The organism is Micromonospora sicca, from assembly GCF_003172935.1.
Lineage (GTDB): Bacteria > Actinomycetota > Actinomycetes > Mycobacteriales > Micromonosporaceae > Micromonospora > Micromonospora sicca.
In genome coordinates, this window is sequence record NZ_QGKS01000192.1 from 1 (window position 1) to 57671 (window position 57671).

The 57671-nt window shown below is 71.6% G+C and carries 40 protein-coding genes, 1 pseudogene and 1 riboswitch (1 of these 42 running past the window's edge); of the genes and pseudogenes, 23 read left to right on the top strand and 18 right to left on the bottom strand.

Features of this window, described 5'->3' with window-relative positions; all coding sequences use genetic code 11:
• The 3 genes from DKT69_RS12080 to DKT69_RS12090 form a co-directional block, all read left to right on the top strand.
• On the top strand, positions 1-578 hold a 578-nt coding region (locus DKT69_RS12080), incomplete at its 5' end, for a nucleotide disphospho-sugar-binding domain-containing protein (protein ID WP_304598680.1).
• A 3-nt stretch (positions 579-581) separates the two neighbouring features.
• Positions 582-1073 carry a hypothetical protein gene (locus DKT69_RS12085; RefSeq protein WP_109801664.1) on the top strand — a complete coding sequence of 164 codons (492 nt, stop codon included), beginning with the start codon at positions 582-584 and terminating at the stop codon, positions 1071-1073.
• Positions 1070-2014: a hypothetical protein gene (locus DKT69_RS12090; RefSeq protein WP_109801665.1), complete on the top strand. Its 945-nt coding sequence runs from the start codon at positions 1070-1072 to the stop codon at positions 2012-2014. Before DKT69_RS12085 ends, DKT69_RS12090 begins: the two co-directional genes overlap by 4 nt.
• A gap of 254 nt (positions 2015-2268) precedes the next feature.
• Here the strand turns inward: DKT69_RS12090 and DKT69_RS12095 are convergent, their stop codons facing one another.
• Positions 2269-3009 (bottom strand): SDR family oxidoreductase, encoded by a 741-nt coding sequence (locus tag DKT69_RS12095; protein ID WP_109801666.1) that lies wholly within the window; start codon positions 3007-3009, stop codon positions 2269-2271.
• A gap of 126 nt (positions 3010-3135) precedes the next feature.
• Here DKT69_RS12095 and DKT69_RS12100 point away from each other — a divergent pair, with 126 nt between their 5' ends.
• Positions 3136-3642 (top strand): RrF2 family transcriptional regulator, encoded by a 507-nt coding sequence (locus tag DKT69_RS12100; RefSeq protein WP_109801667.1) that lies wholly within the window; start codon positions 3136-3138, stop codon positions 3640-3642.
• Between the two features lie 355 nt (positions 3643-3997).
• Here DKT69_RS12100 and DKT69_RS12105 read toward each other — a convergent pair whose 3' ends face one another.
• Positions 3998-4573, bottom strand: a complete 576-nt coding sequence (locus DKT69_RS12105; RefSeq protein WP_236647757.1) for an NADPH-dependent FMN reductase — start codon at positions 4571-4573, stop codon at positions 3998-4000.
• A 131-nt stretch (positions 4574-4704) separates the two neighbouring features.
• On the opposite strand from DKT69_RS12105, the gene DKT69_RS12110 reads away from it, so the two are divergent.
• The gene (locus DKT69_RS12110) at positions 4705-5544 is read left to right on the top strand and encodes a helix-turn-helix domain-containing protein (protein WP_109801668.1); all 840 of its coding nucleotides are present in this window, start codon (positions 4705-4707) and stop codon (positions 5542-5544) included.
• Positions 5545-5557: 13 nt separating this feature from the next.
• Here the strand turns inward: DKT69_RS12110 and DKT69_RS12115 are convergent, their stop codons facing one another.
• A complete protein-coding gene (locus DKT69_RS12115; protein ID WP_375373525.1) occupies positions 5558-7240 on the bottom strand; it encodes an ISAzo13 family transposase in 1683 nt (560 codons plus the stop codon).
• A 372-nt stretch (positions 7241-7612) separates the two neighbouring features.
• On the opposite strand from DKT69_RS12115, the gene DKT69_RS12120 reads away from it, so the two are divergent.
• Positions 7613-7957 carry a VOC family protein gene (locus DKT69_RS12120; protein WP_109801669.1) on the top strand — a complete coding sequence of 115 codons (345 nt, stop codon included), beginning with the start codon at positions 7613-7615 and terminating at the stop codon, positions 7955-7957.
• Between the two features lie 555 nt (positions 7958-8512).
• Here the strand turns inward: DKT69_RS12120 and DKT69_RS37720 are convergent.
• The 4 genes from DKT69_RS37720 to DKT69_RS12140 all read right to left on the bottom strand — a co-directional run bounded on the left by DKT69_RS37720 (position 8513) and on the right by DKT69_RS12140 (position 13353).
• On the bottom strand, positions 8513-9721 hold the full coding sequence (locus tag DKT69_RS37720; RefSeq protein ID WP_146231055.1) for a TolB family protein: 1209 nt from the start codon (positions 9719-9721) through the stop codon (positions 8513-8515).
• A 679-nt stretch (positions 9722-10400) separates the two neighbouring features.
• Complete coding sequence (locus DKT69_RS37725) at positions 10401-11396, bottom strand: hypothetical protein (RefSeq protein ID WP_146231056.1); 996 nt, start codon at positions 11394-11396, stop codon at positions 10401-10403.
• Positions 11397-11822: 426 nt separating this feature from the next.
• A complete protein-coding gene (locus tag DKT69_RS12135) occupies positions 11823-12440 on the bottom strand; it encodes a dihydrofolate reductase family protein (RefSeq protein WP_109801672.1) in 618 nt (205 codons plus the stop codon).
• Between the two features lie 202 nt (positions 12441-12642).
• The gene (locus DKT69_RS12140; RefSeq protein ID WP_109801673.1) at positions 12643-13353 is read right to left on the bottom strand and encodes an MBL fold metallo-hydrolase; all 711 of its coding nucleotides are present in this window, start codon (positions 13351-13353) and stop codon (positions 12643-12645) included.
• 150 nt (positions 13354-13503) lie between these two features.
• Between DKT69_RS12140 and DKT69_RS12145 the strand changes: the two genes are divergently transcribed.
• The gene (locus tag DKT69_RS12145) at positions 13504-13911 is read left to right on the top strand and encodes a hypothetical protein (protein ID WP_146231057.1); all 408 of its coding nucleotides are present in this window, start codon (positions 13504-13506) and stop codon (positions 13909-13911) included.
• Between the two features lie 87 nt (positions 13912-13998).
• Here DKT69_RS12145 and DKT69_RS12150 read toward each other — a convergent pair whose 3' ends face one another.
• The gene (locus tag DKT69_RS12150) at positions 13999-15225 is read right to left on the bottom strand and encodes an ArsB/NhaD family transporter (protein WP_109801675.1); all 1227 of its coding nucleotides are present in this window, start codon (positions 15223-15225) and stop codon (positions 13999-14001) included.
• A gap of 96 nt (positions 15226-15321) precedes the next feature.
• Between DKT69_RS12150 and DKT69_RS12155 the strand changes: the two genes are divergently transcribed.
• The 7 genes from DKT69_RS12155 to DKT69_RS12185 all read left to right on the top strand — a co-directional run bounded on the left by DKT69_RS12155 (position 15322) and on the right by DKT69_RS12185 (position 39043).
• A complete protein-coding gene (locus DKT69_RS12155) occupies positions 15322-21126 on the top strand; it encodes a WD40 domain-containing protein (RefSeq protein WP_109801676.1) in 5805 nt (1934 codons plus the stop codon).
• A 167-nt stretch (positions 21127-21293) separates the two neighbouring features.
• The gene (locus DKT69_RS12160) at positions 21294-22160 is read left to right on the top strand and encodes an alpha/beta fold hydrolase (protein WP_109801677.1); all 867 of its coding nucleotides are present in this window, start codon (positions 21294-21296) and stop codon (positions 22158-22160) included.
• Between the two features lie 275 nt (positions 22161-22435).
• Positions 22436-25081, top strand: coding sequence for a glycoside hydrolase family 3 N-terminal domain-containing protein (locus tag DKT69_RS12165; protein ID WP_109801678.1), 2646 nt, complete (start codon positions 22436-22438; stop codon positions 25079-25081).
• 149 nt (positions 25082-25230) lie between these two features.
• Positions 25231-25833, top strand: coding sequence for a helix-turn-helix transcriptional regulator (locus tag DKT69_RS12170; RefSeq protein WP_109801679.1), 603 nt, complete (start codon positions 25231-25233; stop codon positions 25831-25833).
• Positions 25830-26555 (top strand): ABC transporter ATP-binding protein, encoded by a 726-nt coding sequence (locus tag DKT69_RS12175; RefSeq protein ID WP_109801680.1) that lies wholly within the window; start codon positions 25830-25832, stop codon positions 26553-26555. The genes DKT69_RS12170 and DKT69_RS12175 overlap by 4 nt, the downstream gene beginning before the upstream one ends.
• Entirely contained in the window at positions 26552-29023 is a 2472-nt protein-coding gene (locus DKT69_RS12180; RefSeq protein WP_109801681.1) for an FtsX-like permease family protein, read from the top strand. Before DKT69_RS12175 ends, DKT69_RS12180 begins: the two co-directional genes overlap by 4 nt.
• A gap of 345 nt (positions 29024-29368) precedes the next feature.
• The gene (locus DKT69_RS12185) at positions 29369-39043 is read left to right on the top strand and encodes a calcium-binding protein (protein WP_146231058.1); all 9675 of its coding nucleotides are present in this window, start codon (positions 29369-29371) and stop codon (positions 39041-39043) included.
• Positions 39044-39108: 65 nt separating this feature from the next.
• Here DKT69_RS12185 and smpB read toward each other — a convergent pair whose 3' ends face one another.
• From smpB to DKT69_RS12200, 3 genes are read right to left on the bottom strand one after another with little or no spacing between them, the layout of a single operon-like run.
• Positions 39109-39603: an SsrA-binding protein SmpB gene (smpB, locus tag DKT69_RS12190; protein WP_109801702.1), complete on the bottom strand. Its 495-nt coding sequence runs from the start codon at positions 39601-39603 to the stop codon at positions 39109-39111.
• A gap of 58 nt (positions 39604-39661) precedes the next feature.
• Entirely contained in the window at positions 39662-40321 is a 660-nt protein-coding gene (locus DKT69_RS12195; RefSeq protein ID WP_109801683.1) for a lysoplasmalogenase, read from the bottom strand.
• Entirely contained in the window at positions 40318-41145 is an 828-nt protein-coding gene (locus tag DKT69_RS12200) for a sterol desaturase family protein (RefSeq protein WP_109801684.1), read from the bottom strand. Before DKT69_RS12200 ends, DKT69_RS12195 begins: the two co-directional genes overlap by 4 nt.
• Before the next feature lie 167 nt (positions 41146-41312).
• On the opposite strand from DKT69_RS12200, the gene DKT69_RS12205 reads away from it, so the two are divergent.
• Positions 41313-42512 carry an RNA-guided endonuclease InsQ/TnpB family protein gene (locus DKT69_RS12205; protein WP_201749613.1) on the top strand — a complete coding sequence of 400 codons (1200 nt, stop codon included), beginning with the start codon at positions 41313-41315 and terminating at the stop codon, positions 42510-42512.
• Here DKT69_RS12205 and DKT69_RS12210 read toward each other — a convergent pair.
• On the bottom strand, positions 42509-43261 hold the full coding sequence (locus DKT69_RS12210) for a FadR/GntR family transcriptional regulator (RefSeq protein WP_109801686.1): 753 nt from the start codon (positions 43259-43261) through the stop codon (positions 42509-42511). The two genes, DKT69_RS12205 and DKT69_RS12210, sit on opposite strands and share 4 nt — an antisense overlap.
• Before the next feature lie 137 nt (positions 43262-43398).
• On the opposite strand from DKT69_RS12210, the gene htpG reads away from it, so the two are divergent.
• The gene (htpG, locus tag DKT69_RS12215; RefSeq protein ID WP_109801687.1) at positions 43399-45291 is read left to right on the top strand and encodes a molecular chaperone HtpG; all 1893 of its coding nucleotides are present in this window, start codon (positions 43399-43401) and stop codon (positions 45289-45291) included.
• A gap of 125 nt (positions 45292-45416) precedes the next feature.
• Here the strand turns inward: htpG and DKT69_RS39690 are convergent.
• Positions 45417-45569 (bottom strand): annotated as a pseudogene (locus DKT69_RS39690) (transposase); the annotation flags it as partial.
• 131 nt (positions 45570-45700) lie between these two features.
• On the opposite strand from DKT69_RS39690, the gene DKT69_RS12225 reads away from it, so the two are divergent.
• Positions 45701-46936, top strand: coding sequence for an RNA-guided endonuclease InsQ/TnpB family protein (locus tag DKT69_RS12225; protein ID WP_109801688.1), 1236 nt, complete (start codon positions 45701-45703; stop codon positions 46934-46936).
• Positions 46937-46949: 13 nt separating this feature from the next.
• On the opposite strand, the gene DKT69_RS38935 is transcribed toward DKT69_RS12225, so the two are convergent.
• From DKT69_RS38935 to DKT69_RS12245, 4 genes are all read right to left on the bottom strand, one after another.
• Positions 46950-47144, bottom strand: a complete 195-nt coding sequence (locus DKT69_RS38935) for a hypothetical protein (protein WP_201749615.1) — start codon at positions 47142-47144, stop codon at positions 46950-46952.
• A gap of 235 nt (positions 47145-47379) precedes the next feature.
• Positions 47380-48078 (bottom strand): SDR family oxidoreductase, encoded by a 699-nt coding sequence (locus DKT69_RS12235; RefSeq protein WP_109801689.1) that lies wholly within the window; start codon positions 48076-48078, stop codon positions 47380-47382.
• Between the two features lie 46 nt (positions 48079-48124).
• Positions 48125-48601 carry a winged helix-turn-helix transcriptional regulator gene (locus DKT69_RS12240; RefSeq protein ID WP_109801703.1) on the bottom strand — a complete coding sequence of 159 codons (477 nt, stop codon included), beginning with the start codon at positions 48599-48601 and terminating at the stop codon, positions 48125-48127.
• 104 nt (positions 48602-48705) lie between these two features.
• Entirely contained in the window at positions 48706-50274 is a 1569-nt protein-coding gene (locus DKT69_RS12245) for an LLM class flavin-dependent oxidoreductase (protein WP_109801690.1), read from the bottom strand.
• Positions 50275-50524: 250 nt separating this feature from the next.
• Between DKT69_RS12245 and DKT69_RS12250 the strand changes: the two genes are divergently transcribed.
• The 4 genes from DKT69_RS12250 (at position 50525) to DKT69_RS12265 (ending at position 54335) form a co-directional block, all read left to right on the top strand.
• A complete protein-coding gene (locus DKT69_RS12250; protein WP_109801691.1) occupies positions 50525-52360 on the top strand; it encodes a glycoside hydrolase family 3 protein in 1836 nt (611 codons plus the stop codon).
• A gap of 176 nt (positions 52361-52536) precedes the next feature.
• A riboswitch (cyclic di-AMP (ydaO/yuaA leader) is annotated at positions 52537-52710 on the top strand.
• A complete protein-coding gene (locus DKT69_RS12255; RefSeq protein ID WP_109801692.1) occupies positions 52709-53377 on the top strand; it encodes a LysM peptidoglycan-binding domain-containing protein in 669 nt (222 codons plus the stop codon). (Overlaps the previous riboswitch by 2 nt.)
• A 177-nt stretch (positions 53378-53554) precedes the next feature.
• On the top strand, positions 53555-53992 hold the full coding sequence (locus tag DKT69_RS12260; protein ID WP_109801693.1) for a YbaB/EbfC family nucleoid-associated protein: 438 nt from the start codon (positions 53555-53557) through the stop codon (positions 53990-53992).
• A gap of 67 nt (positions 53993-54059) precedes the next feature.
• Positions 54060-54335 (top strand): DUF899 family protein, encoded by a 276-nt coding sequence (locus tag DKT69_RS12265; RefSeq protein ID WP_109801694.1) that lies wholly within the window; start codon positions 54060-54062, stop codon positions 54333-54335.
• Here the strand turns inward: DKT69_RS12265 and DKT69_RS12270 are convergent.
• Positions 54322-56355 carry a M4 family metallopeptidase gene (locus tag DKT69_RS12270; RefSeq protein WP_109801695.1) on the bottom strand — a complete coding sequence of 678 codons (2034 nt, stop codon included), beginning with the start codon at positions 56353-56355 and terminating at the stop codon, positions 54322-54324. The genes DKT69_RS12265 and DKT69_RS12270 overlap by 14 nt on opposite strands.
• Positions 56356-56877: 522 nt before the next feature.
• Here DKT69_RS12270 and DKT69_RS12275 point away from each other — a divergent pair.
• Both DKT69_RS12275 and DKT69_RS12280 read left to right on the top strand, forming a co-directional pair.
• Complete coding sequence (locus tag DKT69_RS12275) at positions 56878-57396, top strand: DinB family protein (RefSeq protein ID WP_109801696.1); 519 nt, start codon at positions 56878-56880, stop codon at positions 57394-57396.
• Positions 57397-57523: 127 nt separating this feature from the next.
• A protein-coding gene (locus DKT69_RS12280; protein WP_109801697.1) for a YciI family protein crosses the window boundary here: on the top strand, positions 57524-57671 show its 5' portion. 89 nt of this gene lie beyond the right edge of the window; only the first 148 of its 237 coding nucleotides appear in the window; its start codon is at positions 57524-57526; its stop codon lies off the right edge, out of view.

The following is a 57671-nucleotide window of genomic DNA, read 5'->3' on the forward strand; positions in this document are numbered from 1 at the left end:
CGTCGTTCCCGGTCGATCGGCTGCGGGACCCGGTGCTGTACGCCTCGCTGGGCACGCTGTTCAAGGCCGACCCGCGGCTGCTGCGCGGCTTCGCCGGTGCGCTCGCCCCGCTGGGTGGCACCGTGATCGTCTCCACCGGACACACCGATCCCGCCGCGCTCGGTCCGCTGCCGGCCAACGTGATCGCCCACCGCTCCGTACCGCAACCGGAGGTGCTGGCCCGCGCAGCGCTGTTCATCACCCACGGCGGGGTGAACAGCGTCAACGAGGCTCTGTACGCCGGCGTCCCCATGCTGGTGGTCCCGCAGGGCGCTGACCAGATGTTGGTGGCCTCCCGCGTCGTCGAGCTCGATGCCAGCCTCTCGATCCGCACCGAGGACGTCGACGTGGAGGGCGTGCGCGCCCTCGCCCAGCGCCTGCTCGACGAGCCCCGATTCCGCGCCGCCGTGAGCACTCTTCAGGTCGCCCAACGTCAGGCAGGCGGTTATTCGCGCGCCGCCGACGAACTCGAGCGCTATCTGCAGCAGGCCGGCCGGGTCACTCAGCCGGGCGCTGCCGATCTGCCACCGCAGGGCTGACCGATGTCCCCCGTCGTCGCCATCCTGCTGCTGTTCGCCGGGCTGTCCGAGGCCGCCGGGCGTCTCCTGCCCGTGGTGGCACGTCTGTCTGGCGCGTCGCGCATCAGGGTGGCCGGGTTGATGCTTGCCGGTGCCGTGGTCGACAGCGCGGTATTCGCGCTCTGGCCGCTGTCCGCGTGGACCTTTGCCGAGCTGGTGCTGCGCACCGCACCGTCCGACGAGGCCGCGCTGGTCTGGACACCAGGCCTGGCCGCACCGCTGCTGCTTGCCGCAGTCCTCGCGTTTCCGCTCCTCGGGCCGCTGCTGCACTTTCTGCTCATGGTGGGAGTCGGGGCCGGCCTCGCCACTGCGCTCGCCACGCTGGCCGGGCTCGGCTGGTGGGATGCCGCCGGCTGCGTAGCCCTCGCGGGAATCGGGCTCGGCGTCGCCGTCGAGGGCGTCCGCCGACTGGTCGTGAGGCTCAACACGAGAAGAGCACCGGAGCCACTCACATGATCGAGTTTGCGCTCCTGCTGCTGCTCGGCGGGCTAGGACCGGTCCTGCTCGCCGAAGCTCTGCTCGCCCGCTACGAGGTGCTGGCCTATGCCGCAGGCTGGCGCACTCCCACCACCGCGCTCCCGGCGGGCATGCCCTACGCCCGGGGCGCGGACCCGGACCGCCCTCCGGACGCCTACCTGGTCTATCTGGATGGCATCGGGAAACGACGCCTCCACGACACCCGCGACGGCGGCCGACTGGTCGAATCCCTGATCCAAGGAGCGCCGGAGCTCAGGGTGCTGGGCCAGGTGCAGCCCTACTCTCCGCTGGCCGATCCGCTCGCCGACCGGCCGGTGTGGAAATGGCTGCGCCGCCACATCGGGCTGGTGCTGTTCCTGCACAACGTGGTGCAGATCTTCGTCGCCGCCGACCGTCGGTACCGTCCCCTGTACAACCGCGCCGTCGGCTCGCAGATCGCCACTCAGCTCCGGCTCGCCGGTTACCGGCGTGACAGTGGCGTCCCCGTGGTGATGCTCTGTTACAGCGGCGGCGCCCAGGTCGCCACCGGCGCGGTGGACGAACTGTGGTCCCAGCTGCGCTCCCCGCTCTGGCTGATCACTCTCGGCGGGTTCCACAACGGCGCAAACGACATCACCCACGCCCAGCACCTCGACCGGCTCACCAGTGCCGGCGACCGGATTGAGCGAGTAGGCACCTGGATGTTCCCGCAGCGGTGGCGGCTGTTCCGCTGGAGCGGATGGAACCGGGCCGACCGCGACGGGAAGATCACGATGCACCGGCTCGACCCGGCCACCCACGTCGGTCCGCGTAGCTACATCAGCCCGGAGGCCCGGCTACCCGATGGCCGCAGTCACCTCGACCGGACCGCCGACACCGTGATCGCGCTGATCCGGGATCGCCTCAGCGCGACCGCGGAAACCGACGGCCCGCTGCCATGAGCGGCTTGTCCATGGCACACAGCACGGACCGGTCATCGCCGTGCTGTGCGGCGGGAGGATGGATGCTGGGGGATCAGGCGGACCGAGCAAGTAACCGTCTCGATCATGCCTGGTAGGCGACCGACTCGTTCGCTGCACGCACGCCGCATGGGCGTCCGACGCACGACAAGGCCTCGGCCAGGGCCGGTCGCAGCAACTCGACGTTCCGGCCGCCGTCCGATCGACTTCATCCGCTGAAGGGCCGAGTGCCCGGGTTAGCGGGCCGCTTGGATCCAGTCCTGGTAGTGCGTGGGTGCCAGGTGTGCGTCCGGGCCCGCGATGAGCACGTCGCCGGCGACGACCGCGAACATGCCGGCCCCGTCGTCGGTGACGACGGTCCGGTTGTCCTGCTGTGCGGCCAGGGTGACCCTGCCGAGGTCGTCGAGGGCGAAGACGTCCGGGCCGGCGACGTTCCGAATGCCTTGCAGCGGCGTGCCGGTGGAGACGTCGACGACCGCGTCGACGACGTCCGCGGCGGCCATCGGCTGAATACGGGTAGCGGGCAGGCGAACGGTGGTGTCGTCGGAGGTCCAGGACAAGACCGCGTTCATGAATTCGAAGAACTGGGTGGCACGAACGATGGAGTACGGCGTGGGCCCCTGCCGGAGCAGTTCTTCCTGCAGGGTCTTGGCGCGGTAGTAGTCGAGCTGGGGCACCTGGTCCACACCGACGATCGAGAGGATCACCTGGTGACGGACGCCGGCACGCTCCCCGGCGGCCAGCAGGTTGGTCATGGAGGTACGGAAGAAGCCCAGGGAGGCCTCGTCGAAGGTCGGCGAGTTCGCGACGTTGACCACGACCTCCGCGCCCTCCAGCGCCTGGTCCAGGCCCTCTCCCTTGATCAGGTCGACGCCGGTCGACAGCGCCGCGGGAACGGCCTGGTGTCCGGCTGCGGTCAGCTTTTGGACCACCTGCGAGCCGATAAGTCCGGTACCGCCGATGACTGTGAGCTTCATGGCTCTCACCCTTCCACGGCGTGCCACAAGGCACGCCGGTTTCGTCGGGGCGTAACCCCCAACTCGGATACTTTCTGTCCGAGACAATAGTCGGATAGTCTCTGTCCGAGTCAATCGGGGGGTCGGATGAAGCTGTCAGGTGGGGTCGAGTGGGCACTGCACTGCTGCGTGGTGCTGACCACGGCGACGGAGCCCGTGCCGGCCGCCCGGCTCGCGGAACTGCATGACGTCTCCGGCAGCTACCTGGCCAAACAGCTGCAGGCACTCTCCCGCGCCGGCCTCGTGACCTCCGTCCAGGGCAAGGCGGGCGGATATGTCCTGACCAGGGCACCCGAACTGATCACCATCCTCGACGTCGTCGCAGCCGTCGACGGCGCTCAGCCCGCGTTCGTGTGCACCGAGATCCGCCAGCGCGGCCCCCTGGCGGCACCACAGGAGGCCTGCACCCGGCCGTGCCCGATTGCCCGCGCTATGGCCGGCGCCGACGCCGCCTGGCGTGCCGCCCTGCAAGCGATATCCATCGCGGACCTCGCCCGCAGTGTCGATGAGGACTACGGCCCTACCGCCCTCGCTGGCATCCGCACCTGGCTCAGCCCGAACGATGGCGATACCGCGATTGTCGAACGGGGGTAGCCGCGGAGGGCGATGCCGCAGATCTCATCGGCGACGGGACTCACCAACCTCGGCTCGCCCGGCCGCGGGCAACTCCCCCCGATACACCCCCGGGCTCTCAGCGACGGTGGGCAACAGTCGGATTCAGCGGGACTGAAAAGAACGGCCCCTGACCGCAATTCCTGCTGGTCAGGGGCCGTCTTTGCATCTGGTGGCGGGTAGACCGCCACCATGATGGCGAAGCACCCGACCAGCAGAATGGCGCGACCCGTCCGGTTTGCGCGACGATGTGATGTTCACCGAAGCCCGCCGAGCGCGATGCCGCTCACTCTCAGCCCTGAGGTTCCCAGTCTGGCTTACTCCTTGAATGATCCCTTCAGGCCGGGTACGGGACCGAGTTGCGTGCCGCAGACAGGGCGGCGGCCCACCAAGCGAGCTGGTCCAGCAGGGTTTTGGCATATCCGGGCGCCTCGGGGTCCAGCGGCCGACCGTCTTCCCACGCTGTGAAGTAGTTCGGGAAGGCCAGACCATCGCGGATTGTCACGGCGTGCAGTTCGGTGAGCACGTTCTCCAGGTGGAGGACAGCGTGGCGGCCGCCAGCTGGGCCGCCGTAGCTGACGAAAGCGACGGGCTTGGCCGTCCACTGGGTGAAATGCCAGTCGATTGCGGCCTTCAGGGACGCGGGGTAGCTGTGGTTGTACTCCGGCGTGACCAGGATGAACGCGTCCGCGTCCTCCAGGCGGGACGTCAAGGACGCCATTCCGTCGGGGCGCGGGTATGAGTCGCCGGCGAACTTCGGTGAGACTGCCGGCAACGACAGCGGGATCTCGGCGTCGGCGAGATCGACGACGTCGATGTCGAAACCGCCGTGCTCGCGCGCTTGGTCGGCGACCCAGGAGGCGACGACAGGCCCGAACCGGCCCTCTCGGACGCTCCCGACGATGATGACCAACTTGTGCTTCTCACTCATGCACTCCACGGTCCATCGTTCGGACGATGGCAACCAGACCGAACGTAGGCTGGCCCTCGTGGGGCCACCCTGCGGGGTTCGAGGCGCTGGGGAGATCGCCGTAGACTCGGAACATGAGCACGCCGCTGGGCGACTTCATCCGTGCCAAGCGCGACAGCATCCAGCCAGACTCGTTCGGGCTGCCTGATCGTGGCCGCCGCCGGTCCCCTGGACTACGGCGCTCAGACCTCGCCACGCGTGCTGGGATCAGCGTCGAATACCTCACCCGCATCGAGCAAGGACGAGACCGCAACCCGTCCCCTGCGGTGGTCAATGCACTTGCGGACGCCTTGAGCCTCGATGCCGCCGAGCGCAATCACCTGCGCCACCTCGCCAAAATCACCGGCGGAGCGTGCGCAGGGCGCGGGCGGCCGGTGCCACCCAACCGCCATGTCCGGCCCACCGTGTTGGCGACCCTCCAACTTCTTGAGCCCGGCATCGCATTCGTCACCAACCGCCTGGGAGACGTGCTCGCATACACGAGTGAGTTCGAGCTGCTGATGCGTGGGATCGGGCTGCTCGAGAGCGGGACGCCGAACCTGACGCGCTACGTGTTCACCGATCCGCGCGCCCGGACGTTCTTCCCAGACTGGGAGCAGGTGGCCGACGAACGAGCCTTCGATCTGTGGCTCGGGCCGTCTGCGGAGACCTCCGAATGGTTCAGGGCCGAGCTCGCCCCCCTGGCCGGAAAGGAGTTCACCCGACGACTCAACCGCCACCTGCCCCCACCGCACGTCCCGCTGCGGCTCAACCACCCCATCGCGCACGAGCTTCGGTGGCAGCGGGAGAAGCTCGAGTTGCCGAGAACCGACGCGCAGGAGCTGGTCGTTCTCCTGCCCGCCGACGACACGACGGCGCGGGCCATGGAGCGGCTGCGCCGCCAACCCGACCGCATCCTTCGCGCGGTCACTTAGGGCTCGCAGATCATCAACGCGCTGTTTTGATCTTTTGCGGAATGGCGATGCCTTCTGCGGCGGCGAGGGCGTAGAGGTCGTTTAGGGTGGCGAGTCGTTGTGGGCTGGGTTGGATGGTGCGTCCTGCCTGCGTTAGGAGTTGGCGGATCTCGCGTAGGTGTCTGTTGATCGTCTCGGGCCGGACGCTGAACAGGGCGGCGACGGCGACCTGGGGCACAGCGAGTCGCTGGTGCAGGATGGCGGCGATGAGCCGGTCGGCGAGGGTGAGGACGGGGCGGCGGCCGGTACCGGGGCCGGTCAGCCGGGGGCGGTGTCCGCGTCGCTTGTCCAGGCGCGTTTCCCGCTGATGGTCGTGTAGTGCCAGCAGTGTGGTGAGCAGGGTGTCCCACTCGTGGGGCGGTAGTCCGGTCAGAGCCGGGTGGTGCAGCCAGGCCAGGTCAGGACTGGGCTGATCGAATGGGTCGGGGGTGGTGTTGACGTGCTCGTATGCCTCGGGGCGCAGGGTGTAGTTCCACTCGCCGTGCCAGTCGTGGCGGGTCAGGGGCAGCGCGTCGTGTTGCCGGTCGCTGACGCGGATTCCGGTGTCGTAGGTGCTGGTGTCGAGGGCGGCGTGGACGCGTAGTCCGGTGCGGGTCGTGGTGGCGGCGATGGTCTGCACGATCACGTCGTGGCTGGTCAGTGGCCGGCCTCGCCAGTTGAGGGTGATGTGGGAGAACAGCCGGTGTTCAACCTTGTTCCACTTCGAGGTGCCCGGCGGGAAGTGGCACACGGTGATCTCCAGCCCGGTCTGCACCGCGAGAGCGGCCAATTCCGCTTTCCAGGCACGGGTGCGGTAGCCGTTGGAACCGCCGGCATCCGCGGTGATCAGCAAACGCGTGGCCTGCGGGTACTCGTCGGCGCCGATCGTGTTCCACCAGCGGCGAATCGACTCGACCGCGAAAGCGGCGGTGTCGTGGTCGGTGCCGACGTTGACCCAGCCGGCGTTGGCGGCCACGTCGTAGACGCCGTACGGCACCGCCTTGCCCAACTCACTGTCGGGGAAGTCGTGCGTGCGGGTGGCCACCGGCTCACCTTTGGGTCGCCACTGCCGGCCAGCGTTGGCGAACGGGCCGACCAGTTCCTTCTTCTTCGTGTCCACACTGACCACCGGATCACCGGTGCCCTGGTGCTCTTTGACCTGCCCGTTGATGTAGTGGAACTGCGCGTCGCGGTCGGGATGCTGTTTGCCTTCGATGGTCTTGGCGTTGGCTTGCAGGCTGAACCCCTCGGCGCGTAGCAGGTCAGCGACAGTATCAGCGCCGACCCGATGCCCCTGGCGGGTCAACTCGCCAGCCAAGGTGCGGGTTGACTTCGTCGTCCACCGCAGCGGCGACATCGGATCCCCTCGCTCATCCGGCTCGACCAAGGCCAGCAGCGCCGGGCGCAACCCGGGATCCAGGTCGGCCAAACGTTTACGGCCCCCACCCGGCCGGCGAGTCCTACCCAACGGCTCCTCACCGGCATCCAGATCGGACACCCCCCGCGAGACCGTGTTCTCCGCGACCCCGGCAGCCCGGGCAACCGCCCGGATCCCTCCGTGCCCCAGCGCCCGGGCTTCGGCCCCCATCAGCAGCCGGCGCTGCCGTTCATCAAGATGAGGAAAGATCCCCTCAAACTTCGCCGCCAGCATCTGCTCGGTCTCCACCTTCACGGCCATACCACATGAAACACGCTTCGGACATGAAACGGCTACTTATTTGTCGGCAGGCCCTTAGCTCATGGCAAGATGGCACAAGGCGGGCACAAGTGACGCCGACAAGGGCTGTCAACCGCTGTAAGGCAGCGGAAGAACTCGCCGAGGTCAGGCGGCCGATCCGCCCGATTACCGCTGATCAACGCACCCGCAAGGGGGTTCAGGGTTCGAGTCCCTGGCGGCCCACTCTTCACCGCCGCTGAGCTGCGACAACGCCGCGAAGAGATCATCGGGCACCTGGCCCCCGGTACCGACAGATGGGGCGGCGCGAACGGCGGCGGCATTTTCTGGCGAGATTGGCGTTGCCACGTCGGACCTCAGCATTATGGTCGGTGAATGATCAATGGTGCTCATGTGATCATCTACAGCCGCGACCCAGAGGCGGACCGCGCCTTCTTCCGGGACACGCTCGGCTACCACCACGTCGACGCCGGCCATGGCTGGCTCATCTTCAAGCTCCCGCCGGCCGAGCTCGCCATGCACCCGACCGAGGGCGAGCCGGCCCACGAACTCTTCCTCATGTGCGACGACGTCGCGGCGACCATGGCCGACCTGGCCGCGAAGGGCGTCGAGTTCACGATCCCGGTCACCGAGGAGCGGTGGGGGCTGCGCACCGCGCTGCGGCTGCCCGGCGGCGGCGAACTCGGTCTCTACGAACCCCGCCACCCGGTCGCAATCTGACGCGCCGGCCTGGCGCCTCGCCCAGGCCGACGGAAGGGCAGCCCAGGGAGCAAGAAGGCAGCGAAACCCATAGCAACAACCGTGGCCAGGTATCACCAGATGGCCGCAACCCTGCGCGTGTCGACAGTCCCTGCCACCCAGCCGGAGCCGTTGGTGCGACCTACCCGGCTCCCCCCGACGAGGGTCGTCCCTTTCCGGGCTGAGCGCTCCGCCGCAGGTCGTGGAACCGCATCCCGCCGACGGCCTCGCAGGCGACCTACCCGGTCACGGAAGACCAGCGTTCGCGGGTCGGGATTACGTCCAGCGGGGCGCTCCACCTTGACCCACCGGACCCGCCCGGAGGATCTGGCACCGGTGAGGGCGCCGCCCCGGCCTGAGGGCCGCCTTCGGCGCAGGCTCAGGGCACGCGACGCACGGCGTGCTCTGGCGCCAGGGGCGACTCACCCGACCGGAGTGTCAAGGACTCCTTGACGCCTCTTACTCGATCGTGCAGTGGCCGCAGGCCGTTCGGCGGGCGTCCCGTCCTCGGGCGGGGCTCCGGTCGGGAATGAGCATTCAGTTGGGGGTGTAGCCGAGGAGGCGGGAGTTCTTGACGGTGGCGGGTTCGGTGACCTGGGCCTTGATGGTGCGGTCGGGGTTGAGCAGGGTGAGTTGGTTGGTGCCGTTCTTGGTCCGGACGAGGATGTCGCCGTTGGGTTGGAAGAGGATGGCGGTGATCGAACCGGTGACGGGCAGGGTGGCGTTGTGGCCGGTGCGGGTGTCGATGATGGTGTTGGCGAACAGGTCCCGGCCGATGTCGCCGTCGGGCTGGTCACCGGTGCGCTGGTTGACCGCGATCAGGCTGCCGTCCGGGGAGATGCTGTAAGGGTCACAGCTACGCCGCCGTTGCGGGTTCGCGGCACTGTTCGGGTCGCCGAAGACCGGCACGGTGCGGGCGTTGCCGCCATCGGCGTCAGCCGTGGCGATCTTGCAGGTACCCGTGGCGTATCCGAGGTGTTCTCCATCGGCGGACCACAGGAGATGGATCGCATCCTGGGGCTGGTGCGCCAACGGGGTGAAGTTGCCCGACGCGATGGTGACAATCCCCATGGTGACGTTGCCGCCAGCGACGCCCTTCGCGACGAGCAGGCGCTGGGAGTCGGGCGACCAGGCCGGTTCGTACCCGACGTCGATGCTGCCGCGTAGCACCGTGCGGCGGTGCTGCCCGTCGCGGTCGGCGACCACCACATTGCCGCTCTGGTCAACGAAGGCGATGCTGACGCCATCCGGGGACACGTTCGTCCCGTACGCACCCGCACTCGATACCGTCTCCACGCCAGACCTGGTCAACCGAAGCAGCCGATCAGAATCGGCGTAGTACAACCAACCCGGCAACCCCGCGATCGAACCCGCAACCGGCACCGCAGGCGACGGCGATGCGGCCACCGAGGGTGGCGGGGATGAGACCGCCGGTGCCGGCGGTTGGCTTCCGGCGACGGCCTGGCCAGTGCCGCAGGCGGCGGTCAGCAGGGCTGCGGAGCCGGCCGCGAAGGCGGCGGTGGCTAGGAAAGTCCGGCGAGCGATGCTCCGCGAGGAAAGCGCGTTCATGACAAGCCCCGTTCTGAGGAAAAGGAGGGTAGGCCGCCGGCCGGGCGTCGTGCATGTCCTGTGCGCCCTCCAAGACGCGGCCTTGGTACCAGCCGGACGACAGGCCGTTCGGCTCTCTTTCGCTCGCCCGAACGGTGGATGCCCGACGAGGCATCCATTGCTGTCACTGTCGTTCATTCGGCCTTCTGGCGACCTCCGGCCGGCACCGGCCCACCACGACTGACAGCATCGGTGACAGCAACCGCCACGCACGACGGAGCGCGAGCCGGAATGCGACGAGACGACGACCAGAGCGAACGGCGCTCGTCAGACGGCCTCAGGCGTGCCGGATGGTTCTTGTAAGCGAGGCGCCAGCCTCCGAGCGAGGCAGCGAGGAAGCAGCGAAAGCCCTGTTAGCGCCTGGGATCGGAGGACAACGGACGGCCGATGAGCTGCACGCGTCGACGCTTGCTAGCACTCGGCCGCACCCGTTGGTAAGCCGTACCCGGCTCACCCCGACGGGGGTCACGGCCACCGAAGCCGAGCCTGGTGGCTAGCGACGGTGGAAGGAGTCGGCGACCGGGCGGTGCTCGGGTACTGATAGACCGCCGCCCGTATGGCGGTAGCTGTGCGGCCCGAGGCATGTCCGGAACCCTTGCGAGTCGGTCCAAGCGCAGACGCCCCAGTACCGACCGTTGGCGCTCAGCAGCTCGACCGCCACCTGGTCCTGAAGGTCGCTCCCACCGATGGCGGTAACGGCGGCCGCGACGACTTCAGCGGCGTCTGATGAAGCGTTGGCGTCGGCCATCGCGGGCAGGAGCAGGAGAAGGCGTTCCTGGTCGCTGTGCTGCGGATCGGACTGGCGCGCCACTGCCTGTCAACGGCGACGAAGCCTGTCCCACAGCGACCTTTGCTGCGGCAGTGGCGCGGGTGGTCCGCCAAGTGTGGAGATGAGATTGCCTGGCCACTTCTCGAACTTTGCGGTCAGATCCACTGCATGGTGAAGGGTTTCGCTTGGCATGCCTGGGGTTATGTAAACCAGTTGCGCCACGGAAGCGCCAATTGTGAGTGGTCTGGTCTCGGCCGCTTCACGCATCATCAGGTATCTGGTCTCGACCAGCCCGGCGACGTCTGAGCGGCATGCTGGGTCCACCCAAGCCGCTGTGATCAGCGCATAGAGCGCGGCTTCGGTAATCCAGTCCTCGACACCGTAGGCCAGCTCGACCAACATTTGTCGCCTGGTCGATGCCGGCCACGGTTGCTCCGGTCGATGGTGCAGCAGGCCCAGGCAGCACCACGCCTGGATGTAGCGCTCCCACGAGCCTGGCAGGCGATCCCATCGGCCTGCCGGCATCTGCGGCGGATGAACCATGCTAGCCAGCAGGTCCTCTGCCTCAATGTCTGCAAGCGGACCGGCCGCGTCATACATCATCGGCGGTGGCGCCCAGGGCAGGCCGGCAAAGTGAGCTGCGATAGCGGCAGAACCAGCGGTGCTCGGCGGGCTCAACGCCGGCGACGCGTTGACACCGTCGAAACGCCACTGCACGATGCCGGGCTTCAACGGTTTCCGCGGATCGGGCTGCCCGGGATCGCCCATGGCGATGACCGCCTTTGGCCACCAACGGCGGAAGGTGGTCAGGGCACTGGGCACCTCCATCGAGGAGATACCGAGCTCGCAAGGCATTGAGCGGGTCTTCGGGTCAGTCTGGGCGAGAATTTTGATGCACGACTCGGTGGCAGCCGGGACACGGCCGAGCCACGGCAAACCTTCGCAGCTGGTGACCAGTTCGAGACGTTCATGGCTTTGCGCTGGTTTGGCTCGTAGGCGATCAGCCAGAGCGATCAGGCTCTCCGCATTGATGCCTTCAGACATGTCGCCTTCCCTGTGAACGCGTAAGGCAACATCTTAGGCCGCAGGCGGCCGGAGTGATCGACGTACAGCACGAAAGTACAGCAACGCGAGCGACCGCCGGAGCCGCGACGGGTCCGAACGGCGCCTTCCGATGTCGCATGGCACCGCACGAGACTGCGCCGCCGTGAGCTAAAGATCAGAGGGCATGGACGTCTGCGACGCGCCAGGGCTGTGATCTTGCGCGGTTCAGGGCGAACATGTGCCAGAGGTGATGGCCGCAACGGTCGCTGGCGTAGGGAGCTGACAGATGGGCAACAGTGAGGTCGAGCGACTTGCTATCCAGTACGTGATGGAGCTCGAACGCGCCGGGGGCCGGGTACCGGAAGATGTCCACCGACGCTTCCTCGGGTGGTTGCGGTGAGCACGTCGGGCCACCGGGCCCGGGTTCTACCGTTCGGGCTGGGAAAGGTGGACCTTGGCCTCGTCGTAGCCGGCGGCACCGGCTGACTCGGCGGGGGCGTAGACGAGGTTCAGCACGCCGGTCTTGAAGGTCTGCGACGAGAGCAGGCTCAGCGCGATCGGGGGTTCTCCCTCGTCGAACAGCCGCATGCCCTTGCGGACGGCGATCGGGTGCACCAGCAGGTGCAGTTCGTCCAGCAGCCCCGCGGCCAGCAACTGGCGGACGACGGAGACCGACCCACTCATGCCGATGGTGCTGGTACCGGCTTGGTTCTTCAACGCGGTGACGGCCTCGACGAGGTCGCCCTGGAGCTGTTCGGAGTTTCGCCAGGTGAACTCGAGCGGCCGGTTCGACGCGACGATCTTGCGGGCGTCGCCGAGCTTCTTCGCGAAGGCGGCGTCCTCGCCACCGGCGGCTTCCCGGTCGGGCCAGGCCCCGGCGAAGCTGTCGTAGGTCTTGCGACCGAACAACATGGTGTCGGCCGCGCCGAGGGTGGCGTCCACGGCAGCGCCCATCTCCTCGTTGAAGTACGGGAAATGCCACTGGTCGGGCGCTTCCACGACGCCGTCGGGCGAGATGAACAGTCCCGCGGTGATCTTCCTCATGATGCTTCTCCAACTCAGTGGCTGAACGTTGCCGTCGACTACCAAGACAACGCAGGCCCGATCAACTCATCGGTCGCATCTGGATCGGCTCCGGCCAAGCCTAGAGGACGTCGACCTGGTGCATGCCCCCCGTTTGCGGACGCCGGCCTCAAAGATGAGGGCGTTGGCAGGACGAGCGCGGCGCGGCTGCGTGGGGGGCGGGTCAGCGCAGACGGGACAGGAAGGTCCGGACCTGTTCGCGGGCGCGGTTCGTGATTTCGGGGCCGTGGGTGAAGGCGGCCACGTCGTAATCCAGCTCGCCCAGTACGTGGGCTGTCCGCTGGGTCATTCGGAAATCCGTGCAGAACGACTTCACCGGCCAGCGCACCCCGGCCACGTTGAAGAGCGCGTCGCCGGTGACCAGCACCCGGGTCGGTTCGTGCAGCAGCGACACGTGCCCCGGGGAGTGCCCGGGGGTGTGCAGCACCCGCAGGCCACCGCCGACGGTCAGCACGTCGCCATCGGCCAGTGGGCGGGCGACCTCGACGGCCGGGAACCGGCCCCCGGCCAGCCGGGCGAGGAACCGTCCCGCCGTGATCGTCGGGTCGTGGGGCGGCACCCGCCCGGATTCGGCGTACGGCACATCGGCGGCATGCGCGGCGACCGGGGCGCCGGTGCGCCGGGCCAGTTCGGCGGCCCCACCGGCGTGGTCCCGGTGGGCATGGGTCAGCACGATCCCGGTCACGTCGGCCGGGGTCTTCCCGATGGCCGCCAGCCCGCGCACGATCCGGGCCGGCGCCCGTTTCACCCCGCAGTCGACCAGCGTGACGCTGCCGTCGTCGTCGACGAAGGCGTACGAGTTGACCAGGGCCCGGCCGACGGTGGGAATGCGCCAGACCCCGGGAGCGAGCGGAACCGCGGCAGATCTCGCCATCGGCCGAGTCTACCGGGCATCGCCGTCGGTCTCTGTCCGTCGAACCTTGGACACCGGGACGGCAGGTTGCCTGCGATGCGTTGCCAAATCCTTGACAACCTTGGTTGTCGAGTGGACGCTGAAGTGAGGCCACGTCCAAAGGGAGTCGTGATGCGGGAGCTGACGCGGGATGAGCGGCAAGAGCTACGGCGGGAACTGAGTGCGGCTGCCGCAGCCTGGGCCCAACGGCTGGACGACTCCGACGTGGATGCCCGGCGCAGCGCAGCCCATGAGCCGAGTTACGCGGTGCGGATGCGGACTCACCTGGCGCGCATGGCGGCGGGCGAACAGATGCGCAACCTTCTCGCTGACGTCGTATCCGCCAGCGCTGAGGAAGCGGTGCAGTACGGCGCGGGTTATCCCGAGCTCGGGGCGGCGGTGGGGGCAAGCCGACAGGCGGCGCGTAAGCGGTGGCCGAACCTGTCGGTCTCGAAGAGGCGGGCCGCCGAGTGGAAGCAACCTCCCGGCAGCATCGGTTGGGCCGGCGACAGCCATCTGGGATACCCGGGTGGAGCCTGACCGATCCCGCTTGTCGGGCCGGACGACCGGCAGCGCCTGTTGCCGATGCGGCGGCATCGGTCAGACCAGCGCACCCCCACAGATGCGCTACGGGGTGAGCAGGAGGGCCGCGACGGTGGCGGTGGTGGCCAGCGCGGCGAGGGCGGCGCTGGTGGCGACGAACCGGCCCAGCGGCACCGCGACCCCGGCGGCGCGGCAGCGCTCGTACCAGATCAGGGTGGCCAGCGAGGCCCACGGTGTCGCGAGCGGGCCGACGTTGGTGCCGATCAGCAGCGCGAGCAGCTGGGTGTGGTTGGCCGGGGCGATGACCGCCTCACCGGCCACGTACGCGGGCAGGTTGTTGACCACGTTGGCGAAGAGCGCGCCGACCGCGCCGGCCCGCAGCGACCCCTCGGCGCCCGGGTCGCCGCCGATCAGCGCGCCCATCACCTCGTCGAGGCCGTGCCGGCCGATGGTCTGCACCACCAGGAACAGCCCGGTGACGAAGACCAGCAGCCGCCACGGGACCAGCGCGGGCCGCAGGCTGCGCCGGGCGCGGACGGCGAAGCCGGCCACCAGGATCGCGGCGGCCACCCCGGAGGCGAGTCCGATCTCGACGCCCGCCAGGATGCCGGCGACGAAGAGCAGGCAGGCGCCCAGCGCGGTGCGGTAGAGCACCGGGTCGGGCGGCACGTGCGGCGGCGGCGGGACGAACGGGTCGGCCCCGGCCCGGGCCGGCCGCCAGTACCACCACCAGAGCAGCAGCATGGTGATGACGATCGCGACCAGCTGCGGCCACCACATCCGGGCCGCCCAGGGCAGCGGCTCCAGCCCGATCCGGTCGCTGGCCAGGATGTTGGTCAGGTTGGACACCGGCAGCAGCAGGCTCGCCGTGTTGGCCAGCCATACCGTGGTCATCGCCAGCGGCGTCGGCGGCACGCCGAGCTTGCGGGCCAGCGCGATCATCACCGGGGTGAGCAGCACCGCGGTGGTGTCCAGGTTGAGCGCGATGGTGGTGACCGACGCGAAGGCGACACACAGCCAGAACAGCATCCGGTAACTGCCCCGCGCGGTGATCGCCACCCGCGCGGCGAGGGCGTCGAACACCCCGGCCACCGCGGTCAGCTCGGCCAGCACCACCACGGTGCCGAGAAAGATCAAAATCGGGATGATCCGGCGTACGGTGGCCTCGGCGTCCCGCTGCGGCAACAGTCCAGTGAGGACGCAGAGCGCCCCGACGACGGCGAGCCCGATCGCGATCCAGTCCAGGACGTGCAGCCGGCCCCAGCGGGATCGGTCCGGCGCGGCGGACGGCGGCTCGCCGACAGTCTCCACGAAGCATGATCCTCGCATATGGCGGGCCGCCGGGGCGCGGCCGACGCGGCTGCCGAGGGTGTCCACGGATTGACGATGGGTGGCCATAATGATCCTGTGGCTGTAGGCGCGCACCCCACCCGGTCCGACCGCCCGATCGACTTCTTCATCAGCTACTCGCCCGCCGACGAGCGCTGGGCGACCTGGCTGGCGTGGGAGTTCGAGTCCGCCGGGTACCGCACCCTGCTCCAGGCGTGGGACTTCGTCGCCGGCACCAACTTCATCGACTTCATGGATCGGGGTGTCCGCGAGGCCGCCGTCGTGGTGGCCGTCCTCTCCGAGCGCTACCTGCACTCGACGTACGGGAAACTGGAGTGGCAGGCCGCGCTGCGCGCCGACCCCGACGGCACCGGCAACAAGCTGGTCACCGTCCGGGTGGAGGACTGCCCGATCGACGGCCTGCTGGCCACCATCACCTACGTCGACCTGGTCGGGGTCACCGACGCGGCGCAGGCCCGGGGGCGGGTGCTGGACCGGATCCGGGAGGCGCTCGACGGCCGGGCCAAGCCCGTCCTGCAACCGGCCTTCCCGCACCACCCCGCCGGGCCGGCCGGGGTGCTCGCCGAGCCGGCCGCGGGCGTGCCCGCGCCGCGCCGCTCCCGCCGTACGCCGATCAACCCGCCGCCGTTCCCGCCCGCGGCGCTGGCGCTGCCCGACGCCCGGTCCACCGTGACCGTGTTCCAGGTGGCCGGGCCGCGCTTCGGCCGGGGCATGATCTCCCCCGGCGCCCCGGTCACCCCGGGCGAGCTGCAGGAACACCTGATGGGCGACCTGACGCTGCTGATGAACGACGGCGTCCCCCGGCCGGACCTGCTGGTGGTGGCCGGCAACCTGACCGAGTCGGGCAGCCCGCGCGAGTTCTCCGACGCGCTGAGCTTCCTCACCGGGCTGCGGGTGCTGCTCGGGTTGGAGCCGCACCGGCTCGTCGTGGTGCCCGGCCCCCGGGACGTCACCATGGCCGCCAGCCGCGCGTACTTCGCCACCTGCGAGGCCGACGACGTCGACCCGCAGCCGCCGTACTGGCCGAAGTGGCGGCACTACGCCCGGCTCTTCGACGAGCTGTACCAGGGCCTGGAGGACCGGATCTTCGACAGCGAGCAGCCGTGGACGCTGTTCGCGGTGCCGGACCTGCGGGTCGTGGTGGCGGGGCTGAACTCCACCGTCGCGGTCACCCACCGCGAGGAGGACCGGTACGGCTTCCTCGGCGAGGCCCAGTCCACCTGGTTCGCCCAGCGCCTGCGGCACTACCAGCAGTCCGGCTGGCTGCGGCTGGGCGCCATGGCGCACGCACCCGGCCCACGCACCCCGTACGCCGACGAGGTCGCCGTCGCGGACGGGACGACCCTGCGCGACCGCGGGCCGTTCAACCGGCTGGTCGGGCCGATGCTCAACCTGCTGCTCTCCGACGCCGCGCCGACCCGCGCGCCGGTCGACCCGGTGGTGCCGCTGTCCACCGCGTCCCGCGACGGCCGGGCGCAGGTGCTGCGGCTGGCCGCCGACGGGATGACCCGCTGGGTGCTCGGCCGCGACGACCGGCACGACGTGGGCGAGCCGACGGCGGTGCGCTGGCCCCGGTCGGAGGCCACCTTCGGGGCGGCCGGCCCGGCCCAGGTGCCCGATCCGCGGCTGCCGACCGCTGCGGAGGGGCCGACCCAGGGCACGGCGGCGCCCGGCGTGCCGGCCGCCGCGCCGGCCGTGGTCGCGCCGGCGCCGCTCGAGCGGCTGCTGGACCGGCTGGCCGAGGTGTGCGAGGCGCGCTACGACCGGGTGCTGGTCCGCCGGGTGCCCGCCGACCCGCCACACCTGTTCGTCACCTACCGCGCCGACGGGGTGGTCCGGCAGCAGCGGGTCGGCGCGTACGTCGGCACGCCGAGCGCCGCCGACGTCGACGACTTCGCCCGGCGGGTGCACGCCACCGATCCGGACGTCGCGTCCGAGCTGGTCTACGACGGCGACCGGATCGGCCGGGGGCTGGCCGAGGCGGCGCAGCGGCGCGGGGTGCGCGTGCTGCACCTGACCGAGTTCCAGGGCCTGCTGGACCTGCGCGAGTACGTCGCGGCGCAGACCGCCCGGTTGCAGGCCGACCGGCTCTACCCGCCCGGGCAGTACGTGCCGCAGCGCTACCGGCACCTGGTCGGCGCCGACCAGCGGGTCCGCGAGGACGTGGTGGACGAGCTGCTGGAGCTGATCTCCGCCCCGGACGGCCGGTTCGTGCTGGTGCTCGGCGACTTCGGCCGGGGCAAGACGTTCGCGTTGCGGGAGGTGGCCCGCCGGCTGCCCACCGCCGCGCCCGACCTGATCCCGATCCTGGTGGAGCTCCGCGCGCTGGACAAGGCGCACTCGGTGGACGGGCTGGTCGCCGCGCACCTGGCCAACCACGGCGAGCAGGTGATCGACCTCAAGGCGTTCCGCTACATGCTCCGGAAGGGTCGGATCGTGCTGCTCTTCGACGGGTTCGACGAACTCGTGGCCCGGGTGGCGTACGACCGGGCGGCCGACCACCTGGAGACCCTGCTCCAGGCGGCCGAGGGCAAGGCCAAGATCGTGGTGAGCAGCCGGACCCAGCACTTCAAGACCAACTCGCAGGTGCTGACCGCGCTCGGCGAGCGGGTCGGGCTGCTGCCGCACCGCCGGGTGCTGGCCATCGAGGACTTCACCCCCGGCCAGATCGAGGCCTTTCTGCGCAACCGGTACGGCGGGGACGAGCAGGCCGCCCGCGACCGGATGGACCTCCTGGCCGGGGTGAAGGATCTGCTCGGCCTGTCCCGCAACCCGCGGATGCTGGGGTTCATCGCCAACCTCGACGAGGGCCGGCTGGCCGCGGTGGCCGGGGCCGGCGGCACGTTCAGCGCCGCGGCGCTCTACCGGGAGATCCTCGAGTCCTGGTTGGACTTCGAGGAGCGGCGTACCCAGGGGGTGCCGGGCGCGCCGGTGACGCTGCGCCGCCCCGAGCTGTGGGCGGCGGTGAGCCGGCTGGCGTTCCAGCTCTGGGAGAGCGGCGAGTCGTACCTGCGGCTGGCCGAGCTGGCCGATGCCGCCGGCCAGCTCACCGGGCTGGCGGAGTCGCGGCTGTCCGGCCCGCAGGCGATGCACGCGGTGGGCGCCGGCAGCCTGCTGGTGCGGACCGACGACGGACTGTTCGGGTTCATCCACACCTCGGTGCTGGAATGGCTGGTCGCCGAGGGGATCGCCGCGCAGTTCAACCGGGGGGAGGACCCGTCCGCGCTGGCGGTGCGCCCGCTGTCGGCGCTGACTGTGGAGTTCCTCGGCGACCTGGCCGACCCGCGCCGGTGCACGGCCTGGACAGCCCGGGTGCTCGGCGACGAGGACGCCGGGGAGACGGTCCGGGCCAACGCGCTGCGGCTCAGCGCCCGGCTGCGGCTGCCCGACCGCGCCGACCTGCGGGGCGCCTCGCTGCGCGGGGAGGACCTGTCCCACCGGGAGCTGGCGCGGGCCGACCTGACCGCCGCCGACCTCACCGCCACCCGACTCGTCGCGACCAACCTCAGCGACGCCCGGCTGGAACACGCCCGGCTGCGCGGGGCGCGCCTGGACCAGGCCCGGCTCGTCCGCGCCGACCTGCGCGAGGCCGACCTGGCCGGGGCCCGGTTGTTCCGTACCGACCTGCGTGGCGCCCGGGTCACCGGCAGCCGCTGGCGGCGGGCCGCGCTGATCGACGTGGCCGCCGACGCGGCCCTGCTGCGCGCGCCGGAGCTGCGCGGCGCGGTGGTGGCGCCCGGCCGGCCGGTGGTGCCCGGTCTGGCCCCACCGGCGGTGGGCGTCTCCTACGGCTTCGAGGTGGGCCGGCTGCCGGTGCCGGTGGCGTACAGCCCGGACGGGGCGGTGCTCGCCGTCGGCAGCGACGACGGTGGCGTGCTGATCTGCGACACACTCACCGGCCTGCCGGTGCGCACCCTGCAGGGCCACCGGGGGCGGGTCTACGCCGTCCGTTTCGACGCCGCCTCGCACCAGCTGGTCACCGGCGCGGCCGACCTGACCGTACGGCTGTGGGACGCCGACCACGGCGACGTGCGGCACGTCATCGAGGACGTCTTCGCCGGCTGGGTCTGGCCGCTCCTCACCGACGGGGCGCGGGGCCGGTTGGTGGTCGGCGACGCGGCCGGCGTGGTCCGGCTCTACGACACCCGCAGTGCCCAGCTGCGGCACGAGTGGCCCGGCCACGCCGCGCCGATCTGGGGCACCTCGTTCAGCCCGGACGGCCGGCGGGTCGTGGTGGTGGACAGCGCCGGCGTGATCCGCGGCTGGGACGTCGCCTCGGGGGCGCTGGCGTTCCAGGTCCGCGAGCCGGAGGTGGTCTACCGGGTGGTGCACACCCCGGACGGTCGGTCCCTGGTCGCCGTCGGGCAGCACGGCCGGGTGTGGGTGCGCCGGGCCGTCGACGGGGAGCTGCTGCGCCAGCCGCGCGGCCACGAGGCCGACGTGTACGCCCTGGACGTGCACCCCGACGGCCGGCTGATGGCCACCGGGGACACCCACGGCGCGCTGCGGCTGTGGGAGGTGGACACCGGCCGCCCGGTACGCGTGCTGGGCCGGCAGCGCGGCGCGATCTACAGCGTCCGGTTCAACGGCGACGGCTCCCTGCTGGCCTCGTCGGCCAGCGACGGCGCCATCCAGCTCTGGGACACCGCCGACGGCCAGCCGCGGCACGAGCTGACCCGGCACCGCGGCTCGGTCTGGCCGGTGGTCTGGCGGCCGGATCAGCAGCAGGTGGCGAGCAGCAGCAACGACGGCACCACCCGGCTCTGGGACGTCCGCACCGGCCAGTTGCAGCACACCCTGCGCGGGCACGGCCGGCGGGTCACCGCGCTCTCCTTCTCCGACGACGGCGAGGTGCTGGCCACCTGCGGCAACGACGGGGTGGTGCGGCTGTGGGAGCCGCGTACCGGCCGGTTGGTCCGGCAGCTCAGCAGCCCGGCGGACCGGCTGCTCTCGGCCGTCTTCTGCCCGGGCGAGCCGCTGCTCGCCGCGCCGAGCGGCGACGGCGGGGTGCACCTGTGGAACACCGACACCGGCGTGGACGAACGGGAGCTCAACGTGGACACCGACCACGTCTGGGCGGCCGCGTTCAGCCCGGACGGCGACGCGCTGGCCACCGCGAACGACGACGACACCGTCCGGCTGTGGTACCGGCGGACCGGCCGGCACTTCGCCACCCTCACCCCGCACCGCGGCCGGGTCCGGGCGGTGGCGTTCAGCCCGGACGGCGAGACCATCGCCACCGGCTGTGACGACCACCTGGTCCGGCTCTGGGACGCCGCCACCGCGACCTGCCGCGCCACGCTGGAGCAGCACACCGAACGGGTGTACGCGGTGGCCTTCAACGCCGACGGGACGCTGCTCGCCAGCGCCAGCAACGACGGCACGGCGGTGGTCTGGGACGCGCTCACCGGCGAGCGGCGCACGATGCTCACCGAGCACGCCGGCCGGCTCTGGTCCTGCGCGTTCAGCCCGAACGGCAACCTGCTGGCCACGGCGGGGGACGACCTGGCCATCCGGCTGTGGGACCCGGGCACGGGTCGGCTGCACGGCACCCTGGCCGCGCACACCCGGCGGGTCTGGTCGGTGGCGTTCAGCCCCGACAGCAGCCTGCTGGCCAGCGCCGGGGACGACGGTACGGTCCGGCTGTGGGACGTGGCCGACCCGGAGCACGCCCAGCTGCGGGCCACCCTGATCGGGCTGCCGGACGGCTGGGCGGCGGTCAGCCCCGACGGGCGGTACAAGCTGGACGGTGACCCGGGCGGTCAGTTCTGGCACGTCATCGGGACCTGCCGGTTCGAGGTGGGAGAGCTGGACCCGTACCTGACGCAGGTGCGCCGGCTGTCCGTGGACGCCCCGTTCTGACCGCCGGCCCGGCTGAATCGATTCCGCACCGGATAGCCGGCACGCGCCGGTCGGGTGGGCGGACCATACAGTGACCGGGCCGCTGGCACAGGCTCCCACCAGCACCGACAGCGGCACAGAAAGCCGGGCAAGAGAACGCCGTGCGGCACATGTGGTAATACGAGAAGATGTTCCCAGGCTTCACGAACGAACGGATCGCCGCGGGGGAATTGACGATCAATGTCTGCCACGGCGGCGACGGGCCGCCGCTGCTGCTGTTGCATGGATACCCGCAAACGCACGTGACGTGGCAACGGATCGCGCCAACACTCGCGAAGCGTTTCACGGTCATCTGCCCCGACCTGCGCGGCTACGGCGACAGCGACAAGCCACCAGGCGGCGACGACCACAGCGCCTACTCCAAACGCACCATGGCCCTCGACCAGGTCGAGGTGATGCGCTACCTCGGCTTCGAGCGGTTCGCCGTCGCCGGTCACGACCGTGGCGCCCGCGTGGCGCTACGACTCGCGCTCGACCATCCGGACGCGGTCTCGCACCTGGCGGTCCTGGATATCGTCCCAACCAAGACGATTTACGAAACGATCGACCAACAGCAGGCCACCACTGTGTGGCGCTACTTCTTCCTGATTCAACCTCAGGACCTGCCCGAACGCCTCATCGCCGGGGACCCACCCGGGTACCTGCACTGGACACTCAACGAGTGGTGCGGAACGCCGGGGGCACTCGACGAACAGGCGGTCGCCGAGTACGAGCGCTGCTTCGACCGAGCCACCATCCACGCCAGCTGCGAGGACTACCGGGCCGGCGCGACGATCGACCTCACACACGACCGCGCCGACGCTTCCCGCAAGCTCGCCTGCCCGACGCTGGCGCTGTGGAGCAAGCCCGGGATCGGCGGCGCCTACGACGTGACCGGCATCTGGCGCGAGCGCGCACCGCACTTCACCGGCCGGGCCCTCGACTGCGGGCACTTCCTCGCCGAGGAACGGCCACAGGAAACGGCCGGGGCCCTACGGTCATTCCTGTCCACCTGAGCCCGCGTCGGCCAATGGCTCCCGCCGCTGCCGGCCGTCTCGGCCCTGCTCGCCGACTGCAGCCGCAGCTCAGAGGTGCAGTCGTCCGGTTTGATCGACTACGCCCACGGCCCAGATCAACACCGCCGGAAGCGGTCAGCCGGTCATGTCGAGGTTCCGGAACCGGCGCGAAACATTGACCTAACGCGATCCTAGTCGGAAGGATTCCTTACCGAGACGAGGGCGGCCCCGGACCGGCGGGGTACGGGTGACCGGCCCCCGTGGGGAGGCACGACATGAGATCGCGCAGGTACGCCGTACTCGTCGGGGCTGGCGCCCTGGCCGTGTCCCTGCTACCGGGCCCGCCCGCGGCGGCCGCGGACACCCAGACCGTCACCGTCACCACCGACCGGCCGGTCTACCAGGCGGGCGAGGGCAGCCGGGTGCCGGTGGACGTGGCCGTGACCACCTCCGACGGGCGGCCGTTGGCCACGGCGACCACCGTCCGGTACGCCACGGGCGCCGGCACCGCGACGCCCGGCGTCGACTACGCCGCCGCGTCCGGCGTGCTCACCTTCCCGGCCGGCAGCCCGTCGGGCTCCATCCGCCGGTTCACCGTCACCCTGCACCGGGACCGGTCGGCGGAGACCGCCGAGGCCGTCCCGCTCACCCTCACCTCCGCCGGGGTCACCGTCGCGGCTCAGCCGACCGTCGTGGTCGACGCGCACGGTTTGCCGTACCTCGACCGCAGGTTGCCGGTGGAGCAGCGCGTCGCCGACCTGCTCGGCCGAATGACGCTGCCGGAAAAGATCGGCCAGATGACCCAGGCGGAACGGGCCGCCGTGGCCGACGACCCCACGGCGGTCGCCCGCTGGCAGCTCGGCTCGGTCCTCTCCGGCGGCGGCTCGACGCCCGCCAGCAACACGCCGGCCGCCTGGGTGGAGATGGTCAACGGCTTCCAGGCCCAGGCGCTGAGCACCCGGCTCCAGATCCCGATGATCTACGGCATCGACGCCGTGCACGGCCACGGCAACGTGTACGGCGCCACGATCTTCCCGCACAACGTCGGCCTCGGTGCCACCCGCGACCCGGCCCTGGTGGAGCGGGTCGGCCACGCCACCGCGACGGAGGTGCGCGCCACCGGCATCCCGTGGGACTTCGCGCCGTGTCTCTGCGTCTCCCGGGACGAGCGGTGGGGACGCAGCTACGAGAGCTTCGGCGAGGACCCGGCGCTGGTGGTGCGGATGGAGACCGTCATCGACGGGCTCCAGGGCCGCCGGCCCGGCCAGCTCGACGACGGCGACCGGGTGCTGGCCACCGCCAAGCACTACGCCGGCGACGGCGACACCGACTACGACGAGGCCACCGCCGCCGCCAACGAGGGCCGGCCGTGGTGGGAGCAGAAGTATCCGATCGACCAGGGCGTCACGGTCACCGACCGGGCCCACTTCGCCCGGGTCGACCTCGCCCCGTACGTCCCGGCGGTGGGCTCCCACCACGTCGGCAGCGTGATGCCCTCGTTCTCCAGTGTGGACTGGACCGAGGACGGGCTGGGCAACCCGACCAAGATGCACGCCAGCCGTGAGCTGATCACCGACGTGCTCAAGGGCCGGATGGGCTTCCGCGGCTTCCTCATCTCCGACTGGGAGGGCATCCACCAGATCCCCGACCCGGCCGAGCCGGCCAACACCGGGCTGACCGCCTACAAGGTCCGGGTCGGGGTCAACGCGGGCACCGACATGTTCATGGAGCCGTACAGCGCCGAGCAGTTCGAGCAGTTGCTGCTGGCGGAGGTCACCGCCGGGCGGGTCAGCCAGGCGCGGATCGACGACGCCGTGCGGCGGATCCTGGTCAAGAAGTTCGAGCTGGGCCTCTTCGAGCACCCGTACGCCTCGGCGGGGAACGTCGACCAGGTGGGCGGCGCGCAGCACCGGGCGATCGGCCGCGAGGCGGTGGCGAAGTCCCAGGTGCTGTTGAAGAACAGCGGCGGCGCGCTGCCGCTGCGGAAGGACGCCCGGGTGTACGTCGCCGGCCGCAACGCCGACGACATCGGCAACCAGGCGGGCGGCTGGACGATCGCCTGGCAGGGGGTGTCCGGCGACGCGATCCCCGGCACCACCATCCTCGAGGGCATCCGGGAGGTGGCGCCGCAGGCGCAGGTCACCTACAGCGCGGACGCCTCGGCGCCCACGGCCGGCGCCCAGGTGGGCGTCGTCGTGGTCGGTGAGACGCCGTACGCCGAGGGGTACGGCGACGTCGGCGGTCCGGAGTGCGGCTGGTGTTCGACGCCGCAGCAGGAGGAGAAGTCGCTGAGCCTCCAGCCGGGCGACCGGGCCGTGGTCGACAAGGTCTGCGCCGAGGTCCCCACCTGTGTCGTCCTGGTGGTTTCCGGCCGGCCGCAGCTGCTCACCGACCAGCTCGGCGAGATCGACGCGCTGGTGGCGTCCTGGCTGCCGGGCAGCGAGGGCGCGGGCGTGGCGGACGTGCTCTTCGGCCGGCGTCCCTTCACCGGCCGGCTGCCGGTCACCTGGCCCGGCAGCGCGGCGCAGGTGCCGATCAACGTCGGCGACGCGGACTACCGGCCGCTGTACCCGTTCGGCTGGGGGCTGCGTACCGGCTCCACCCGGACGCTGCTGGCGGCCGTCGCCGCCGACCGGGCGGTCCTGCGCGCGGCGCTGGCCGTCGGCAACTGGAACCCCGACGGCTCGCTGCGGAACGCCACCGAGGTGCTCCGGCTGCTCGGCCGGCCGCTGGGATCCGGGCCCGGCGACGCGGCGCTGACCGACGCGATTCTCGCGGTGGCCCGGGACGCCGCCCAGGCCGCGGTCGTCGGGGGCCGGGCGCCGGCCGACTGGGCGGCGCTGATCGCCGACGCCGAGCACGCGCAGCTCAGCGGGGACCCGCTGCGGGCGTTCACTCTGCTCGTCCGCGTCGCCGCCTGATTTCGGAAGGGAGGCGAGGGGCGGCGGTCGACCCTGGACGGTCGACCGCCGCCCCTCGTGCGTCCGGCCGGGGAGACTTACCACTGCGGACTCGCACGGCAGAGAATACTGTGTATTATACCGAGTATGCTTACTCGTAGTGATGAGTCATGAGTATTCGTCACGCGCTCCTCGCGCTGCTCACCGAGGCACCGAAGTACGGCCTGCAGCTCCGCCAGGAGTTCGAGGCGCGGACCGGAGAGGTCTGGCCGCTCAACGTCGGGCAGGTCTACACGACGCTCCAGCGCCTCGAGCGCGAGGGGCACGTCGAGTCCGACGACGGCGGGCGGGACGGCGCGCAACGCCGCTACCGGATCACCGCCGCCGGTGCGAGTGAACTGGACGGCTGGCTGCGCACGCCGCCCGTCGCCGGCCCGCCGCCGCGCGACGAACTCGTCATCAAGGTCCAGGTCGCGATGCGGATGCCCACCGTGGACGTCCACGAGATCCTGCAGGTGCACCGGCGGCGGATCGTCGAGGAGATGCAGCGGTACACCCATCTCAAGGCCGACGCGGCGCCCGAGGACGTGGGCCTCGGCCTGGTCGTCGACGCCGAGCTGTTCCGGCTGGAGGCCGTCGTACGCTGGCTGGACGCGGCCGACAACCGGCTGCGTCGCCGGCCCGCGCCACCCCCGCCGTCCGGCGGCGTCGCCCGGCCGCCCGACGTGGCCGACCGCCGTGTCCCGGACCGCCCGGCGGAGGCTCGGCGATGAGCGGGGTGCTCAGCCTGCGGCAGGTGTCCAAGGTGTACGGCTCGGGGCCCACCGCCGTGCACGCGCTGCACCCGGTCGACCTCGACGTCGACGCCGGTGAGCTGGTGGCCGTCATGGGCCCGAGCGGCTCCGGCAAGAGCACCCTGCTGACCGTCGCCGGCAGCCTGGAGGAGCCCAGCGGCGGCGAGGTGGTGGTCTGCGGCGCGCCGCTGTCAACGCTCTCCAGCGACGCCCGGGCACGACTGCGCCGCCGGTCGATCGGCTTCGTCTTCCAGGACCTCAACCTGCTCGCCGGCCTCTCCGCCGTGGAGAACGTCGCCCTGCCGTTGGAGCTCGACGGTGTGGCGGCGCGTACGGCCCGGGTGGCCGCCCTGCGCGCGCTCGATGAGCTGGGCCTGACCGACCGGGCCGACCACTATCCCGACGACCTCTCCGGCGGGGAGCGTCAGCGGGTCGCGATCGCCCGCGCCGTGGTCGGTGACCGGCGGCTGCTGCTCGCCGACGAGCCGACCGGCGCCCTCGACGCGGCCAACGGCGAGGCCGTCATGCGCCTGCTGCGAGCGGCCTGTCGGGGCGGGATCGCCGGAGTGGTCGTCACCCACGACGCCCAACTGGCGTCCTGGGCCGACCGGGTGGTGTTCATCCGCGACGGGCGCGTCGTCGACGAGACCGCGCCGACGACCGGTCCGGACACCCTGCTCGCACCGGACGGTGCGGCGTGACGTCGAGCCCACCGGCGACCGCCGCGCCGCACCCGCCGGCCGCGCGGCCGGACGGCGGCGGCCTGCCGGCCCGGCGCGCCGTGATCCGGTGGGCCGTCCGGTTGCTGCGCCGCGAGTGGCGGCAGCAGCTGCTGGTCATCGGCCTGCTCACCGTCGCCGTGGTCGGCGCCACCTTCGGCGTCTCGGCGACCTGGAACCTGCCGGCCTCCAGCGACGCCACCTTCGGGCGGGCCGACCAGCTCATCCGCCTGCCCGGTGACGACCCGGCCGCCCTCGAAGCCCGGATCGCGGCCGCGCGGGCCTGGTTCGGCACGGTGGACGTGATCGGGCACCGCTCCGCGCAGGTTCCGGGCCGCTTCGACCCGGTCGACATCCGGGCCCAGGATCCCGCCGGCCCCTACGGCGCACCGATGCTCGCGCTGCGTCATGGGCGGTACCCGCTGACCGCCGATGAGATGGCGGTGACCGACGCGACGGCCCGGCTGCTGCGGGCCGGGATCGGCACCCGGGTGCGCCTGGACGACCGTGACCGTCTCATCGTCGGCCTGGTGGAGAACCCGGCTGACCTGCACGACGAGTTCGTCCTGACGCCCGTCGCACCGGCCGACCCGCCGCAGTCGGTGGCGGTCCTGGTCGCCGGCGACCGGGCCGCGCTGGAGGCATTCCGGGACTCGGTGGACGGTCCGCTGGTACGCCAGTCCCGGCCGGCCGCGACCCGTACCGCGGCCACCCTCGCGGCGCTGGCGCTGGTCACCGTCGGACTGCTGCTGGTCTCGCTGGTCGCCGCCGCCGGCTTCGTCGTGCTGGCCCACCGCCGGATGCGCCAGCTCGGCATGCTCGCCGCCATGGGCGCCACCCCCCGGCACCTGCGGCTGGTGATGCTGGCCCACGGTGCGGCCGTCGGGGCGGTCGCGTCGGTCTGCGGCACGGCACTGGGCATCGCCGCCTGGTTGGTGACCGCCGGCGCGGTGGAGACCTCCGCCGGGCACCGCATCGACCGGTTCGACCTGCCCTGGGCGACGATCGGCGCCGGCATGCTGCTGGCCGTGGCAGCCGCCACCGCCGCCGCGTGGTGGCCGGCCCGCACCGTCGCGCGTACCCCGATCATGAGCGCGCTGTCGGCGCGGCCGCCGGCGCCCAGGCCGGCCCGCCAGTCGGCGCTGGCCGCCGCCGCGCTGCTCGCCGCCGGCCTCACCGCCCTGGTCTCCTCCGGCGGCGACCGTCCCGTGCTCATCGCCGTCGGCGCCGTCGGCACGGCGCTCGGCGTCCTCCTCGTCGGCCCGCTCGGCATCCGGGCGCTGGCCGCGGCGCGTGGCGGCCTGCCGGTGGCCGTCCGGCTGGCCCTGGCCGACCTGGCCCGCTACCGCGCCCGCGCCGGTGCGGCGCTCGCCGCGATCAGCCTCGCGCTGGGGATCTCCGCGGCGATCGTCGTCGGCTCGGCCGCCGCCGAGCACAGCGCCCGGCAGGCGGCCGGCCTCGGCAACCTCACCGACGGTCAGCTCCTGGTCCGGATCGGCCGACCGGACCCGGTGATCCCGGAACGCACCCCGGCCCAGCTCGCCGCGGCGCAGGCGGGCGCCGAGGCGGTCCAGGCGGCCGTCGCGGCGACCACCGTGATCCCGCTGGACATGGCGGTGGTCACCGCGTACGCCGACGCGGGCCGGGAGGGTGGAGCTACCGGCCGTCCGGCCGTCGAGATCGGCGTCCCCGTCGTCGCCGGCCGGACGACGACGTCCCACCCGCTCTACGTGGTCAACCCCGGACTGCTGCGGCTCTACCAGGTGGCCGGTGCCTCGGTCGGTGCCGACACCGATGTGCTGACCGTGCGCGGCGGCCCGCTGGAGCTGGTGAACATTCCCGCCCGCGGGGTGCGGCCCGCCACAAAGCCACTGCCGGACCTCGGCTACTCGTCGCTGCCCAACTCGCTCATCACCGCCGGGGCGCTGGACCGCCACGGGTGGCAGCCGGCCCGGGTCGGCTGGTTCCTGGAGACCGACCACCCGCTCACCGAGCAGGAACTCGCGACGGCCCAGGGGCTGGCCGCCGGCGCCGGCCTGACCATCGAGTCCCGCCGTGAGCAGGCGTCCCTGTGCGACCTCCGGACGGGAGCGACGGTCGCCGGCGCGCTGCTGGCCCTCGGCGTGCTGGCCATGACCGTCGGTCTCATCCGGGCCGAGGTCGTCGGCGACATCCGCACGCTGACCGCGACGGGCGCGCCGAGGCGGGTGCGCCGCACGCTGACCGCCACCACCGCCGGCGCGCTCGCGCTGCTCGGCGCGTTCCTGGGCGTGGCCGGCGCCTACCTGGCGCTGGTCAGCGTCCTGCACCGCGACCTCGACGCGCTCCGCACCGTGCCGGTCGCCCACCTGGCCGCGACGACCGTCGGGCTGCCGTTGCTCGCCACGATCGGGGGTTGGCTGCTCGCCGGCCGCCAGCCCCGGTCCTTCGCCCGCCGGGGCCTGGACTAGGCGCGGGCGGCCGGTCCGGCGTGGACCCCGCCCTGGCGCCCCTACCGTCGCCGGGGCCGGGCGCGCCGGGTGCCGGCGCGGGCGCCGCGCCGGCAGCAGCGCGCCGGCCGGTGGAGCGGTGGTCCGTTGCGAACCCTGACGCAAGGGGCTGACGGGCACGCGACAGCGTGCGGTCTGACCGCACGCACAGTGTGCGGGAACCCACCGGCTCCCCGGTCTCGACCGTTCGGCCTGACGCAGTGTCACCAAGTCGACACAGTTGTTGTGAGCCATCTCCGCGATCGATGTGCTGGCGCGGAACCCGCGCCGTCGGTGACGGCCATCGGATGAACGAGGTGGCTCATGGTGGCTCTACGAAGGCTGCTCGCCGCGGCGATCGCGACGGTGGTGACGGCGGCGATGGCTCTGGTGTGGACGGCGGCGCCCGCCCACGCCGACGAGGCGTGGGAGACCGCGCTGAAGAGCCTGATGTCCCGCACCGCCGGGTGGTCCGAGGACGGCCTGTCCCGGGTCGGGCTGCTCGGCCAGCCGCTGCCGCTGCTCGGCGTCAGCCCCGGCGCGCTGGTGGACGCCGACAAGCTCACCCGGAAGGCGTCCGACGCCCTGGCCAGCGGCCTCACCAAGGACGACGTGGACCTCGGCGGCGGCGTCCGGCTGACCAGCTCGGTGACCGCCAGCGGTGGGGACCACCTACTGGACGTGCTGCTGACCACGAAACGCGAGGTCGCCGACAAGGACCTGACCGTCGGCGGGGTGACCCTCGCCAAGGCGGTCACCGTCACCGGCTGGGCCACCCTGCACCTGCGGGCCCGGCACACCGCCGCCGGGGAGACCTACCTGGTCCGGGACGGCGACACCCCGCGCCTCGACATCGACGCGGCGGCCCGGCTGCGCGCCGACCTGGACAAGGCCACCGCGTCGATGGGCATCCTCGGCGTCACGCTCACCGCCGGCAGCACGTTGACCGCCCGTACCCACGTCAAGGTCACCCTCACCGATCCGAACGGCGACGGCCGGCTGGCCTTCGACACCGCCGCCGGCGCGGGCACCGGTGAACTCGGTGCGGCCGGCTCCCTGGCCGGCCTGGTCCAGGTCGCCCTGGACGGTTCCGGCGGCGGCCGGATCTCGGACACCGAGACCGAGCCCGGTCCCGGATCGGTGCACGCCGTGGTCAACCTGGGCGCGGCCACCACGGGCGCGCCCTTCGCCCTGCCGGCCGTCGCGGCGACCGTCAAGGTCGACTGGAACGACATCTCCGTCGGTACGCCGACGGTGACCACCACCGGGCTGGACGAGACGATCGCCAAGTTCCGCAACATGAGCCCGCTGGACCTGGCCTCCGGACTGGCCCAGCTCGCCACCCTGCTCGGCGGGGTGCAGCAGAGCGGGCCGGCCGGCAACCTCAGCCTGCCGTTCCTGCGCGGCACCTTCGCCGACGCGGTCAAGGTCAACGAGAAGCTCGCCGACTTCCTCAAGAAGTACGTCCACCCGAAGCCGGACGACCCGCAGTTCGACCCCGCCTCGGACGACCCGGCGCTGGCCGGCCAGCCGAAGTTCAGCTCCATCCAGGAGTTGGTGGCGCTGCTCGCCGCCGAGGGTCTGCCCGTGGACAACCTCGCCTTCGCCGGCGACAAGCTGGTCTTCCGGGTCAAGCTGGAGCGGGAGTCCACGGTGGAGGTGCCGCTGGACCCGGGGGCCGCCTCGCTCTCCGGCCGCGGCGCCACCTTCACGGCCAACGGGTTCAGCGTCGGCAGCAACCGGTTCACCGCCGGTGAGCTGGTCGGGCAGCGGGTGGTGGCCGGCACCTCCGCCGGGACCGTCTCCGCGAACACCGCCAACTCGGTCACCCTGGCCCAGAACTGGATCGGCGGCCAACCGACCAACGACAGCGTGTGGGTGATCAGCGGCTCCAGCCCGAACACCGGCGCGGTCGAGCTGGCCGGCGCCCTCACAAACCCGGTCGACGGCAACAAGAAGGTCGGCCTGCGGGCGGCCAACGCCCAGGCCAGCTTCGCCAAGGTCAAGCCGCGCTACAGCGCCGCCGTCACGCTGGTCCTCGACCTGCGCGACGACCTGGGCAGCCCGGCCGCCAACGCCGACCGGGTGCTGCTGCGCACCGATCCGGCGACGCCGCTGTTCACCGCCGACTTCCCGATCACCACCGGGGTCGACTTCTACGCCACCGCCGGCTTCCTCAAGGTCAAGCTCGGCGGCGACCTCACCGTCGGCCCGGCCGCCGCCGGGGAACGGATGCTCCAGGTCAGCTTCAAGCAGGCGCAGGACGTCAGCCTCGGCACCTTCTTCCAGCGGTTGCAGTCCGAGCCCGCCGCCCTGCTCGCCGCCTCCTCCTCGGTGAAGACCACCGGCCAGGTCAAGGTCAGCGTCCCCGGCGACACCGGCGCGCTCGGCCAGGGCATCGGGGTCGACGTCAGCTGGAAGGCCGGCGAGCAGCCGGTGGTGAACACCTCCGGGCTGTCCGGGCTCTTCGCCGTGGACTTCGACCCGGATGACCCGAAGGCGCTCTTCGCGGTGGTGGTCGAGGCGCTGCGGCTGGTCAACGCGGCGCTGTCCCAGCCCGACGGCGGCAGCGGACCGCTGAACAAGGAGATCCCGCTGCTCGGCCGCTCCGCCCGCCAGCTGCTCGGCGCCGACGAGAGCGGCGTCGGCAAGGACGTCACGTTCGTCGCCGACGGGAGCAACTTCCTGCTCAAGGACGGCACGCGCAGCGGGGACGCCGCATTCGACCCGCGGCTCGCCGGGCGGACCGTGGTGATCGGCAGCCAGGCGTACCGGGTGCTGGACCGGGTCGACGGGCAGACGCTGCGGATCGACGCGGCGGGCACGCCGAAGCCCGAGGACGGTTCGGCGTACGCGCTGCGACCCGAGCTGGCCGACGCGCTGGACCGGCTGCTCGCCGCGCCCCCGGACAACCTGCAGGACGCCCTCGACGGGCTGAACAACGCCATCGGCGCGGGCAGCGGGGTCAGCTTCACCCTGGACCAGCGCGCGGGTGGACCGTTCCTGCGGATCGGGCTGGACTGGAAGCGGAACTTCCAGACCGGCGGGCCGCTCGCCTTCGCCTGGGACGGCGCCCGCGACCTGATCAGCCTGGACAGCTCCGGCACCTTCGCCCTCGACGTCGATGCCCGCGCCAAGCTGGGCCTGCTGCTGCCGCTGCGGCTGGACGCCGCGCCGCTGCTGGACCACACCTCCTCGGCCAGCGTCACCGTCTCCGGCGGGGTGACCGACGGCGCGATCGCCGCCCGGGTCGGCCCGCTCGCCCTCAACCTGGGCAAGGACCCGGACTTCGCCACCGTGAAGGCCAACCTCAGCGTCGGGCTCGGCGGCCTCACCGAGGACGGACCGATCAGCGGCCTGTTCGGGGTGACCCCGCAGTTCACCACCGCGGGCGTCGACTGCGGCGGCGGGACCGGCGGCGACACGGTGCCGATCTGCGCCCGCGCCCCGCTGTTCGTCGACAACTGCGAGCCGGCCGACGCCACCAACCTGCTCACCTTCACCATGGGCCTGGACCTGACGGCCACCGCGAACACCCCGGACCTCGCCTCCTGCTTCGCCAACCTGACCATGAAGCTCACCGACTTCAACGTCGGCATCGACGGCTACCTGGCCAAGGTGGAGGAGGCGCTGCGGCTGGCCAGCTTCGACGGCAAGCTGCCCCTGGTCGGCGACGACCTGCAACAGGGCCAGAAGTTCGTGGCGCAGCTCCGCGAGGACGTCAAGGCCGCGATCGGCCCGGTGCTGGCCAACGCCACGCTGGACAGCGCCGGCCTGCAGGCCGCCCTCGACGATGTGCTCAAGGAGCTCGACCCGGGCGTGAGCGCGGTGGTCGGCTGCCGCACCGGGGTGGCCGAGCCCTGCCAGCCGGAGGACTTCCGGTCGATCCGGATCAAGCTCACCACCTCCCGGGGCGCGCCTTCGGCGGCGGACGGCTGCAAGGACGCCGGCGACAGCAACAAGTGCCTCGGCGTCAACGTGCCGCTCGATCTGGGCATCCCCGGCCTGTCCCTGAAGGCGAAGAAGGGCGCCCCCGACGGCATCCGGGCCGCGCTCGGCTGGAAGCTGCACCTGGACCTGGTGCTCGACCGGGACGAGGGCTTCTACGTCCCCACCCACGACGGGGACACCACGCCAGAGGTGCAGATCGGCGCCCAGTTCGACACCACCGGGGACCTCGCCGCCCAGCTCGCCTTCATCCAGGTCAACGCCACCAAGCAGGGCACCGACCCGCTGGTGAAGGCGTACTTCGGCATCGACCTGAAGGGCGCGCCGGGGGAGAAGAGCTGCTTCGACCCGGCGGTCACCGCCGACTGCACCGCGGACGCCGACGCCAAGCTCACGCTCGCCGAATTCGGCGACCTGGGCGCGCTGCTCGCCACCGACCTCACCGCCAAGGTCAACATCGACTGGAACTTGGCGGCGGTGTTGAACACCGGCGACGAGGTGGGCTCCGCGCTGCCCGGCATCAGCGCCCGCTTCGGGCTCAAGTGGGGCCTGGCACACAAGCAGGGCGGGCTGACCGCGACGGGCAACGGTGTCAGCACGCCGTTGCAGGTCACCTTCACCGACATCGCGCTGGACGCCGGCGCCTTCTTCGACAAGATCCTCAAGCCGGTGGTGGAGAAGCTCAAGGCCGTCACCGGCCCGCTGCAGCCCGTCATCGACACCCTCTACGCGCCGATTCCGGTGCTGTCGGACCTCTCCAAGGCCACCGGCGGACCGGACATCACCCTGGTCTGGCTCGCCAAGACGTTCAGCACCCTCAACGACGGCCCGAAGCTCGACTTCATCGACACCGTCCGCGCGGTGATCACCTTCGTGAACCGGATACCCGACTGCGACGCCGGCTGCTCCATCCCGCTCGGCCAGTTCCTGGTCGACCCGGCCAGGGCGCTCACCACCGAGGTGTCGCCAGCCTCGGCGGAGAGCCTGATCAAGCGGGACGACCCGTTCACCCGGGCGAAGTCGGCGGCCGAGGTCAAGTCGGCGGTGGACACCGCCGCCGGCGACGACGGGGAGAAGCTCTTCACCCCGTCGGCCGACGGCAGGTCCAACGCGCAGAAGACCGGGTTCAGCTTCCCGATCTTCGACAACCCGGGCTCCCTGTTCGGGCTGCTGATGGGGCAGGACGTGGAGCTGGTCAGCTTCGACTCCGGCCCGCTCGCGCTGGGCTTCAGCTGGCGGCAGTCGTTCGGGCCGGTCTACGCCCCGCCGCCGGTGCTGATCACCCTCGCCGGCAGCGCCTCGGTGACCGCCCGGTTCATCGCCGGACTGGACACCGCGGGCATCCGGCACGCGATCGAGGCCGCCAACGACGGCACCGCGATCGACGCGGTCAGCCTCCTCGACGGGCTCTACTTCAAGACCGCCGACAGCAGCGGCAAGCCCGTCCCGGTGGTCACCCTGCGCGGCGAGATCGCCGCCGGGGCCGAGGTGAGCGTGCTGATCGTCAAGGCCGGCATCCAGGGCGGCATCCGGCTGACCGTGGGCTTCAGCTGGAACGACCCGAACAACGACGGCAAGTTCCGCACCAGCGAGTTCCTCCAGGCGCTGCTGGTGAACCCGGTCTGCCTCTTCACCACCAGCGGGCAGCTGTCGGTCTTCCTCAAGGTCTACATCACCATCGACCTGTTCCTGTTCTCCAAGACCTTCGACTTCACCCTGGTCGACGCGACCCTGCTCGACTTCCGGGCGCAACCGGACTGCAAACCCAAGCCACCGGAGCTCGGCGGCACGGTCGGGGACACGCTGGTGGTCTTCGCCGGCAAGTTCGGCAAGAAGGAGCAGCGCGGGGACAAGGCCTGGGACAACGGCTCCGGCACCTACGCCGGTGACGTGATCAAGGTGTACGCCCTGCACTACGCCGAGGCGGGCGCCGAGGGCGCCAGCGACGACTTCGACGGCTTCGCCGTCGAGGCCCTCGGCCGCAAGCAGGAGTTCCTCGACCCGAACCTGACCCGGGTGGTCGTCGACGGGCGGGGCTACCAGGTCGCCGACCCGGACAAGACGTCCATGTCGGTGCTCCTGCTCGGCGACGGCGACACCAGCGGCGACGGCACCAAGACCTCCGCCTTCGACAAGACCGCGGTGGTGCTCGGCTCCGACGGCAAGGACCAGATCCGCACCGGCACCGGACCGGCCTACGTGGACGGACGCGGCGGGAACGACGTCATCGTCACCACCGAGGCCGCCGGCGCCGTCAGCCGGGTCGCCGGCGGACCCGGCCAGGACACCGTCACCACCGGCGACGGCAACGACGTGGTGGCCGGCGACAGCGGCCTCGGCGGCAGCAACCGCGCGGCCACCACCGTGCACACCTCGGTCGGCGACACCAGCCTCACCGGGCTGATCGACTGGACCACGCTGACCGACCCCACCGGCGACCCGGCCGGCGCCGTGGACCACGTCACCGTCGGCCACGGCACCAACCGGGTCTACGGCAACGGCGGCGACGACGTGCTCGGCGTGGTCCTCGACGACCGGCCGAGCGGGAAGAACGTCCTCGTCGGCGGTCCGGGCGGGGACACCGTCAACGGTGGCAAGAACGACGACACCATCCACACGTACGACACCACCGTGCCGGCCGACGCCGACCAGGCCGGCAGCGGCGACGCCGGGCTGACCAACCGGGTCGACACCGGGGCAGGTCAGGACACCGTGCACGGCAGCGCCGGCACCGACCTGGTCGTCTCCCACTCCGCCAACGGCCAGACCGGCAGGGTGTACGGCTACGGCGGCGACGACGTGCTGGTGGGTGGCTACGGCACCGACGAGCTGTTCGGCGGGCCCGACGAGGACTACGTGATCGCCGAACCGTCGGCGATCGGGGAGCCGGGCGGCTCCGACGGCTACGGCCCGTTCCGGCAGGTCACCCACGATCCCCTGCCGACCGGCACGCAGTCGCAGACGAAGCTGCTGGTCGGCGGCCTCGGCAGCGACCACGTGATCGGCGGCGACGGCGGGGCGACGGTCTTCGGCGACCGGCACCTGCCCGCCGAGACCTGCGCCGACGCCACCCTCGCGGGCGGCCAGCCGGCCCCCGCCGACCAGGGCGCGGCCGACCTCATCCTCGGCGGCGCCGGGGCCGAGATCGTCTCCGCCGGCAGCGGCGCCGACCGGGCCGACCTCGGCGGCGGCGACGACCGCGCCTGCGGTCAGCTCGGCGACGACACCCTGCACCTGGGCGGCGGCGCCGACCGGGTCTGGGGCGCGGCCGGCGTCGACCAGCTGCACGGCGACGACGGTGCCGACCTGCTCTTCGGCAACGCCGGTGACGACGGCCTCTACGGCGGCGCCGGCGTGGACACCGCCGAGGGCAACGAGGGCGCCGACCAGGTCTTCGGCGGCCCCGACGCCGACGTGCTCTACGGCGGTGGCCGCGCCGCCGGGGTGAGCGACGGCCGGGACCTCCTCTACGGCGAGGACGGCGTCGACCGGATCGTCGGCGACAACGGCACCCCGCGCATCGGGGACGTCGGGCCGTACCCGCTGGACCTGGCCGGTGACGTCCCCGGCGCCGGCGCCGGGGACGTGATCTCCGGCGGCGCGGACGCCGACGTCGCGTACGGCGGCCTGGGCGACGACCGGATCAACGGTGACGCCGGGGACGACCAGCTCGAGGGGAACAACGGCGCCGACCTGGTCCACGGTGACCTCGGCAGGGACGAGATCGTCGGCGGCTCCGGGCAGGAGCCCGCCGCCGGCACCGGCCGCCCCGACGTCGGCGACGAGCTGTACGGCGACGCCGACACCGACCTGATCGCCGGGGACAACGCCCGGTTCACGCCGGCCACCGCCGACGCGACCCGGGTCACCCAGGGCCGGGCCGGTCCGCCGCGCAAGGTCACCCTGCTCGACCTCGGGTTCACCCCGGCGGCCGGCACCAGCGGCGGTGACCTCATCTCCGGTGGGGACGCCGACGACGTGATCCTCGGCCAGGGCGGACCGGACCGGGTGCACGCCGACGCGGGCGCGGACTTCGCCGAGGGTGGCCCCGGCTCGGACTGGGTCGAGGGCGACGCCGGCGACGACGACCTCGTCGGCGGCTCCAGCACCGCGTACGACGGGACCGGCGCGACCACCAGCGGCCAGCCGGACACCGCGGACGCCCTCTTCGGCGGACCCGGTTCCGACGCGGTCATCGGCGACAACGGCGCGGTGCTGCGCCCGCTCACCGGTGAGCAGCCGACCTCGGTGACCGTCCGGCTCGGCGCCGACGGCGCACCGTTCGGCCCGCGGATCGTGGTGCTGCTGGACCGGGCGGCGGTCACCGCCAACCGGTACGGCGCGGACCGGATCAGCGGCGGCGACGGCGTCGACACCCTCTGGGGCCAGGACGGCGACGACGCGCTGACCGGCGACGGGAACGGCGACTACCTGGAGGGCAACGGCGGCGCGGACGTGCTGCGCGGCGACATCGCCCTCGCCGCGGCGGGCCGTGCCACGGTCGCCCCGCTGCCCGACCCGGGCTGGCCGGGTGACCCGGCCGCCGCGGCCGACCTGGTCGGAACCGGCGCGCCGGCCGGGCAGGACGACCTGATCGGCGGCAGCTCAGCGGCCGGCTTCCGGGACACCGTCGACGTGGTCGAGGGCAACGGCGGCGACGACGTGCTCCTCGGCGACAACGGCTCGCTGCTGCGTACCGTGACCACGGTCGACGGGAAGTCCGCCGAGCGGGTCTACACCGAGCGGTACCCGACCGGTGCGGTGCCGGCGGACGCCACGGCGGCGCGGACCCACGACCCGGCGCTGCCGGGGCCGTCCACCCGGTTCTGCACCACCGCCCAGCCCACCTGCGAGCCGGCCGGCGCGTTCGGCAACGACCAGCTCTACGGCGACGCCGGCAACGACGGGGTGTGGGGCCAGGACGGCGACGACACCATCCGGGGCGGGGACGGCGACGACGACCTCTTCGGTGAGCTGGGCGTCGACACCCTCTACGGCGACGACGGCCGGGACGCCATCCTCGGCGACCGGGGCGGCGTGGTGAACCAGTACCTCAACGCCGACGACGTGGCGGCGCTGGGCTTCACCGCCACCCTGTCGTCGGTGCCGCAGGAGACGTACACCGGGTTCCGGGCCGGCGGCTACGACCGGCGGGTGGACCTGCTGCACGACACCGACGGCGACGCCTGGATCGGCGACCCCACCTCGGCGCCCATGCCGTACGCCGGGCTGACCGCCGGCGCGGGTGACTTCATCCGCGGCGGCGCCGGGGCGGACAACATCCACGGCGGCTTCGGCGACGACGTCGCCAACGGCGACAGCGGCGGCGACGAACTGTTCGGCTCGGAGGGCTCCGACGTGCTGTGGGGCGGCAAGGGCTGCGACCCGGTGCTCGACGCGGCCGAGCCGCAGTGCCAGGTCGACGGTGTCTTCAGCGCCGCCGCCCGGGGGGACCGCGACCAGTACGTGGATCACCTGTTCGGCGGCGCCGGAACGACCAGCGGACCGGCGGCGGACGCGGTGCTCGGCTCCGACCTGCTGGACTTCCGGCCGCGCGGCTCGTACCCGGACGACTGCGCCGCCGGGGCCTGGCCGCAGACCACCGCCGCGGGGACCGTCGACCCGTGCCGCTGGTTCGAGATGACGAACCTGGACAACGACGTCCTGGCCGACAACCAGCACCACCACGGCACCGACTGGATCTACGGCGGCTGGGACCGGGACGTGCTCCAGGGCGACGTCACGGCGAACGGCCCGAACAACGGTGACCGGCTCTTCGACTGGAACGGCGCGTACAACCTGTACACCCACTGCAACGCCGCGTACGGCGGATTCAACGACATCCGCCAGCACAGCCCGGCGATGCAGGACTTCCTCACCAGGCTGGCCTGGGCCACCGGCGCGGGTCGCACCCCGTCCGATGTGACCACCGCGGGCACCTCGGCCTTCCTGGAGCTGTCCTACGTCTATCCGAGGGACAACCGGGAGCAGGGCGCCGGGGCGGCCTATCCGAGCACCCCGGGGCACTTCGACGAGCCCTCCTGCACCGACTGACACCGCCACCCGAACCAACGCCCGGCTCCCCGTGGTGGGGGCCGGGCCTCGGTCCGTACCGTCCCTCACCGGGCGGGGCGGCGCGCCCCCTTGAGGCGTCGGCCCAGCTCCCGGGCTATCTCCCGGTTGGCATCCCGCTCGGCGAGGGCCTGCCGCTTGTCGTACGACCTGCGGCCCCGGGCCAGGCCCAGCTCGACCTTGGCCCAGCCGCCCGCGAAGTACATCGACAGCGGCACCAGGGTCAACCCGCCGCCGCCCTCGCGCAGCTTCTCCAGGATCCGGGCGATCTCCACCCGGTGCAGCAGCAGCTTGCGGGTGCGCCGGGGCTGGTGGTTCGTCCAGGTGCCGTAGCCGTACTCGGCGATGTGCAGGCCGTACAGCATGATCTCGCCGTCGCGCTCCTGGGCGAACGCGTCGACCAGCGACACCCGCCCCTCGCGCAGCGACTTGACCTCGGTGCCGGCCAGCACGATCCCCGCCTCGTAGGTCTTGAGGATCGTGTAGTCGTGCCGCGCCTTCTTGTTGGAGGCGACGAGCTTGCGCCCGGTGTCCCTGGACACGCCCACCTCCCCTTCGTCGACCCGGAGCAGGATACCGGTCGGGGCTGGTCGGGGGCGCTCAGCGCGACGGGTGGACGATCGGGACGGCCGGCGCCGCCGCCGTCGACGACGGGCCGTCCGTCGGCCGGTGCGCCCAGGCGGTGGTGATCAGCAGCAGCGCCGCGCTGTAGGTCGCCATCACCAGCAGCCCTTGGCCGGGCACCGCGACGCCGGCCGCGCCCAGCCCGATCAGCAGGTCGGAGCCGAGGAAGAGCGCGCCGCCGAGGGCCGCCCGCCGGGACACCCCGGCAGCGGCGGCCGCCATCAGGGACAGCGCCAGGCTGTAGCCGAGCACCGGCACCCGCAGCGGCCCCAGCGCGCCCCAGAGCAGCGCGTTGGCCACCGCCCAGAGCGCCAGGTACGCCACCACGGCCGGGACCGGCGGCCGGCGGTGCCGGACGAACGCGGTCAGGAAGGCGAGCTGGGTGACCAGAAAGCAACCCATCCCGACCAGGAACGCCCGCCGTCCCGGCACCAGCAGCGCCACGTCCCCGGCGGTGGCGAAGACCAGCCCGACCGCCACCGGATCGACCCGCCGCCGGGCGCTGTACAGGTATCCCAGCAGCAGCGGCGCCAGCAGCGGCTTGGCCAGCCACTGCACCGCGGTCAGGCCGAACGCGACGCCGACCAGTTCGGCGGCGGCGACGCCTCCGAACGCCCCGAGCCAGCGCCGCCTCACCGGGCGGGCTGCCAGCCGGGCCGGCCGAGCACGTAGCCGAGCCGGTGCCGCCAGGACGTGGCCCGCCGGGCGTCCGCCCAGATCGCGGCGTACTCGTGGGTGGCCACCCGCAACGGGTTGTAGGTGGTGATGTTCTTGGTCAGCCCGTACCGGACGGTGGCGCGTTCCGGCTCGAAGGTGCCGAAGAGCCGGTCCCAGACGATCAGGATGCCGGCGTAGTTGCGGTCCAGGTACTCGGTGTTGGCGCCGTGGTGGACCCGGTGGTGCGACGGGGTGTTGAAGATCCACTCGATCGGCCGCGGCAGCACGTTGACCCGCTCGGTGTGCAGGAAGAACTGGTAGAGCAGGCTGATCGACTGCTGGAGGAAGATCATCCACGGCGGGATACCGAGCAGGGCGAGGGGCAGCCAGAACGGCAGCGAGGTCATCGGCGTCCAGCTCTGCCGCAGCGCGGTGGAGAGGTTGAAGAAGACGCTGGAGTGATGCACGACGTGACTGGCCCAGAGCACCCGTACCTCGTGGTGCAGCCGGTGGAACCAGTAGTAGGCCAGGTCGTCGGCGAAGAAGAGCAGCACCCAGGTCCACCAGTTGCCGGGGGAGAGGTGGATCGGGGCGAGGGTCCAGAGCCCGGCGTAGAGGCCGACGGTGGCCAGCTTCCACGGGAAGCCGATCACCTGGCTGCCCAGCCCCATGGAGAGGCTGGTGGTGGTGTCGCGCAGCTCGTAGCCGCGTTCGTCGTCGTCCGGCGCGAACCGGTAGGAGAGGGCCTCGACGATGATGAGCAGCAGGAACGCCGGGACGGCGTAGAGCACGGCGGGGATCATCTGAACTCCTTCGAGGAAAACCGTCCTTTAGGCGGGGAGGAATCGGACTCCTGCGGAGCAGGGCAGGGTAGCCGGTTCACCGGCAACGCGGACTGGTGGCCCTTCCCGAGAGCCCGCAGGTTGTCACACCCTGTTGCGATAGTCCGAGAGGCATGAGGACCAGGCGTGTGAAGCGGGCGTTCAAGTACCGCTTCTATCCGACGGAGGCGCAGGCAGCTGAGCTGTCGCGCACGTTCGGCTGCGTGCGGAAGGTCTACAACCTTGCCTTGGCGGCGCGTAACGAGGCCTGGAAGCTCCAGCAGGAACGCGTCACCTACAACGCCACGTCGGCGATGCTGACCGCGTGGAAGAAGACCGAGGACCTGGCCTACCTCAACGAGGTTTCCTCCGTTCCGCTCCAACAAGCCCTGCGGCACCTTCAGACGGCCTTCACCAACTTCTTCGCCAAACGCGCAAAATACCCGCGATTCAAGAGCCGGAAGAGATCGCGGAAGTCGGCGGAGTACACCACCAGCGCTTTCCGCTTGCGGGACGGCGAGCTGACGCTGGCGAAGATGGCGGAGCCGCTGCATATCGTGTGGTCCCGACGTCTCCCCGAGGGGGCACAGCCGTCGACGGTGACCGTGTCTCAGGACGCGGCTGGGCGTTGGTTCGTGTCCCTGCTGTACGAGGACCCGTCCGTGCAGCCGCTTCCCGCCACCGACCGGGCGATCGGGATAGACGTCGGGCTTGACCACCTGCTGGCCCTGTCGACCGGGGAAAAGATCACCAACCCCCGGTATGAGCAGCGCGATCGTGCCCGGCAAGCCTGCGCCCAGCGGCAGCTGTCGCGGAAGGTCAAGGGCTCGGCGAACCGGGACAAGGCCCGCCGCAAGGTCGCCAAGGTTCACGCTCGCATCGCCGACCGGCGACGCGACCACCTGCATAAGATCACCACTCGGCTCGTTCGTGAAAACCAAACGATCGTGATCGAGGACCTTGCCGTTCGGAACCTGCTGAAAAACCACACACTTGCCCGCGCCATCAGCGACGCGGCGTGGCGCGAGTTCCGCAGCATGCTGGAGTACAAGGCCCAGTGGTACGGCCGCAAGGTGATCGTGGTCGACCGCTGGTTCCCCTCCTCCAAACTGTGCTCGACCTGCGGAACCGTTCGGGACACGATGCCGCTGCACGTCCGCACCTGGACGTGCGCCTGCGGCGCCATCCACGACCGTGACGTGAACGCGGCGCGAAACATTCTGGCCGCCGGGCTGGCGGCGTCGGCCTGTGGAGCTGGTGTAAGACCTCAACGGGAGACCTCCCGGACGAGGCGGTCGGTGACGAAGCAGGAAACCCCACGGGCGACCGTGGGAATCCCAGTCCTTTAGGGCCGGGAAGATGTCAAGCTCGGGCTTCCCTTCCGGACGGACGCGGACGGGGTGGTGGGGGTGGTGACCGGGGCCGTCAGCAGCGCCCGGGCGTGCCGGGCGGCAGCCGCGCCCTGCCCGGCGGCGATGGCCGCGGCGAGCCGGCGGTGGGCGGCGACATCGAGCAGTTCGGCGGCCCGGCCCTCGGGCGGGACGTCGCCCACGGCGAGCGTGCCGGCCACCAGGCTGTTGAAGGCCAGCAGGTAGGCGGTGTTGCCGGAGCCGCGGACGATCAGCCGCCACATGGCGATGTTGGCCTCGGCCATCCGCGGCAGGTCGGGCGCGAGCGCGGCGTACTCCTCGACGGCCCGGACCACCGCGGCCGTGGCCGCCGGCTCGCCGCGCTCGGCGCAGAGCCGGGCCGCGTCGGTCCCGACGCACGCCCGCATCTCCAGCATGTCGCGGACCAGCGTCGCCACCGGGAGTACGTCGCCCGACTGGGTCAGCGACAGCGCCAGGTCCAGCCCGGCGTGCACCCGCCAGTCCAGCACCCGGGTCGCGCCGCCCTGGCTGACCCGGACCAGCCCGAGCTGTTGGAGCCGGCGCAGCGCCTCCCGCACGGCGTGCCGGTTGACCGCGAACGCGGCGGCCAGCTCCCGCTCGCCGGGCAGCGTCTCCTCCGGCCGGTAGCGACCGCTGACGATGGCGTCGCGGAGCTGACCGAAGACGTGGTCGGAGACGGAGGCGCGGGGGACGGGGGCGAAGGCCATGGGCAGCAGTGTGGCCCCGGACACATCAACCCGTCAACTGGTTGGACCAGACCCGACTCCGGCCACCCTCCGCCGCCCACGCCGGCACGGCTCGTATCCTGTTCGCCGGAAGGGCCGCACGAGGGAAGGGAGTCGGTGTGAGCGACCGGGTCGAGACGTTGGAGTTCCAGGCCGAGGCCCGTCAGCTGCTCCAGCTGATGGTCCACTCGATCTACTCGAACAAGGACGTCTTCCTGCGCGAACTCATCTCGAACGCGTCGGACGCGCTGGACAAGCTCCGGCTGGAGTCGATGGTCGACAAGGATCTCGCCGTCGACACCGCCGACCTGCACATCGAGATCGAGGTCGACAAGGACGCCCGTACGCTCACCGTGCGGGACAACGGCATCGGCATGTCCCGCGACGAGGTGGTCGGGCTGATCGGCACGATCGCCAAGTCCGGCACGGCAGAGCTGCTGCGCAAGCTGCGCGAGTCGAAGGACGCCGGCGCCTCGCAGGAACTGATCGGCCAGTTCGGGGTGGGCTTCTACGCCACCTTCATGGTCGCCGACAAGGTCACCCTGCTGACCCGACGGGCCGGGCAGAGCGGCGGCACCCGGTGGGAATCCACCGGCGAGGGCACCTACTCGGTCGAGGCGGTCGACGAGGCCCCGCAGGGCACCTCCGTCACCCTGCACCTCAAGCCGGTCGACACCGAGGACAACCTGCACGACTACACCGCCGAGTGGACGATCCGGGAGATCGTCAAGCGGTACTCCGACTTCATCGCCTGGCCGATCCGGATGACCGTCGAGCGCCCCGGCGAGGACGGCGCGACCAGCCACGAGACGCAGACCCTCAACTCGATGAAAGCCCTGTGGGCCCGGTCCCGCGACGAGGTCGACGAGGCCGAGTACCAGGAGTTCTACAAGCACGTCAGCCACGACTGGGCCGACCCGCTCGAGACCATCCACATGCGCGGCGAGGGCACCTTCGAGTACGAGGCGCTGCTCTTCCTGCCGTCGCACGCGCCACTGGACCTGTTCTCCCCGCAGGGCCGCCGCGGCGTGCAGCTCTACGTCAAGCGCGTGTTCATCATGGACGAGTGCGACGCGCTCATGCCCAACTACCTGCGCTTCGTCAAGGGCGTCGTGGACGCCCACGACCTGTCGCTGAACATCTCCCGGGAGATCCTCCAGCAGGACCGGCAGATCCGCGCCGTGCGCCGGCGCCTGGTCAAGAAGGTCCTCGCCACCCTCAAGGAGATGTCGGCCGAGTCCTACCGCACCTTCTGGGCGGAGTTCGGCGCGGTGGTCAAGGAAGGGTTGCTCGAGGACCCGGACAACACCGAGGCGCTGCTGGACCTGGTGCGGGTCGCCTCCACCCACGACCCGGCCGAGCTGACCACGCTGCGCGACTACGTCGCGCGGATGAAGGACGGCCAGTCGGAGATCTACCTCGCCACCGGCGAGTCCCGCAGCACCATCGAGAACTCGCCGCACCTGGAGGCGTTCCGCGCCAAGGGCTACGAGGTGCTGATCCTCACCGACCCCGTCGACGAGGTCTGGGTCGAGCGGGTCGGCCAGTACGACGGGAAGACCCTGCGCTCGGTGGCCAAGGGCCAGGTCGACCTGGAGACCGACGAGGAGAAGGCGCAGGCCGAGGCGGAGCGGAAGGACTACGCCGAGCTGCTGACCTGGCTGAGCGGCGCGCTCGCCGACAGCGTCAAGGAGGTCCGGCTCTCCTCCCGGCTGACCACCTCGCCGGCCTGCGTGGTGGGCGACGCGCACGACATGACCCCGACTCTGGAGAAGATGTACCGGGCGATGGGGCAGGAGGTGCCACGGGTCAAGCGGATCCTCGAGCTCAACCCGGGTCACCCGCTCGTCACCGGGCTGCGCAAGGCCCACGAGCAGGGCGCCGACACCGAGGCCCTGACCGAGACCGCCGAGCTGCTGTACGGCATGGCGCTGCTCGCCGAGGGTGGGGAGCTGGCCGACCCGTCGCGGTTCACCCGGATCCTCGCCGATCGGCTCGCCCGCACGTTGTAGGGCGCTGCCGTCCGTCGGCCGCGGCGCCCGCGCTGCGGCCGACTGACGGGCGCTACCGGGGTGCGGGCCAGTGCTCTAACCCGGCCGGTTCTGCTGTTCGATGTGCTGACGCAGGACGGTGAGGAGACGCCCTTGAGGCTGTTGACGAGTTTCGACAGGGCGGCCTTGGGTGGGAAGTTGACCAGCAGGTGCACGTGCTCGCCTTCGCCGGTGAACTCGACGAGCTCGGTCTCGAAGTCGGCGCACACCGCGCGCATGATCTCTTCGAGCCGGATCAGGTGCCCGGTCGGCGAACACCCTGTGCCGGCATTTCGTCACGAAACCGAGTGGGTGTGGAGGGCGAGGACGCGGTGTCTGCCGGTGCGGACGCTGCCGATGTCTGTCATAGGCGGCTGCCAGACTGTCTGATGTGCAGTTGCGGTACAACTACCGCGTCTACCCGACGCCCGTCCAGCAGGAAGCGCTGGCTCGGGCGTTCGGGTGCGCGCGGGTGGTGTTCAACGACGGGCTGCGCGCACGTCAGCAGGCCCACGAGGCGGGCGAGCCGTACGTCTGCGACGGGGACCTGTCGAAGCAGGTCATCACCCGGGCCAAGCTGACGCCCGAGCGGGCGTGGCTGGGCGAGGTGTCGTCGGTGGTGTTGCAGCAGGCCCTCGCGGACCTGAACGTGGCGTACGGCAACTTCTTCGCCTCGCTGTCCGGGAAGCGCAAGGGGCGCAAGGTCGCGCCGCCGCGGTTCCGGTCGCGTAAGGACAACCGGCAGGCCATCAGGTTCACCAGGAACGCCCGGTTCGCGGTGCTGGACAACGGCCGGTTGCGCCTGCCGAAGATCGGGGACGTGCCGGTGCGCTGGTCCCGGACCTTGCCGGCCGAGCCCAGCTCGGTGACGGTGATCAAGGATGCGGTGGGCCGGTACTTCGCCTCATTCGTCGTCCAGGCCAGCGATGAGCCGTTGCCGCCGGTCGCCTCCGAGGTGGGTATCGACCTGGGCCTCACCCACTTCGCCGTGCTCTCCGACGGCACGAAGGTCGCGGCCCCGAAGTTCCTGCGCCGCGCCGCCCGCAGGCTGCGCCGGTTGCAGCAGGACCTTTCCCGCAAGCAGCGGGGCAGCAACAACCGCGCCAAGGCCGTCGTGAAGGTGGCGCAGGCGCACGCCCGGGTGGCCGACACGCGGCGGGACTGGCAGCACAAACTCTCGACACGGATCATCCGCGACAACCAAGCGGTGTACGTCGAGGACCTGTGCGTCGTCGGTCTCGGCCGGACCAGGCTGGCCAAGTCCGTGCACGACGCCGGCTGGACACAGTTCACGGCGATGCTGGAGTACAAGGCCGCCCGGTACGGGCGCACCTTCACAAAGATCGACCGGTTCGTGCCCACGTCGCAAACCTGCTCTATGTGCGGCCGGATCGACGGACCCAAACCGCTGAACCTCCGGTCATGGACCTGCCCTTGCGGGGCGGTTCACGACCGGGACGTCAACGCGGCCATCAACGTGCTCGCGGCGGGACGCGCCGAGAGCCTAAACGCCTGTGGAGCGCAGGTAAGACCGGTATTCGTGCCGGCACCGCGCCGAGAAGCAGGAATCCGCTCGGACGCTGTGCGCTGTTCCACACGCACCGTCGAGGGAATCTCCGTCCTTTAGGGCGGAGAGAACGTCAACCGCGTGCCAGTCGCGCCAGGTGCGCCCCCTCCTGGGTGGACGGCTCGGCCGGCCCGCTGCTCAGCAGCCGCCACCGCGACGTCCGCCCGTCGGGGCCGGTCAGCTCGCCGCCGGTGAGGGCCCGGTCGATGTCGCGCCGCACGCGCTCCTCCAGGTGCGGTTCGGCGGCGAAGAGGATGCGCAGGCGCACCTCGTCGCCGTGCCGTTCCGCCCCTGTGTGGTGCGGCGCGACCGGGCATGGCCCCTCGTGCTCCCAGTGACCACAGAGGACGCTCGTGACGGCGGCCCCGGGGGCGGCCGGGTCGTCGTCGGGGCCATCGCGAGGACCGCCGTGTGAGTGAAGCCCTGTCGCATGCCGCCATTGTGCGCCGGTCGACGGCGACGCGCGGCGGATCCCACCAGGGGACCCGCCGCGCGTCCGGTCGTCAGGACAGCTGGGGATAGATCGCGGCCACCCCGCCGGACAGGCCAGCGAGGACGCGCCGGGAGGTCTCGTCGGCGACGATCTCGTACCGGTCGGCCTCGATCCCGTCGACGGCCAGCCGGGCGATCTCGGCCGGGTCCGACTTGGGAGCGGAGACGTTGGCCGTCATGTCGGTGTCCATGTAGCCGACGTGCAGGCCAGCGACGCGGACGCCCCGGTCGGCGAGCTGCACCCGCAGGCCGTTCGTCATCGACCACTCGGCCGACTTGGCGGCGCTGTACGCCCCCGTCTGCGGGAAGCTCACCCAGGACAGGGCGGAGAGGATGTTCAGGATGGTCCCGCCGCCGTTGGCGGCGATGCGCGGCGCGAATGCCCGCACCATCGACAGCGTGCCGAGGAAGTGGGTCTCCAGCTCCAGCCGGATGGTGGCCAGGTCGGCGTCGAGCAGGTCGGCCCCGGTGCTGATGCCGGCGTTGTTGACCAGCAGCGTGACGTCGCCGGCCAGCGCGGCGGCCGCGGCCACCGAGTCCGGGTCGGTGATGTCCAGCCGGACCGGGGTGACGCCCGGCAGGTCGACGCTGTCCGGGTTGCGGGCCCCGGCGTAGACGGTGGCGCCGCGGGCCGCCAGTTCGGCGGCGAGGTGGCGGCCGAAGCCGCGGTTGGCCCCGGTGACGAGGGCGCTGCGTCCAGCGATCTTCATGTGCTGCTCCTGATTGTCGAGGGTTGGATGGCGACCGGTTGACCGGTCAGGCCCGTCGCAGTCCCGGGCCCGGGCGGACGTCGATCTCGTCGGGCGGCACGTCGTGCCCGGCCTCGCAGCGCAGCCGGGCGTGGACGGCGGCGCCGCAGTCGTGGTGTTCGACGCGGACCGAGGGGCCGGCCTCGTCGGCGGCCCAGGCGTCCCCCCACTGCCGCAGCGCGGTGAGCACCGGCAGCAGCTCCTGCCCCTTGGGGGTCAGCAGGTACTCGTCCCGGGTGCGCTGTCCGGGCTCGCGGTAGGGGCGCCGTTCGAGCAGGCCGTCGGCGACGAGCTGCTTCAGCCGCGCGGCGGCGACCGGCTCGCTGACGCCGACCCGCCGGGCGAAGTCGTCGAAGCGGCGGGTGCCGAACGACGCCTCCCGCAGCAGCAGGAGCGTGGACCGGTTCCCCACCACCTCGAGCGCGCGGGCGATCGAGCAGTTGCTGGTCAACCAGGCGTCGCGCTGCTTGAGGAAGTCCGTCATGCGGACGACGGTACGCCGCTGACTTAGGAAAACCAAAGCCAGCTGGATCACGCCGATGGCCGGCGCCATCGGGAATACGGCGACGAGCCGGGTGTGCCCGGCCGTCACACCTGACCGGCGTAGAAGCCGTAACGGGCAAGCGGCTCGACCATGTTCTGCTCTTCGTACGACAGGTGCGACAGCAGGGTGTCGGTGAGGACGTCCACCGCCTTCTGGAGCTCGGTGAAGTCGCCCGGGTTGCGGATCAGGTCCACCAGGGCCCGGTCCACGCCCTCCACCACGTCGTGGATCACCACATGCTCCGCCGCCAGGCGGTCGAGCACGGGGCCCAGCCCCGGGTCCGAACGGCGCAGGTGCGGGAAGATCGAGTTGTCCTCCAGCCCGTGGTGCTGGGTCACCGCCGTGCAGTACGCGGCGCAGTACGCCCCCAGCGTCCAGTTGTTCTGCCGCATGGTCATCTCGTTGAGCACGGCCCGTGCCGCACCGGCGGAGACCACCCCGCGCCGGACCTGCTCGAGCAGGTCACGCACCTGCCCGAGCTCCTGGCGCAGGTGGTCGTGCACGTCGACCAGGTGTGCGCCGACGGCCTGGGCGTGCGGGGTGTAGACGTGCCCGGCCGGCGGCAGCGGGGCGGCCGGGCGGGTGGACTCGTCCCACAGTTGATGGTCGGTCAGCCGTACCCCCGGATCCGGGGTGGCGGTGACGGCGAGCGTGGTGGAGCCGCCGGCCTGGACCGCCTCGCGCTGCTCCTCGACGGCCTCGGCGCGGCTGCCGGGCTCGGCGCGCTCGGCGGCGACCAGCTCGCGTACGGCGGGCGCCACCTCCTGCGCGAACAGCTGGATGGCGGTGGGGTCGTCGGCGGCGAGGACGAACCCGGACGTGCCGTGGTCGAGGGCGAGGCCGGCCAGCTCCTCCACCCACTGCTCCGGCGGCCCGACGAGGAAGCCGGAGCGGGACGGGGTGAACCGCCCGGAGACGTTGAGCAGCCGCCGTACCGACCGGGGATCCCGCCCCGCCGCCTCGGCGCCGTCGTCGACCAGCGCGTTGAGCTCGGCCAGCTCGGCCGGCCCCTTGGGCAGGTACGCCAGCGACGGCAGCCAGCCGTCCGCCGCCCGGCCGACCAGCCGCAGCATCCGCGGCTTGTACGCGCCGACCCAGATCCCCACCTCGTGCGCCGGCGCGGGCCCGCGTTTCGCGCCGACCACCCGGTAGTGCTCCCCGTCGACCCGGACCATGCCCCGCCGGTCGGTGGCCCAGACCTCCCGGATGACCCGGATCGCCTCGTCCAGCGCGTCCACCGCCTGGCGCGGCGTGCGGCGACGTCCCCCGGCGGCCTCGATCGCCTCCCAGAAGGCGCCCGCGCCGAGGCCCAGCTCGACCCGGCCGCCGGTGAGCAGGTCCAGACTGGCCACGCTGCGGGCCAGCACCACCGGCTGGCGCAGCGGCAGGTTCAGCACGTTGCCGGCAAGGCGGATCCGGCTGGTCGCCGCCGCCAGGTACGACATCAGCGTCCAGGTGTCGAGGAGATTCGGCTGGTACGGGTGGTCCTGGAAGGTGGCGAGGTCCAGGCCGACCTGCTCACAGAGCTTGGCGAGGGCGACCACCCGCGCCGGGTCGTCGGCGGCGGGCGTGAGGAAGCCGCCGAAGATCAGCTCGTGCCCGTAGTCGGTCATGTCCGCTCCGCCACCTCGCCCCGATCCGCGCCGCCGGTGGGTCGTCGGCTGCGTCGTGCCGGCGGACCCCGCCACCGTAGCCCTGGCCGGCAGCCGGTGCTCACGAGCCCTGGCCGGCAGCCGGTGCTCACGGGACCGGAGGAATCGGCAGGATTGTTCACAGCTCGGGTCGTTCAGCGGTGTCCGTCGATGTCCGGGTGGCATATGGTGCCGGACAACGGCATGACCGTTCCTCCGGGAGGAGTGACCTGTGACCCGCCACCACCGTGTCCACCGTCCGTTCAGCCTCGCCCTGCTCCTCGTCGCCGTGACCGCCCTGGCCGTGCCCGCGCGCCCGGCCAACGCCGCCACCTACCCGTACCAGGACCCGACCCTGCCCGTCGCCACCCGCGTCGCCGACCTGCTCGCCCGGATGACCCTGGACGAGAAGATCGGCCAGATGACCCAGGCCGAGCGGGGCTCGGTGACCGCCGCCGACCTGACCACCTACCGGCTGGGCTCGATCCTCTCCAGTGGCGGCTCCGCGCCCTCGCCCAACACCGCCACCAGCTGGGCCGACATGTACGACGGCTTCCAGCGGGGCGCCCTCGCCACTCCGCTCGCCATTCCGATGATCTACGGGGTGGACGCGGTGCACGGGCACAACAACGTGGTCGCCGCGACCATCTTCCCGCACAACATCGGCCTCGGGGCGACCCGCGACCCGGCCCTGGTCCAGCAGATCGGCCAGGCGGTGGCCGAGGAGGTCTCCGGCACCGGTGTCGACTGGGACTTCGCGCCGTGCCTCTGCGTGGCCCGCGACGACCGCTGGGGCCGCACCTACGAATCGTTCGGCGAGACGCCGGACCTCCCCTCCAACATGACCACGCTGATCACCGGGCTCCAGGGCCCGTCACTCGGCGGGCCCACGTCAGTGCTGGCCACCGCCAAGCACTACCTCGGCGACGGGGGCACCGCGGGCGGCGACGACCAGGGCGACACCCAGCTGACCGAGGCCGAGTTGCGGACCGTCCACCTGCCACCGTTCCAGGCCGCGGTGCAGCGCGGCGTCGGGTCGGTGATGATCTCGTACAGCAGCTGGAACGGCGTGAAGACGCACGGCAACCGGTACCTGATCACCACCGTCCTCAAGGGTGAGCTCGGCTTCACCGGCTTCGTCGTCTCCGACTGGAACGGCATCGACCAGATCGACGGCGCCGCCGGCTTCACCGCCGCCGAGGTCACCGCCGCGGTCAACGCCGGCATCGACATGGTGATGGTGCCCGCCGCCTGGAAGACCTTCATCAGCACCCTGCGTGCCGAGGTGCAGAACGGCCACGTGCCGCTGAGCCGGATCGACGACGCGAACCGGCGGATCCTGACCAAGAAGTTCGAGCTGGGCCTCTTCGAGCGGCCGTACACCGACCGGAGCTGGACCCCCACGGTCGGCAGTGTCAGCCACCGCGCGCTCGCCCGGCAGGCCGTCCGCGAGTCGCAGGTGCTGCTGAAGAACACCGGCAGCGTGCTGCCGCTGGCCCGGGCCGACAACAAGATCTTCGTGGCCGGCCGGAACGCGGACAACATCGGCAACCAGAGTGGCGGCTGGACCATCTCCTGGCAGGGTTCCTCCGGCAACATCACGCCGGGCACCACGATCCTGCAGGGCATCCGGGCCGCGGTCGGTCCGACCACGACGGTCACCTACAACCAGCGCGGCACCGGTATCGACGGCAGCTACCGGGCCGCGATCGCCGTCGTCGGCGAGACGCCGTACGCCGAGGGCCAGGGCGACCGGACCGGCAGCATGAGCCTGGACCGGGAGGACCTGCGCACCATCGCCACCCTGCGCAACGCCGGCGTGCCGGTGATCGTGGTGCTGGTGTCCGGCCGGCCGATGGACATCGCCACCGAGCTGCCCAGATGGGACGCGCTGCTGGCGTCCTGGCTGCCGGGCACCGAGGGTGCCGGCGTGGCCGACGTCCTCTTCGGCGCCGCGCCCACCGGGAAACTGCCGATGACCTGGATGAACTCGGTCAGCCAGCAGCCCATAAACGCCGGTGACGGGCAGGTTCCGCTCTTCGCCCAGGGCTACGGCCTGACGTACTGAACGGGTCCGCGGAGGCCGTCGGGCAGTCGACCCGGCGGCCTCCCTATTGCATGTTCGGGAGCGTCGCAACTCGGAAATCCCCGCCTTCGCTCGGCCGGGTGAAGAACTTCACAAGAAGTGGGCGATCGTCCGAAATCATTCCTAACGTCGTATCCGTTCGCGATCGCGGACACCACGGACCGGTAACGCCTAATTCCGCCGCCGGCCCCCGTGGTACCTGGACCTCAGGCGGGAGCGGGGGACCCACACGTTCCTCGGTGCTCGACACCTCGGGGTGAAGCCGCCGACCGGCGGCCGGGCTCCTCGGCCCGAACCCGACAGCTCACCTCGTCGGCGTGGAGGAAATCCATGGCAACTGAACACAGCGCACGTCACCGCCGGACCGGCCGCCGTCGGGTCGCCGTCGGGGCGCTCGTCGTCGGCGCGGCCACCGGTGCCGCCGCGATCCTCGGCCCGGCCGCGCCAGCCAGCGCGGCCAGCGTGAACTGGGACGCCATCGCCCAGTGCGAGTCCGGCGGCAACTGGCACATCAACACCGGCAACGGCTACTACGGTGGCCTGCAGTTCTCCAAGGGCACCTGGAACGGCTACGGCGGCCAGAAGTACGCCAGCCGGGCCGATCTGGCCAGCCGCGGCGAGCAGATCGCGATCGCCGAGAAGGTCCTCGACGGGCAGGGCATCGGTGCCTGGCCGGTCTGCGGCAAGAAGGGCGGCTCGACCAAGCGCTACTCCACCAGGGACTCCGGGTCGGCGTCCCGTTCGGACTCCGGCAGCAAGTCCAAGGCGGAGAAGCGCTCCTCGCGGAGCGAGCGGCCGACCACCCGCAGCCACCGGCGTACCGCGCCGGCCTCGGGCGGCTCGGGCACCTACGTGGTCAAGCCGGGCGACACGCTGTCGATGATCGCCGACGCGCGGGACCTGGCCGGCGGCTGGCACGCGCTGTACGAGCGCAACAAGCGCGTGGTCGGCGACGATCCGGGCCTGATCTTCCCGGGTCAGCGGCTGCGCCTGCGCTGACGTACCACCGGCTCCGGCCCACGGGCCGGAGCCGGCGCAGCGGACGAACGCCCGGCCGGAGCACCGGCCGGGCGATCGCCGTCCGGAATGGTGGACGGGACGCCGAGGTGGCGGGCGGGCCGAGTGGCGGATTGCTATCGTCACGGTGCTCGGAAAGGACGTGAAGAAAGCGCGGGTATGACCAACGAACCGTTCTCCGCGGCCGCGAGCCTGGATGAACTGCTGACCCGGACCCAGCAGGCGTTGTCGGCGATGCGCTCCCGGCCCGTCGAGCACCCCGACGGCGATGCGGAGGAACTGCTGCGCGCCGACGGCACGGCGGCCGACGGGCTGGTGCGAGCCGTGGTCGTCCAGGGTGGACGGCTGGAGTCCGTCACCGTCGACCCGCGGCTGTCGGCGGCGGGCGTCGAGGCCGTCTGCGGGCACATCGTGGTGGCCGTCAACGCCGCCCTCGCCGACCTCGAAGCCCAGGTCAGCGCCTCGGCACGGGCCGACGCGGACGCCCTGGCCGCGCGGCTCGGCGGCCTGCGGGAGCAGTCCAGGCGGCAGATGGAGATGTTCAGCCAGGCGATGGAACACGCCGCGGCCCGGCTGGGCGGCGGCCGGCCGGACTGACCCGCGCCGACCGACCGAGGCGCGCCCGGGCCGGCAGAATGTCGGTGCTCCGGTTCAGGATCCCGGCATGGAGAAACCGCGGATCGTGACGGCCGAAGAGTGCCAGCGGGAACGCGACGAGCTGCTCAAGGCCGAGAAGGAAGCCACCCGGGCGCTGGACGCGCTGGCCGCGCGGCGTCGTCGCCTCCCGATGGTCAAGTTCGACCACGGGTACGCGTTCGAGTCGCCGACCGGCAGGAAGAGGCTGCTCGACTTCTTCGAGGGGCGGCGACAGCTCGGCGAAGCGGTCGGTCGCCGGGAGGACGACGACCGACCGCTTTCCTTGATGATCAGCTCAGGTTGAGCGCGGTGTCGTCGATCACGAAGGACGTCTGCAGCGAGCTGTCCTCCACACCGCTGAACGAGATGGTCGCGGTGGTGCCGGCCAGCGACGAGACGTCGAAGGACTTCAGGACGTAGCCGGCGGCGGCGTTCACGTTGGAGTACGTCGCCAGGGTGGTGCTGCCGGCCTTGACGGTCAGCCTGTCGTAGACGGTGCTGCCCGACTCGGCCGTGTCGATGTGCAGGTAGAAGGAGAGCGTGGCCCGGCATCCGGCCGGGATGCTGACCGACTGCGACAGGGTGTCGGTGTGGGTCGAGCCGTACCCGTCGAGCCACGCCTTGTACGAACCGCTGCGCGCGGCCTGCCCGGTCGAGTTGGTGATGACCCCCGAGGTGGCGCTCCAGCCCACCGCACCGGACTCGAAGCCGGGGTTGGCCAGCTTCTGACCGGAGCAGCTGCCGGTGGGCGGCGGGGTGGTGCTGCCGCTGCAGGTCGGGTCACCGGCCTGCGCGGGCACGCTGACCGCGTCCCACGCGGCCTTGACCGTGTTGAACTCGGTGCAGCCGGTCGGGTAGAGGTTCTTCGCCGCCTGCAGCGTCCAGGTGCGGTACTTCAGGTACGACGAGGACGTCGTCTTCAGCAGCATCGCGTTGTACATGATCTTCATGGCCTGCTGGATGCCCAGGCCGGTCACGCTGCTGCCGTTGCAGGTCGAGCTGGCCGGCTGACCGTTGGTCGGGCTGCTGCCGTTGGCCAGCAGGTAGAACCAGTGATTGCCGGGTCCGGCCGCCGCGTGCACCTCGGTGCTGGGGATGCTGCTGGAGTAGCAGTTGGGGTCACCCAGCGCCGACGGGTTGTACATGTTGCGGATCGGACCGCTGCCGACCAGGTTGATCTTCTCGCCGACCAGGAAGTCCGGAGCGTCGTAGCTGGCGGGCTCGTTGGCGAACCACTCGGTCGCCGCGCCGAAGGTGTCGGCGACGAACTCCTGGGTTCCGTTGCCGGAGATGCCACCCGGGGTGTGGTCGTCGATGCCGTGGCCGATCTCGTGGGCGATCACGTCGATCGAACCGATCCACTGACCGGAGGTGTTCTTGCCGATCTGGACCTGGGTGCCGTCGTAGTAGGCGTTCTGGTCGTTCAGGCCCACCCGGATCGGCCAGGCGCCACCGCTGCCGTTCGCGCCGTTGCGGCCGAGCCACTGGGCGAGCATCTTGTGCTCGGTCTGGGCGCCGAACAGCGCGTCGACGCAGCCGGTCTCCTTGTTGGTGGCCGTGCCGTTGCCCCAGACGTCGTCCGAGCCGGAGAACGTCGTGTTGGTCGCGGCGTCCTGGCAGCTCTGGTTGGTGACGCCCGGGTCCTTCATCGAGTACGTGCTGCCCGACAGCGTGGTGTTGAGGGTCAGCGGGCTCGGCCCGTTCCACGCGCCGGTGCCGCTGCCGTGCACGACGTGCTCCTGCTTGCGCAGCACCTCGCCGGTCAGGGCGTCGACGTCCACGGTGAGTCGGCTCGGGCCGTCCGCGGAGGTGCCCCGGACGGTGGTCTCCCAGGCCAGGGTCGGCTTGCTGTCGAGGGTGTAGACGACGAGCGTGGTGCCCTCGACGCCGGCGACGCTCTTCAGCTGGGCGCGGGCGGTCTTCTCCGCGGCCGCGGCCTTGAGCTTCGGCGTCGTGGCGAGGCTGCCGATGCTCTGCTGCTGGGCGACGGAGGCGTACTTCAGGTTGCCGGCGGAGTCGGTCGCCAGGACGAAGTCGCCACCGGTCACCGGCAGGCCCTTGTAGGTGCGCTCGTAGGGCACGTACTGGGTGCCCTCGGAGGTGATGACGGGCTTCTGGACGAAGGCGTCGTCGGCGCTGGCGTGCAGGTACTGCGGGCGGGCGGCGACGAGCGCGCTGGCCGAGTTGGCGGCGAGCGTGCGGGCCTGGGCCGCGTCGGGGGCGGGACTGGGGGGCGCGGCCTGTACGGCCGCTGCGGCGCCGGCGGCGACCAGACCGGCCGCGGCCGCGCCGGAGAGCGCGACGAGGCGGGATGAGAGCTTCAAGGGGGTGTGCTCCTGTTCCTAGGCGGCGCGCGGAGCCCGGTGGGGGCGCGCGCCGCGGTCAAGCTGCAAGGCGGGCGATGGTGGGTCTCCCGGGGCTGCCGGCGTTGCCCCGGATCGACGGACCGGCCATCCCGAGCCACCGGGGGTCGGCGACTCGTGGCAGCACGATCACACGGGCAGCGGTGCAGATCAATGGGTGACCGGGGCAACCGTCTCCTTCCGGTCGCCTCGCCGACCTCGTTGATTGAGGAAGCCATGATCTTCAATAGCCCCTGATCAGCCCTTACGTTTCCGGCCACGAACGAGGGCGTGTCCGAATCAGGGCTAATGCCGCTGTACGCTGATGGCGCGTCTTCGCACTCCTCCGAGGTCCCCACCGCTCCGGGCCGCACGGGTCGCCGAACCCTGCCGAACGGACCGTGATCATCCGCCGTACCGCCGCCACGGGCCCGCCGTTCGGGCGACGGGATTGCGGGCGAGTGAGCATGCCGCTGGCGTCCCGGCGCGTGCCATCATGGCGGGATGACGTGGACCGCCCCCGATGTGCGCCGTCCCAGTGACCTTCTCGTCGCACCGGAGGCCGACCAGCTTCGGAACCTTCTCGACTGGCATCGCGCCACGCTGCTGCACAAATGCGCCGGTCTCGACGCCGACCAGCTGGCGCGGGCGCCACTGGCCTCCTCGAACCTGTCACTCCTCGGCCTGCTGCGGCACATGGCCAAAGTGGAGCGCAGCTGGTTTCGCACGCTCTTCCGCGGCGAAACGCTGGAAACGCTCTACTCCACGCCGGAATGGCGCGACGCCGACTTCGAGGGCGCCGATCCGGCGAGCGCCCCAGCCGACTACGCGCTTCTGGTCGAGGAGACAGAATTTGCCCGTGAGGCCGTGGCTGCGGCCTCGATGGACGACACCTTCACCTTCCCGGACGAGGACGTGGCGTCGCTGCGCTACGTGTATCTACAGATGATCGGTGAGTACGCCCGCCACAACGGGCACGCCGACCTGCTGCGACAAGCCATCGACGGGGCGAAGGGCGTCTGACGCCCCGGGTGCCGGGGGCTGACTTCCACCGGCCCGGCGAGGTCGCACGATGCAGTAATGTCCGTTCGTGGCCATGTTCCTCGTCCTGCTTCGCCGATCCGGCCCTCGGTGGGACCCGGCACGGCCCATGCAGGAGCAGTCCGACTGGCCCGCGCACGCGGCGTTCATGGACGACCTGGTGAGTGCGGGGTTCGTCGTCCTGGGCGGGCCGCTGGCGGACGAGCACCGGGTGGTACTCGCCGTCGACGCCGAGTCTGAGGACCTCGTCCGCACCA

Excerpts from the sequence above, each read along its gene's own strand:
- DKT69_RS12085 (WP_109801664.1), top strand. The coding sequence starts at position 582 with ATGTCCCCCGTCGTCGCCATCCTGCTGCTGTTCGCCGGGCTGTCCGAG.
- DKT69_RS12090 (WP_109801665.1), top strand. The coding sequence starts at position 1,070 with ATGATCGAGTTTGCGCTCCTGCTGCTGCTCGGCGGGCTAGGACCGGTC.
- DKT69_RS12095 (WP_109801666.1), bottom strand. The coding sequence starts at position 3,009 with ATGAAGCTCACAGTCATCGGCGGTACCGGACTTATCGGCTCGCAGGTG.
- DKT69_RS12100 (WP_109801667.1), top strand. The coding sequence starts at position 3,136 with ATGAAGCTGTCAGGTGGGGTCGAGTGGGCACTGCACTGCTGCGTGGTG.
- DKT69_RS12110 (WP_109801668.1), top strand. The coding sequence starts at position 4,705 with ATGAGCACGCCGCTGGGCGACTTCATCCGTGCCAAGCGCGACAGCATC.
- DKT69_RS12115 (WP_375373525.1), bottom strand. The coding sequence starts at position 7,240 with ATGGCCGTGAAGGTGGAGACCGAGCAGATGCTGGCGGCGAAGTTTGAG.
- DKT69_RS12120 (WP_109801669.1), top strand. The coding sequence starts at position 7,613 with ATGATCAATGGTGCTCATGTGATCATCTACAGCCGCGACCCAGAGGCG.
- DKT69_RS37720 (WP_146231055.1), bottom strand. The coding sequence starts at position 9,721 with ATGAACGACAGTGACAGCAATGGATGCCTCGTCGGGCATCCACCGTTC.
- DKT69_RS37725 (WP_146231056.1), bottom strand. The coding sequence starts at position 11,396 with ATGTCTGAAGGCATCAATGCGGAGAGCCTGATCGCTCTGGCTGATCGC.
- DKT69_RS12135 (WP_109801672.1), bottom strand. The coding sequence starts at position 12,440 with ATGAGGAAGATCACCGCGGGACTGTTCATCTCGCCCGACGGCGTCGTG.
- DKT69_RS12140 (WP_109801673.1), bottom strand. The coding sequence starts at position 13,353 with ATGGCGAGATCTGCCGCGGTTCCGCTCGCTCCCGGGGTCTGGCGCATT.
- DKT69_RS12145 (WP_146231057.1), top strand. The coding sequence starts at position 13,504 with ATGCGGGAGCTGACGCGGGATGAGCGGCAAGAGCTACGGCGGGAACTG.
- DKT69_RS12160 (WP_109801677.1), top strand. The coding sequence starts at position 21,294 with ATGTTCCCAGGCTTCACGAACGAACGGATCGCCGCGGGGGAATTGACG.
- DKT69_RS12165 (WP_109801678.1), top strand. The coding sequence starts at position 22,436 with ATGAGATCGCGCAGGTACGCCGTACTCGTCGGGGCTGGCGCCCTGGCC.
- DKT69_RS12170 (WP_109801679.1), top strand. The coding sequence starts at position 25,231 with ATGAGTATTCGTCACGCGCTCCTCGCGCTGCTCACCGAGGCACCGAAG.
- DKT69_RS12175 (WP_109801680.1), top strand. The coding sequence starts at position 25,830 with ATGAGCGGGGTGCTCAGCCTGCGGCAGGTGTCCAAGGTGTACGGCTCG.
- DKT69_RS12200 (WP_109801684.1), bottom strand. The coding sequence starts at position 41,145 with ATGATCCCCGCCGTGCTCTACGCCGTCCCGGCGTTCCTGCTGCTCATC.
- DKT69_RS12210 (WP_109801686.1), bottom strand. The coding sequence starts at position 43,261 with ATGGCCTTCGCCCCCGTCCCCCGCGCCTCCGTCTCCGACCACGTCTTC.
- DKT69_RS12235 (WP_109801689.1), bottom strand. The coding sequence starts at position 48,078 with ATGAAGATCGCTGGACGCAGCGCCCTCGTCACCGGGGCCAACCGCGGC.
- DKT69_RS12240 (WP_109801703.1), bottom strand. The coding sequence starts at position 48,601 with ATGACGGACTTCCTCAAGCAGCGCGACGCCTGGTTGACCAGCAACTGC.
- DKT69_RS12245 (WP_109801690.1), bottom strand. The coding sequence starts at position 50,274 with ATGACCGACTACGGGCACGAGCTGATCTTCGGCGGCTTCCTCACGCCC.
- DKT69_RS12255 (WP_109801692.1), top strand. The coding sequence starts at position 52,709 with ATGGCAACTGAACACAGCGCACGTCACCGCCGGACCGGCCGCCGTCGG.
- DKT69_RS12260 (WP_109801693.1), top strand. The coding sequence starts at position 53,555 with ATGACCAACGAACCGTTCTCCGCGGCCGCGAGCCTGGATGAACTGCTG.
- DKT69_RS12265 (WP_109801694.1), top strand. The coding sequence starts at position 54,060 with ATGGAGAAACCGCGGATCGTGACGGCCGAAGAGTGCCAGCGGGAACGC.
- DKT69_RS12275 (WP_109801696.1), top strand. The coding sequence starts at position 56,878 with ATGACGTGGACCGCCCCCGATGTGCGCCGTCCCAGTGACCTTCTCGTC.